Here is a 53,939-nt window from a genome sequence, read left to right as displayed (position 1 = left end):
GAGACGGGGTATCAACTAATCTGGCGTTGATTTTTGGCACGCTGTTGAGTTCTCAAGGAACGGACGCTTCCTTTGTACTCACCCTCTCGGGCTTTCCTCTGGGCGCTTCCCTTCGGTGTTTCAAACTCTATCAGTGTTTTCCGACTCCCTGACCACTCTCCTGCGGACATGCAGAAGGTGACCCCGAGATAGGATCTGACGAGTTTGGGTGCTGCTGAGCAAGGACGCTTACTAGCGCCGCTCGGCCTCAAGCAGGAGTACGACTGTACACGGGCCTCTGAAGTGCGTGCAAATCGATCGGACTGGTGGTCTAGACCACTACGCGGTATCTTCCATGCGGAACCGTCAGTTCATATGACATACGCTGCTCACAGTGCGCCGTCCAGGACAGGCAGTGACGACGCATATCGATCTCCACCCCTGGGAGGCTTCCCATGACCACCGTGACGTCCCCGTTGGCAGGACGCGCCATCGGACTGGCAGCTGTGCCCGATCCGGTCTTCTCCGGGGCCATGGTCGGCCCGGGTACGGCGATCGACCCCGTGCGCGAGGCCTCTGAGGCCGTCGCGCCCGTGGACGGAGTCATCGTCTCGCTCCACCCTCACGCCTTCGTCGTTGTCGACGATCAGGGTCACGGTGTGCTCACTCACCTGGGTATCGACACCGTCCAGCTCAACGGCGAGGGCTTCGAGCTGCTCGTGAACAAGGGCGACACCGTTACCCGCGGTCAGAGCATCGTGCGCTGGAACCCGGCCGCCGTGGAGGCTGCCGGCAAGTCCCCGGTCTGTCCGATCGTGGCGCTCGAAGCCACGGCCGAAGCACTCTCCGACCTGCGCGACGACGGCGATGTGAAGGCCGGCGACAGTCTCTTCGCCTGGAAGTGACATCAACTCCGTCCTGGGACGGCAAGTAGTGGCAACCATCGCGGCGGCGGGACCCGCCGCACTATCGGAGACGGGTGAGATGGAGACAACGCTGCGAGGCGTCGGCGTGAGCCATGGTGTGGCGATCGGCGAGGTTCGGCACATGGGGACGGCGGTTCTGGAGCCGCCTGCCAAGCAGATCCCGGCTCAGGACGCGGAGCGTGAACAGGGGAACGCCCGCAAGGCAGTGGAAGCTGTGGCGGCCGACCTGATGGCGCGCGGCAATCTGGCCGGCGGTGAGGCACAGGCGGTGCTCGAGGCGCAGGCCTTGATGGCCCAGGACCCCGAGTTGATGGCGGATGTGGATCGGCGCATCGCCGTCGGCAGCACGGCCGAGCGGGCTGTGTACGACGCGTTCGCCGCGTACCGCGAGCTACTGGCGGGTGCCGGTGAGTACCTCGCAGGACGCGTCGCGGACCTCGACGACGTGCGGAATCGTATCGTCGCCCGTCTGCTCGGGGTGCCTATGCCGGGCATTCCGGACAGCGATGAGCCATACGTCCTTGTGGCGCGTGACCTCGCACCGGCTGACACGGCTCTGCTGGACCCCACTCTCGTGCTCGGCTTTGTGACCGAGGAGGGCGGGCCGACCAGCCACAGCGCGATCCTGGCGCGAGCACTCGGTGTCCCCGCCGTGGTGGCACTGCCGGGTGCCGGTGAACTCGCCGAAGGCACCGTGATCGCGGTGGACGGCAGCACCGGCGACATTTTCGTGAATCCGAGCGAGGAGAAGAAGGCACAGCTGGAGGCTGCCGCCGCCGAGCGCAAGGCCGCGCTCGCGGCGTCGACCGGGCCGGGTGCCACGGCCGACGGCCACAAGGTGCCGCTGCTCGCGAATATCGGCGGTCCTGCGGACGTTCCGGCCGCCGTCGAGGCTGGTGCGGAGGGTGTCGGTCTCTTCCGTACCGAGTTCCTCTTTCTCGACGACAGCAAGAACGCTCCCTCCGAGGAGAAGCAGATCGAGGCCTACCGACAGGTTCTCGAGGCATTCCCCGAGGGTCGTGTCGTCGTACGTGTGCTGGACGCGGGTGCGGACAAACCGCTCGACTTCCTGACGCCGGGCGACGAACCGAACCCGGCGCTGGGTGTGCGGGGTCTGCGGGCGCTGCTAGACCATCCGGACGTGCTGCGTACGCAGCTGACGGCCCTGGCGAAGGCCGCTGAGGGGCTGCCGGTCTACCTCGAGGTCATGGCTCCGATGGTGGCGGACCGAGCGGATGCCAAGGCGTTCGCTGACGCGTGCCGTGAGGCGGGGCTGCGGGCGAAGTTCGGCGCGATGGTCGAGATTCCATCGGCCGCCCTGCGGGCGCGTTCGGTTCTGCAGGAGGTCGAGTTCCTGTCACTGGGGACGAACGACCTCGCGCAGTACACCTTCGCCGCGGACCGTCAGGTGGGTGCGGTGTCCCGACTGCAGGATCCTTGGCAGCCGGCTCTGCTCGACCTGGTCTCGCTGTCCGCCGAGGCGGCGAAGGCCGAGGGCAAGAGCTGTGGTGTCTGCGGTGAGGCCGCATCCGACCCGCTGCTGGCGTGTGTGCTGACCGGTCTGGGTGTCACTTCCCTTTCCATGGGTGCCGCGTCGATTCCTTATGTGCGGGCGACTCTGGCGAAGTACACGCTGGCGCAGTGCGAGCGGGCCGCGGCGGCCGCTCGGGCGGCGGACAGTGCCGATGAGGCGCGCAACGCCGCTCAGGCGGTGCTGTCCGGCGAGTAGTCGGCCGTACCGGTCGGCGGTGCTTCTTGAGGGGCGCTCCACCTGCGGGTGGGGCGCCCCTCCTGCGTTCAGTGGTGGTGTCCGGGCGTCGGGCCGTCCTGTCCGAGGTCGGGCGGCACGCAGTAGTCGACGCCGGATTCCGGTGAGATGAGGTCTCCGGATTCGATGTCGGTGCAGTACGCGTCGAAGACCTCGCCCGCGGTGAGGGGTTCCAGTCCTTCTCCGCGCAGCCGCCAGCCGTAGATGCGGTCGGTGGTTTTGGGAACGCTGGTTCGCATGACGAGTCCGCCGGGGGTTTGGGTCGCCAGGCCGAGAGCCAGGACCGTGGCGAATTCGAGGGCTTCGGCCTCGTCGAGCTGCGTGGTGCCGTCTGCGTCGATGTCGGCGTGGAGGACGGAGACGAGTGTTTCCGGTGTTGCCGTGACGCTGCAGACGAGGTGCCGGTTGCCTGGATGGGCCGTGTCGAGGATGCGGACGAGTAGGTCGGAGGCCCGGGCGAAGGCGGCTCGGCCGATGTCCTCACCGCAGGAGGCGCAGGCGCCGAGGCGTGCCAGGAGTGTGGAGGCGTATTCCCACGTGGCTTGCCGTACTGCTTCGTCGATGAGTTCGGGGACGAGTTCCGCCAGGGGGCGTCCGTCGTACGGGATGGTCGGGCCCGTGGTGGCGAGTTCGGCGGTGAAGCGGGTGCGACTGGAGGGAATGTCGGGTTCGAGGCCGGTGTCGGCGCAGTAGTCGGCGTACTCCTGTGGGTCGAAGAGGGCTACCGCGGTGTGGGTGCCCTGGGAGGCGCGGCTTTTGAGGAGTTCCTCCACCTGTTGGAGATAGAGGGAGTGGTCGTCGAAGGTGAAGCTGCGGTAGCTCCGCATGCTGCGGAAGTCGTGCTCGTCGGTGAGCAGGCCGATGGTGCCGGCGATCTCGCGGCGCAGAACGCGTCGCATGGTCTGGTGGTCGGTGTGCGCCATGTTTCCCCCTGTGCGCTGTCGATCAATGCTCACTCACAGTAACCGGGGGCACTGACAACGGGGCTGGGCGAGGTGTCAGGCGCGCTTGCGGGCCAGGTCCTCGTAGAAGTGGAGAAGGTCGAGGTTGTCGATGGAGCCCGGGTTGACGGCCTTGTCGAGTGGGGTGCCCTGAAGGAGGCGCTTGACGGGGACTTCGATGCGCTTGCCGGTGAGGGTGTGCGGGATACCTGGTACTTCGATGATCTCGTCGGGGATGTGCCGTGGGGAGAGCTGTTCGCGGATGGTCTGCTTGATGCGGCCGAGCAGGGTCTCGTCGAGGACGGCCCCGGGGGCCAGGTGTACGAAGAGGGGCATCCAGTAGCCGCCGTCGGGCTGTTCGATGCCGATGACGAGGGATTCCTTGATCTCGGGGAGTCGTTCGACGGCTTCGTAGATGTCGGCGGACCCCATGCGTACGCCCTGGCGGTTGAGCGTCGAGTCGGAGCGGCCGTGGATGACGACGGAGCCGCGGGAGGTGACGGTGATCCAGTCGCCGTGGCGCCATACGCCGGGATAGGTGTCGAAGTAGCTGTCGTCGTAGCGGCTGCCGTCGGGGTCGTTCCAGAAGTGGATCGGCATCGACGGCATGGGGTTGGTGACCACGAGTTCGCCGACCTCGTCGGTGAGGGGCTTGCCGCTGGGGTCCCAGGACTGCAGGTCGGTGCCGAGGCCGGGGGCCTGGAGTTCGCCGATGTGGACGGGGAGGGTGGGTACGGCGCCCGCGAAACACGAGCAGACGTCCGTGCCGCCGCTGACCGAGGCGATCCAGAGGTCGTCGCGGACCTCGTCGTGGAGCCAGCGGAAGCCGTCGGGCGGCAGCGGTGATCCGGTGGTGGCCACGCACTGCACCGAGGAGAGGTCGAAGTCGCGGCCGGGGTGCACGCCCGCCTTGCGACAGGCCATGACGTACGCGGCCGAGGTGCCGTAGAGGGTGGCCCGGGTCCGTTCGGCGATGCGCCATTGGGCGCCGGTGTCCGGGTAGCCGGGGCTGCCGTCGTAGAGAACGATCGTGGTGCCGGTGAGGAGGCCGGAGACGAGGAAGTTCCACATCATCCAGCCGGTCGACGTGTACCAGAAGAAACGGTCGTCGGGGCCGAGGTCGCAGTGCAGGCCGAGTTGTTTGAGGTGCTCGACGAGGATGCCGCCCTGCGACTGGACGATGGCCTTGGGGAGGCCGGTCGTGCCGGAGGAGTAGAGCACCCACAAGGGGTGGTCGAACGGCACCTGCTCGAAGGTGGGTTCGACGTCAGCGCTCGTGAGGGCCGACCAGTCCAGGGCGCCTTCCGGGGCGTCGGTGCCGAGGAGGGGGATGTGGACGACGGCACGCAGGGTGGGCAGTTCGCGGCGGAGTTCGACGACGGTGTCGCGACGGTCGTGCTCCTTGCCGCCGTAGCGGTAGCCGTCGACGGTGAACAGGACGACGGGCTCGACCTGTTGGAAGCGGTCGAGGACGCTGCGGGCGCCGAAGTCGGGGGCGCAGGACGTCCAGACGCCACCCACCGCGGCCGTGGCGAGGAGGGCGACGACGGCCTGCGGAATGTTGGGGAGGTAGCCGCTGACGCGGTCGCCGGGGCGTACACCGAGGGTGCGCAGCTCGGCGGCGAGGGAACCGACCTGGCGGCGCAGTTCGGACCAGGTGACGGGGCGTGGTTCGTGGGTCTCGTCGACGTGCAGGAGGGCCGGTTCGTCCGCGCGGGTGGCGGCCGCGCGCAGAGCGTGTTCGGCGTAGTTCAGGGTCGCCCCGGGGAACCACTGGGCGCCGGGCATCGAGCGGTCGCCCAGTACGCGTGCGTAGGGGGTCGAGAAGCGTACGTCGAACCATTCCGTGACGGCTTTCCAGAAGGTGTCCAGCTCGTCGACGGACCAGCGGTGCAGGGCGTGGTAGCCGCCTTCGGCCGGGGCGCCGTGGTGCTCGGCTGCCCAGGCGTGGAACCTGGTGACCTGCGCCTGGGCGATGCGTTCCGGATCTGGCTGCCAGAGCGGCTGGGGGTTCACGGTCGACATGGGGCGGCTCCCGGACTGTGCGCGTCGTGTGCGTCTCCCGCGCACGGGCTGGGGTGTGCGCGCGACGCGGATGACACGGACGATGCCATGTGATCGACTTCTACACCAGGGCGCGCCCCACATAGTCCGTGTCGTGAAGATGTGGTCCCGGCACGGGTGAACGGCAGTTGAACGACACGCGCGCGTGGGGCGGTCAGTGGCAGGGTGAGCAGCATGAACGGTCGTGACCTGGTGCGTTCGATAAAGACGGTCGGTTCGGCGGGGGCGGCCCAGGGGTTGCGTTCCGTACGGGCCTCGTGGCGTATGCGGCGAGCGGATGCCGCGGGGCTGCCGCCACGGGGGGCCGAGCGCGCTCGGGTGCCCGGGCCGGTGCGGGATGTGGAGCCGGGGCCCGGCGGCGGGGTCGTCCGGTTCAGCCGTTCCGAGCTGCGGATCACGGTCACGGTGAACGGGGCGGTCTTCTGGGGCTGGGACGGCGCGGGTCCCGAGCCGTCGTACGCGCTGGCCGGGCGCTGTCCTGAGCCGGATCCCCGGGCGGTGCTGGAGCCGGACAAGGACGGCGGCTGGCGGGTGGTGGCCGAACGGGCGACGGTCGTCGTCTCTCGGCACGGTGCGATCGAGGTGCGTACGCCCGGTGGGATGACCGTGCGCCGGGATCTGCCGCCGCGGTGGTGGGAGCCGGTGGGCGGTGGTGCCGCGCGCTGGATGCAGCGATCGGAAGTGTCTGCGGACGCGCGCTTCTTCGGGCTGGGCGGGCGGGCTTCGGGGCCGCGGCTGAGGAACGGGACGTACCGGCTGTGGAACACCGATCCCGGAGGGTCCTTCGGTCCCGCCGATGATCCGCTGTACATCACGATGCCGGTGCAGTTCGTGGTGTCCGACGCGGCCGCGCATCTGGCGTTCCACGACACCTCGTGGGACGGCACGGTGACGTTGCGGGAGGGTGAGGAGGGGGCCGGTTCCGGGCACGACCGGGCCGGTACGTGCGAGCTGCGGATGGCCGGTGGTCCGCTGCGCTGCTGGGTAATGGTGGGCACCCCCGCGCGTGTGCTGCTCGCCTGGGCCTCGCTCACCGGTGCGCCCGCGCTGCCGCCTGCGTGGGCGTTGGGGCACCATCACGCGCGGTGGGGGTTCGGGAGCGAGCAGGAGGTGCGGCGGATCGTCGGCGGCTACCAGGAGCGCGGCCTGCCGCTGGACGCCGTCCACTTGGACATCGACCACTATGACGAGCACCAGGTGTTCACTGTCGACCAGGAGCGCTTCCCCAAGCTGCCCCAGCTCGCCGAAGAGCTGAGGCGGGACGGGATCCGGCTGGTGTCGATAGTCGACCCGGCGGTCAGGGCCGAGTCGGGCAACGCCGTGTTCGACAGTGGTGTCGCCGAGGACGCGTTCGTACGGGACGCTTCCGGGCGCCTCGTGCGGGGAGTCGTCTGGCCCGGCGAGGCGGTTTTCCCGGATTTCACGCACTCGCGTGTGCGTGAGTGGTGGGGTCGCCTCTATGAGGAGCGGCTCGCTCAGGGGTTCTCGGGCTTCTGGCACGACATGAACGAGCCCACCTCGTTCGCGGCCTTCGGGGAGTCGACCCTGCCGCGTTCGGCCCGGCATCAGCTGGACGGGCAAGGCGGTGACCATCGCGAGGCGCACAACGTGTACGCGCTCTGCATGGCCCGTGCGGGGTACGAAGGCGTGCGGGAACTGGCTGCCGAGGAGCGCCCGTTCGTGTTCTCGCGCTCCGGGTGGGCCGGCATGCAGCGCTACGGGGGAACGTGGTCGGGTGACGTGGCCACGGGCTGGCCGGGGCTGCGGGCGTCGCTGTCGCTGGTGATGGGGCTCGGCCTGTGCGGGGTGCCCTATTCGGGGCCGGACGTGGGCGGCTTCGACGGGAGTCCGTCGCCCGAGCTGTATCTGCGCTGGTTCCAGCTGGGCGCGTATCTGCCGTTGTTCCGTACGCACGCGAGTCTGCGGGCGGGGCGCCGGGAGCCGTGGGAGTTCGGTACCGAGGTGCTGAAGCACGCGCGCGTGGCGCTTCTGGAACGCCGGCGGCTGCTGCCGTACTTCGTGACGCTGGCGCATCTGGCGAGGCGTACGGGAGCGCCGTATGTGCGGCCGTTGTGGTGGGGGGCGCCCGAGGACCGGGCGCTGCGTGACTGCGAGGACGCGTTCCTGCTGGGCGACAGTCTGCTGGTGGCGCCGGTGCTCGATCCGGGGGCGGACCGGCGTGCGGTGCAGCTGCCGCGGGGGCGCTGGTACGACACCGTGACGGAGCGGGCGTATCAGGGGCCGGGGCAGGTCCTCGTGGACGCTCCCTTGTCGCGGATCCCGGTGCTCGCGCGCGCGGGTGCCGTTCTTCCCGTGCGCGGGGAGGACGGCGGGCTGGAGCTGGAGGTGTGGGCGCCGGCCCGGGGACGGGCCGGCGGGGGGCTGGTCGTGCCCGACGCGGGTGACGGGTGGGACGAGCCGGAGATCGAGCGGTATGTGGCCCGTTGGCAGGGCCGGAGGGTGGTCGTCGAGCGGGAGGGTGAGGACGGCGTGAGTGCGCCGCCTCACCCTGTGCGTGTGCGGGGGATCGGGGAGCGCTAGGTCAGATGTACCGGCCCTCGAACCAGGCCCGTACCGCACGTGTGTGCAGGGGGAAGGCAAGCTCCTCGGGCCTGCGCAGGAGATGCCAGCCCTCCGTCTCGTCCGTCGCGGCGGAAGTGGGCAGGCCCTCCGCCGGGCGTTCCGGAAGGGACCCGAACAGGAGGAGGTGGCCGTCGGGCGAGCTCATGGCGTCGACGAGACGTACGTCGCGGCTCGCCGCGTCGATGCCGGTCTCCTCCTTGAGTTCACGGACGACGGCCTGGCGCCAGTCCTCCCGGTCGTCGATGTAACCGCCGGGCAGTGCGATGCCCCCGCGCGCGGGGGCGATGGTTCGGGTGACGACGACAAGGGCGGCGCCCTTGGTGTCGTACACCGGCTGGAGTGCCACCGCGACGGGCAGCGGGTTGCGGTAGGCCACGGTGGAGCAGGCGGGACAGGTGCGGGGCCAACCGGAGACGCCCTCTCCGTAGGGCGCTCCGCAGCTCGAACAGTGGGAGTCGGGCGCGGAGTTGGGGGTGGGGTGTTGGGTTTCGGACACGCGGCGGACTGTATCCGATCATAGGAAGGGCGTCTTCCGGGGGCTGCTCAGTGTTTGCTCGTGAGGGATTTCCAGGACACCGGGAAGTCGAAGAAGGTGTCCGGGTAGGGCTCCGGTTTGAACGTGTAGTGCCACCATTCCTCGGCCAGGTTCACGAAGCCGAGGTCTTCCAGGGTGGTCTTGAGCAGGAGCCGGTGGTCTCGTTGTGCGCCCTGGATGCGGGGGTCGAGGGTGTGGGAGAGGGTGTCGAAGCAGTCGAATCCGGTGCCCATGTCGACGGAGTTGTCGGGGAAGCGTTCGTCCTGGGGCGCGTAGCAGGGGACGAGGGGTTCGCCGGGTCGGTAGGGCCGCGTCGGCTTCGCGGGGAGCTTCACGATGGTGAGGTCCATGGTCGAGCCGCGGCTGTGGCCGGACTTCTCGGCGATGTAACCGTCGGTGAAGAGACGGGTCTTGTCGACGTTCGGGTAGAACTCGGCCTTCATGGCCTGGTCGTCGAGGTCCTTGGCCCAGCGGACGAAGTGATCGACCGCGCGCTGGGGTCGGTAGCAGTCGTAGACCTTGAGGGTGTAGCCCTGCCGGAGCAGCTTCGTTTGGGCTTGGTGGAGGGCCTCGGCGGCGGGTCTGGTGAGGATGCAGATCGGCTGCGCGTATCCGTCGACGCGTTCTCCCACGAAGTTGTGCGGGGTGAAGTAGCGCATCTCCTGGATGATCGTGGGGTCCACGGTTCTCAGCGCGACGAAGTCCTTCGGCGCCTTGGGTTCCGGTGTCGCCCGGGCGGTGGTGGCGGCGGTGGTCACGGTCAGCAGCGCGGCGAGCGTGGTGACCAGGCCGCGTACTGCGCTGGAGAGTCGTGTCATGCCTCTGCCTCTGCCCATCTCCGGCCTCCCGTGACACACTTCTGACGTTCCGTCAGATCCTATGCCCGGGAGGAACTGTGTCACGTGCGCGAACGCCCGTGGTGGCAGGCTGGTTCGCCGGCGAGGAGGGCGACTTCCATCTCCTCGGCACCCGCTGTTCGGCCTGCGCCTCGGTCTTCTTCCCTCGCGAGGACACCCACTGCCGCAATCCCGCGTGCCCCGGGGGCGAGCTGGAGGAGGTTCCGCTGTCGCGGCGCGGGCGGGTGTGGTCCTACACGGACAGCCGGTACCGGCCTCCGTCACCCTATGTGACCGATCCGGAACTTTCGTGGGAGCCGTACGCGTTGATCGCTGTGGAGCTGGAGGCCGAGCGGATCGTGGTGCTGGGGCAGGGTGTTCCGGGGCTCGCTGTCGCCGATCTGGCGGTGGGCATGGAGGTGGAGATCGTTCCCGGTGTGCTCCATGAGGACGCGGAGACGCTGTGGACGACGTGGCGGTGGCAGCCGACGACGGGGGTGACGGCATGACGGGAGAGGTGGCGGTGCTCGGTGCGGGCATGCACCCGTGGGGCAAGTGGGGCCGGAGCTTCGTCGCGTACGGAGTGGCGGCCGCCCGCGCGGCGCTCACCGATGCCGGGCTGGAGTGGCGGGACGTCGGTTCGATCGTCGGGGCGGACACGGTGCGTGGTGGCTATCCGGGGTATGTGGCCGGGGCGACCTTCGCGAAGGCGCTGGGCTGGCAGGGGGCACGGGTCACGAGCGTGTACGCGGCATGCGCGTCGGGGGCGCAGGCCGTCAACACCGCGCGGGCGCAGATCCTTTCGGGGCTCGCGGACGTGGTGCTCGTGGTGGGTGCCGACGCGGCGCCCAAGGGATTCTTCCGGCCGGCGGGCGGCGATCGGCCCGACGATCCGGACTGGCTCCGGTTCCGCGTCCTAGGAGCCACCAATCCGACGTACTTCGGGCTGTACGCGCGCAGACGGATGGCTGTGCACGGGGATACACCGGAGGACTTCGCGCAGGTCAAGGTGAAGAACGCCGCCATGGGAGCGCTGAATCCGAACGCGCGCTACCGCAAGCGGGTCACCGCCGAGGAGGTCGCCGCCTCCGCCGTGGTCGCCGATCCGCTCCGGCTGCTCGACATCTGCGCGACCTCGGACGGCGGGGCGGCTGTGGTGCTGTCCAGCATGGAGTTCGCGCGGCGGCACGGGACGGCGGCGCCGGTGCGGATCCGGTCGGTGTCGACGGTGACGCCGCGATACCCGAGCACGGTGCTGGATCTGCCCGACATCGCCACGGACTCCGCGGCGGCGGTGGAGCCCGGCGACGACACATTCCGCGAGTCGATCGCCCGGGCCGCCTACGAGGAGGCGGGTGTCGGGCCCGAGGACGTATCCCTCGCCGAGGTCTACGACCTCTCCACCGCCCTGGAGTTGCAGTGGTACGAGGACCTCGGGCTGTGCGGCGAGGGTGAGGGGGCGAAGTTGCTGCGGGAGGGTGCGACGGCTCTGGGCGGGCGCACACCCGTGAATGTGAGTGGCGGGCTGGCCTCCTTCGGGGAGGCGGTGCCGGCGCAGGCGATCGCCCAGGTGTGCGAGCTCACCTGGCAGTTGAGAGGTGCGGCGGGTGACCGGCAGGTGGCCGGGGCGCGGGTGGGGATCTCGGCGAACCAGGGGCTGTTCGGGCACGGTTCGGCCGTGGTCGCGGTGCGGTGAGACCCAACGGACCACCGGGCGGGGCAAGGGCTTTCTCATACGCTCCGTGATCGCCCCGGAATCCTGCGTGAACGTCTCATGAACTGCGCTCGGGCCGGCGCCCGCGGCGCCATCATGCTGCCGTGCACTCCTGGACGGACACTCTCCGCTTCGCCTTCCAGCCGGTGGTCAACCTGACGACGGGAGGGGTCGCGGCTCTGGAGATACTCGCCCGACCGGAGACCGGCGACATCCTGGCCGAGGCCCGCCGTGATCCGGAACTCGACGGCAGGCTGGCCGTGTCGGCGGTCCGGGCGGCGGCACGCAGGGAAACGCTGCTGCCGTTGCACGTCAACGTGTTCGCCGGCACCCTCGCCGACCTCGGCGGGCTCACCCCGCTGCACACCGCGGTGCGTGCGGCGGGCAGGCTCCCCTGGGAGGTGACGATCGACGTCGGGCCGCCGTACACGCATGTGCCGCAGCAGGCGCTGCTCGAGGCGGTGGGCGCGCTGCGCGGCCAGGGTTTCCGCATCGGCGCGGACGGCGTCGGGGACGGGGACGTGCCCCTGCGACTGCTCACCGACCTGGCGCCCGACCTGGTGAAGCTCGACGCCTCGCTGCTGGCCCGGCCCGCGGCGGTGCGGGCGATGCGGACGTTGTGCGACCAGTTGGGGGCGCTGCTGTCGGTCGAGGGCGTGGAGACCGAACTCCAGTGTGCGGCCGCGGTGTCGGCGGGCGCGCAGCTGGCGCAGGGCAACCTGTTCGCTCCCCCGGCCCGGTTGCCCGCCGCGGACGTGTACGTTCCGCCCCGCTCCCCCGGCGCCTCCGCACCGTCACGGTCGGGGCCGTCGGTTCGGCAGTTCGTACGGCCCGCCGCTCTGCTGGCCGCCACCGCGTCCGCGGGCCGTGTGCGGGCGCTGCTGACCGGGTCGCCGGAGGTGTCCGGGGTACTGCTCGTGGACGCGCACGGGGTTCCGGTCCGGTCGGTGCACCGCTCCCGCTTCCTGCTGTCGATGTCGGGGCGCTACGGGCACGCCCTCTACGCCGATCGCCCCGCCGCCAAGCTGGGCGATCCGCCGCGCACGGTGGGCATCGACGCCACGGCGTGGGAGGTGCTCGACGTGGTGGCGGTCGGCGAGCGGGACCGCACCTCGGACGACGTGGCCGTCGTCGACCGGTACGGCCGGTGCGTCGGCGTCGTACGTCTCGCCGACCTCGTACGGGCCTTGGCCGAGTCCCGGGTGGAGGAGGCCGCCGGTCTCAATCCGCTGACGCGGCTGCCTGGTTCGGACGCGATCACCGGTGAGGTGGACCGGCGGATCGCGGACGGACGGACGTTCGCGCTGAGTTGGCTGGACGTGGACCACTTCAAGCAGGTCAACGACGGGGCCGGGTTCGCGGCGGGCGACGAGTTGATCCGGTCGGTGGGGCGGGCGCTGCAGCATGCGGCATCGGGCAGCACTCACGTGGGTCACATCGGAGGGGACGACTTCCTCGTGCTGGCCGATCCGGACGGGCTGGATCCGGTGGCTGCCTCGGTGCTGGACGCGCCCTGGTCCGCGGGCGGGCGTGCGGTGTCGTTGTCCCTGGCCACGGTGTTGTGCACACCGGGCAGTGTCACGGACCACCGACAGGCGGCGGCCTGGCTGGCGCCGCTGAAGAAGGCCGCGAAGTCGATCGGTGGGGCGAGTTGGGTGCTGGGCCGTGCGGGCCTGCCCGGTCACGAGGTCCGGCGCGGGGCGCAGGCCTCCGCCGCGCCCGTGGGATGCGGGGTGGCGGAGCCCGGCCCGGGCTGAGCCGCTCACCACGAAGAGGGCTCGTGCCCCCAACCGTTGCCGTCCGCGTCCTTGACGCCCCCTGGACACCGGTGAACACTTCCGATGTCAGCCGACATCGTCGTACATTCTCGGCGTATCCACGCACTGCGCTGCGCGGGCCCCCCGAGTCAAGGTCCGTTCCCCCACGGGCGATTCGGCTGCAACGGCACGCTCGTCACGGACGCCGAGCGGGGCGCGGGATCTCCCTGCCTTCGGCTGAAGTCGCCATGGGAAACGCACCCTGCACGGAGGACCGGGGTCGATCACCCCGGGCCAGGGCCTAGGAGCCGCCATGAGCAACGGAGACGTATTTCTCGGTGAGATCATCGGAACCGCGATCCTGATCCTCTTCGGCGCGGGAGTGGTCGCCGCCGTCGTACTGAACTATTCGAAGGCGAAGGACGCGGGCTGGGTCGTCATCGCGTTCGGGTGGGGTTTCGGCGTGCTGGCCGGGGCCTACACCGCCGCGCCGTTGTCCGGCGGCCACCTCAATCCGGCGGTGACGCTGGGGATCGCCATCGACACGGGCGACTGGGACCAGGTCCACATCTACATCGCGGGACAGATGGTCGGCGCCGTTCTCGGTGCGGTGTTGTGCTGGCTGGTCTACTACGCGCAGTTCCAGGCCAATGCCGAGGAGGACAAGGCGCAGCCGACGCTGGGGATCTTCTCGACCGCGCCCGCGATCCGCAATCCCGTGGCGAACCTCATCACGGAGATCATCGCGACCGTCGGCCTGGTGCTGCCGATCCTCGCCTTCGGTCTGACCGAGGGTCTCGGTACGTCGGGCACCACGGTCCTGATCGTCGCGTTCCTGGTGGTCGGCATCGGTCTGTCGCTCGGCGGGCCGACGGGGTACGCCATCAATCCGGCCCGCGACCTGGGCCCGCGCATCACCCACGCCTTGCTCCCGATCCCCAACAAGGGCACCTCGGACTGGGGTTACGCGTGGATCCCGGTGGTGGGGCCGCTGATCGGCGGAGCTCTGTCCGGGGTCATCTTCAACGCAGCGTTCTGAAGCATCCGACGAAGGGGACGTCATGACGGACAAGTTCGTCGCCGCGATCGATCAGGGCACCACCTCCAGCCGTTGCATCGTCTTCAACCAGGACGGCGCCATCGTCGCCGTCGACCAGCGCGAGCACCGGCAGATCTTCCCCAAGCCCGGCTGGGTGGAGCACGACGCCACCGAGATCTGGTCCAAGGTGCAGGCGGTGGTGGCCGGGGCGATCGCCAAGGCCGGGCTGCGCGCCGACCAGCTCAGCGCGCTCGGCATCACCAACCAACGCGAGACGACGGTCCTGTGGGACCGCGCCACCGGCAAGCCCGTGCACAACGCGATCGTGTGGCAGGACACCCGCACCGCGGCGCTGACCCATCAACTCGGCGGCTCGGACGGACAGGACCGCTTCCGTGAGCAGACCGGGCTGCCGTTGGCCACCTACTTCTCCGGGCCGAAGGCGGTCTGGCTGCTCGACAACGTGCCCGGGCTCCGCGCGCGTGCCGAGAACGGCGAGATCGCCTTCGGCACCGTCGACTCCTGGCTCATCTGGAACCTCACCGGCGGCACGGACGGCGGACGGCACGTCACGGACGTCACGAACGCCGGCCGCACCATGCTGATGAACCTCGAGACCCTCCAGTGGGACCAGTCCATCCTCTCCGCGATGAACATCCCCGAGGCGGTCCTGCCCGAGATCAGGTCCTCGGCCGAGGTGTACGGCACCGCTGTCGGCCAGCTCGCCGGTGTGCCGGTCGCTTCGGCCCTCGGCGACCAGCAGGCGGCCGTCTTCGGACAGGCCTGCTACGACGTGGGCACGGCGAAGAACACCTACGGCACGGGCAGCTTCCTGCTGCTCAACACCGGCAACCGCCCGGTGCCGTCGAAGAGTGGGCTGCTGACGACGATGGGGTACAAGATCGGCAGTGAGGCGCCGGTCTACTGCCTGGAGGGCTCTATCGCCATAACGGGCGCGCTCGTCCAGTGGTTCCGGGACCAGCTCGGCATCATCCGCACCGCCGACGAGATCGAGCCGCTGGCGGCGGGTGTCGAGGACAACGGCGGGGCGTACATCGTGCCCGCGTTCTCCGGTCTGTTCGCGCCCTACTGGCGCTCCGACGCGCGCGGTGTCATCACCGGGCTCACCCGGTACGTGACGAAGGCACATCTCGCGCGCGCCGTGCTGGAGGCGACGAGCTGGCAGACGCGCGAGGTCGTGGACGCCATGTTCCAGGACTCCGGAGTGCACATCACGACCTTGAAGGTCGACGGCGGCATGACCAAGAACAACCTGCTGATGCAGCACCAGGCGGACGTACTCGACGTGCCGGTGGTCCGCCCGAAGGTCTCCGAGACGACCTGCCTGGGCGCGGCCTACGCGGCCGGGCTGGCCACGGGCGTGTGGAACGACCTGGACCAGCTCAAGTCGCACTGGCAGAAGGACGTCGAGTGGACGCCCGCCATGGAGTCCTCGGTGCGGGACCGTGAGTACCACAACTGGCGCAAGGCCGTGGAGAAGAGCTTCGGCTGGCAGGAGGACGGGGAGAACTAGCGGCACGCGTGCGTGCGCCACTACGACCGCACGCGCGCGTGGTGCTCATGAAACGCGGCCCGTACCCCGGTCGGCGGGGGTACGGGCCGTACCCATGGGTCAGGTCGTGACGGCGGTCTGGCGACGCTCCGCCGCGTAGGCCATCGCGTGCCGGACCACGCCGATGAGGACCTCCTTGACCGACGCGCGGTCGCGGGCGTCGGTCAGCAGGAGCGGTACGTCCTCGTCGAGGTCGAGGGCCTGGCGGACCTCCTCGACGGGGTAACGGGCAGAGCCCTCGAAGCAGTTGACGCCGATCACGAAGGGGATGGAGCGCCGCTCGAAGTAGTCGACGGCGGCGAAGCAGTCCTCCAGGCGGCGGGTGTCGGCGAGCACGACGGCACCGAGCGCGCCCTCGGAGAGCTCGTCCCACATGAACCAGAACCGTTCCTGCCCGGGGGTCCCGAAGAGATACAGCACCAGGTCCTCGCGGAGTGTGATGCGCCCGAAGTCCATGGCCACGGTGGTGGTGCTCTTGCTCTCGACACCGCTGATGTCGTCGACCGGGCGTCCTGCCTCGGTGAGCAGTTCCTCGGTGCGCAGCGGTCGGATCTCGCTGACCGCGCCCACGAGCGTGGTCTTGCCCACGCCGAAGCCGCCGGCCACCAGGATCTTGAACGTGACGGGCTCGACCGGGGGCTTGCCGCGCTCAGAACGCCCGAAGATCATCGGTCTCTTCTCCTGCTTGGTGGGGGTGGGGCGACGGTGGGCCGTAGCCTCCGCCGCCGGGGGTTTCGATGACGAGTACGTCGCCGGGGCCGACGTCGGCCGCGTCGCTGCCGCCGAGGTCGGTGACCGTGCCGTCCGCGCGCTCCACGCGGTTGGCGCCCAGCGCGCCGGGTGCGCCGCCGGCCATGCCGTACGGCGGCACCCGGCGGTGCTGGGAGAGAGTGGAGACGGTCATGGGCTCCAGGAACCGGATGCGGCGCACCGCACCGTCCCCGCCGCGCCACCGCCCGGCGCCTCCGCTGTCCTGCCGTACGGCGAACTCGTCGATCCGGACCGGCAGTCGCCACTCCAGGACCTCGGGGTCGGTGAGCCGTGAGTTGGTCATATGGGTCTGGACGACGGGTGCGCCGGGGAAGCCGTCGCCCGCGCCGGATCCGGAGGCGACGGTCTCGTAGTACTGGTGGTGGGCGTTGCCGAAGGTGACGTTGTTCATCGTGCCGGAGCCCTCGGCCTGGACGCCGAGCGCCGCGTAGAGGGCGCCGGTGATGGCCTGGGAGGTCTCGACGTTGCCGGCGACGACGGCGGCCGGCGGCTGCGGCGCGAGCATGGAGCCGGGCGGCACGACGATCCTCAGGGGGCGCAGACAGCCGTCGTTGAGAGGGATGTCGTCGGCGACGAGGGTCCGGAAGACGTACAGGACGGCCGCGTTGACCACCGCGAACGGGGCGTTGAAATTGCTGTCCAGCTGGCCCGAGGTGCCGGTGAAGTCGACGGTGGCGCAGCGGTTGTCGCGGTCCACGCGCACGTGTACGCGGATGACGGCGCCCGAGTCGGTCTCGTAGGCGTACTCGCCGTCGTCGAGGGCGTCGATGGCCCGGCGTACGGCTTCCTCGGCGTTGTCCTGGACGTGTCGCATGTACGCCTGGACGACGTCGAGGCCGAAGTTCTCGATCATGCGGGCGACTTCGTCGACGCCCTTCTGGTTGGCGGCGATCTGGGCGCGCAGGTCGGCGAGGTTGGTCTGCGGATTGCGGGAGGGGTGGCGCGCCTGGGTGAGGAGGCGGCGTGTCTCGTCCTCGCGGAAGCGTCCGTTCTCGGCGAGCAGCCAGTTGTCGAAGAGGATTCCCTCCTCCTCGATGGTGCGGCTGTTCGCGGGCATGGAGCCCGGGGCGATGCCGCCGATCTCGGCGTGGTGGCCTCGGGAGGCGACGTAGAAGAGGAGCTCCCGGTCACTCTCCGTGCTTTCGGTGTCGAAGACCGGGGTGATCACCGTGACGTCCGGCAGATGGGTTCCGCCGTGGTACGGGTCATTGACCGCGTAGGTGTCCCCCGGCCGCATCCCGGCGGCGCGCCGCCGGATGACCTCCTTGACGCTGGTGCCCATCGAGCCCAGATGGACGGGGATGTGTGGGGCGTTGGCCACCAGGTTTCCGTCCGGGTCGAAGAGGGCGCAGGAGAAGTCCAGGCGCTCCTTGATGTTGACGGACTGGGCCGTGGATTCGAGGCGGGCGCCCATCTGTTCGGCGATGGACATGAAGAGGTTGTTGAAGACCTCGAGACGAACCGGGTCGGCTTTCGTGTCGAGATCGGAACTCTCCGTAACCGCCGTGCGTTCCATGACCAGGTGCCCGTCGTCTCGCGAAACGGCCTGCCAGCCGTCGTCGACGACGGTCGTCGCGCCGGCCTCGGTGATGATCGCGGGGCCGGTGACCATCTCGCCGGGTGGCAGATCCTCGCGGCGATGGAGGGGTACGTCGCGCCAGGCGCCGCCCGTGTGGAGGCGGACGGTTCCGGGAGCGGCCGTGCGGCCTTGGTACGGGGTGAGGGTCGAGAGATCGGGGGGTTGTGTGATGCCGGTGGCTTCGACGGAGAGGGCTTCGACGACGATCGGGCGGTCGAGCGTGAAGGAGTACGTGGCGCGATGACGTGCTTCGAAGACCTGGCGCATCTCGCCGCGCTCGGTCAGCTCGATGGTGAGGGTGGTGTCGGTGCCGTCGTAGCGGAGTTGGGCGCGTCGGGTGATGCGGATCCGGTCGTCGGGGACGTCCTCGGCGAGGAGTTCGGCGCGGGCGGCGCTCTCCAGGTCGTCGGCGGTCTTGAGGACGCCCGGCATCGCGGCGGTCTCCAGGGGGGCCTCGACGGACCGTTCCCGCATGGCGGTGGTGTCGGCGAGGCCGATGCCGAGTGCGGACAGGACACCGGCCATGGGCGGCACGAGGACGGTGCGGATGCCCAGCGACTCGGCGACCATGCAGGCGTGCTGGCCGCCTGCACCACCGAAGGTGGTGAGGGCGTAGCGGGTGACGTCGTGGCCCTTCTGGACGGAGATCCGCTTCACGGCGTTGGCGATGTTGGCGACCGCGATCTGGAGGTAGCCCTCGGCGACCTGCTCGGGTGTGCGCTCGTCGCCGGTCCGCTCTCGGATCTCGCGCGTGAGGGCGGTGAAGCGGTCACGGACGAGTTCCGCGTCGAGGGGCTGGTCGCCGTCGGGGCCGAACACCATGGGGAAGTGGGCGGGTTGGATGCGGCCGAGCATGACGTTGGCGTCGGTGACGGCCAGCGGGCCGCCTCCGCGGTAGCAGGCGGGGCCCGGGTCCGCGCCCGCCGAGTCCGGCCCTACGCGGTAGCGGGAGCCGTCGAAGTGGAGGACCGAGCCGCCGCCCGCCGCGACGGTGTGGATGTCGAGCATGGGGGCGCGCAGCCGGACGCCGGCGATCTGTGTGGTGAAAACGCGTTCGTACTCGCCGGCGAAGTGGGAGACGTCGGTGGAGGTGCCGCCCATGTCGAAGCCGATGACACGGTCGAAGCCGGCGAGTCGCGACATCCGGGCCATGCCGACGATCCCGCCGGCGGGACCGGACAGGATGGCGTCCTTGCCGCGGAACTGACCGGCCTCGGCGAGACCGCCGTTGGACTGCATGAACATCAGCCGTACGCCGTGGAGTTCGTCGGCGACGTGCTGGACGTACCGGCGCAGCACGGGCGAGAGGTAGGCGTCGACGACAGCGGTGTCCCCGCGCGGGACCAGCTTCATGAGCGGGCTGACCTCGCTGGAGAGCGAGATCTGCGGGAAGCCGATCCGGGCGGCCAGCTGTCCCACGGCCTGTTCGTGGGCGGGGTGGAGGTGACTGTGCATGCAGACGACGGCCACCGCGCGGATCCCGTCGTCGTACGCCTCCTGGAGAGGACCGGCGAGGGCGTCCAGGTCGGGGGCGCGCAGGACGGTGCCGTCGGCGGCGATGCGCTCGTCGACCTCCACGACCCGCTCATGCAGCAGCGCGGGGAGTTCGATGCGGCGGGCGAAGATGTGGGGGCGGTTCTGGTAGGCGATGCGCAGGGCATCGCGGAAACCGCGGGTGACGATCAGAAGGGTCCGCTCGCCCTTGCGTTCCAGGAGGGCGTTGGTGGCGACGGTGGTGCCCATGCGGACGGCTTCCACGGGGTCCTGGGAGCCGTTCAGCAGTTCACGGACTCCGGTGACCGCCGCGTCGCCATAGCGGGCCGGGTTGTCGGAGAGCAGTTTGTGCGTGAGCAGTCGGCCGTCCGGGCGACGCGCGACGATGTCCGTGAAGGTGCCGCCCCGGTCGACCCAGAACTGCCAGCCTGTCGTCACGTCCGTCTCCCCGATCGCGCTGTTCGGCACCGTATCCGCAGAGTGGCGGCAGACCGTCTGCGGATGGTCGTCGACGATCAGTCAGATCATATCGGGAGCACTGTTGCGACGCCCGGTCCGCTCGGCCGGAAGGCGGGCGCGCGGCCACGTTCCCCAGGGCCGTCCGTGAGCGGCTCGCGGCGCCGGGGGAACGGCCGCCTTCGTGGGCGGGGCACCCGGTCAGAGCGCCCGGAGGCCGTTGATCACATCGCGCAGAATGCTCTCGTCCGGCAGCTCGGCGGGCGGCACAGGCCGGTTCACATGGACGAACTCCGCGTCCACGAGGTCACCCACGAGGACCCGTACCACGCCGATGGGCAGGTCGAGTTCGGAGGACAGCTCGGCGACCGACTGCGGGGCGTCCCGGCACAGGTCGACGATGTCCACGTGCTCCGGGGACAGCGTGTGGTCGCCTTCAGGGTCGTCCGCCTGAGCCTCCGCGACGACCACCGCGATGAGGTCGAGGCGGTGCTGGGCCGCACTGGTGGTGCGGCCGCGGGTCATGGCGTACGGACGGACGACCGGTCCGGCCTCGTCGTCGAACCAGTGGCTTCTTCCCTGACCGTCTGTGCTCATGTCATCTCACTACCCGCCCTGAGGCAGATCGGTGCGCGGAGTGGATGCCAGATGTACACCGACCCGCTTGACGAGGAGCGTCATCTCGTAGGCGACCAGGCCGACGTCGGAGTCCGCGTCGGAGAGGACGGCGAGGCAGCTGCCGTCGCCGGCGGCCGTCACGAACAGGAAGGCGTCGTCGAGCTCGACGACCGTCTGCCGGACGTTGCCCGCCTCGAAGTGGCGGCCCACGCCCTTGGCGAGGCTGTGGAAGCCGGAGGCGACGGCGGCCAGGTGCTCGCCGTCCTCCCGCGTCAGGTCCTTGGACACCCCCGTCGCCAGTCCGTCGCCGGAGAGCACGACGGCCTTGCGGATGCTTGCGACGCGGTCGACCAGGTCGTCCAGGAGCCAGTTCAGCTCGCCGGAGTTGGTTGTGCTGTGGCCGGTCGCCTTCGGTGCGGTCATCGACCGTCCCCCTTAGTTCCTCGTGGTGCTGTGCCGCTGTGGGTGTCATCGCCCACGGCGTCGTTCTCCGCACGGCCGCGCTGCCAGCCGCGCTGGAGCGATGCCATACGGCTGCGTACCTGGTCGGCGTCCCGCTCGTCGAACCCCGTGCTGTCGTCGGTGCGGCGCCCGGCCGGACTCTGCTTCAGCTGCGGGGCCAGGTTGGCCTGGCGTACGCGGCGGGGCAGCGGGCCGGTGCCCGGGGCGGTCTCCCCTGGCGTGGCGCCGCGTCCGATCGGCTGGGGCGTGGCCCCGGCACCGCTCTCCTGTGGCACGGGGCGCGAGCGGGTCCGCTCCGGGGCGGCGCCGGGGCCGCTCCGGTGGGGTGCGACGCCTTCTGGAGCGGCCGTGAAGGACTCGCTCGCGCCGCTCGACGCGATCTCGGCGCGCCGGGTGCGCCTGGGGAGGGCGGAAGTGCCCTGCGGCGCTCCGCCGAGTTCGCGCCCCGTGGTCGTGGGGGCTTCGGCGCGCTGCTCGTCCAGGCGGTCGGCGACACCGGTGGCGCGGCGCTGCGGCCCCGTCGTGCGCCTGCGGGCGGGCAGCGGCGGAGCATCCTGGGGGAGCGACCGGTTCGGGCCCGCGGGCGCCTCGTCGTCGCTCTGCTCCCGCTGCTCGGTCACCGGACGGCCGTGCGAGCTGACCAGCTTGGGCGTGTGGCGGCGGGGCAGCGGCACCGGGGCGTTCAGGTCGTGGTCGGGGGCGTCGTGGCGGTCCTCGCCCTGGGTGGTGTCCGTGCGGACCAGGGCGCGGCGCGGGCGGAACAGTCCGCCGCGTTCGCTGTCCTCGTCGTCGAGCGCGCCGGGGAAGTCGTCGATGGCGTCCAGGTCGACGGGCGCCTCCAGCTCGACGGGACCGTCCAGGAGCCCTCCCGTGAGGCCGGGCAGCGGCACCGCCACGTGGGCGAGGTGGGCCCGGCGGGCCTCCTCCAGCTCGGCCTCCTTGGAGGGCTGGGGGCGGTCCAGGCGGAAGCCGAGGCCATTGGTGTCCGGGATGTCGTCCGTCAGCAGGGTGTTCGGGATAAACACGACGGCCGTCGTGCCGCCGTACGGCGACGGCTGGAGCGAGACCCGGACGTTCTGCCGCTGGGCGAGCCGGCTGACCACGAACAGGCCCAGCCGGTCGGTGTCGGACAGCTCGAACTCCGGTGTCTCCGCGAGCCGGAGGTTGGCGTCCAGGAGGGCGTCGGCCGCCATGCCGAGGCCGCGGTCGTGGATCTCCAGGGTGAAGCCGTTGGCGACGCGCTCGCCCAGCACCTGGACGGCGGTGTGCGGCGGGGAGAACACCGTGGCGTTCTCCAGGAGTTCGGCGACCAGATGGGTGAGGTCCGCGACGGCCGGACCGGTGACGGCGACCCGCGGCAGCCGGCGGACCTCGATGCGCTCGTAGTCCTCGACCTCGGCGACGGCTGCGCGTACGACGTCCATGAGCTGGACGGGCTTGCGCCACTGCCGGGAGGGGGCGGCGCCGGAGAGGATCACCAGGCCCTCGGCATGGCGGCGCATACGGGTGGTCAGGTGGTCGAGGCGGAACAGGTCGGCGAGTTCGTCGGTGTCCTCGGTCCGGCGCTCCATGGTGTCGAGCAGGGTGAGCTGTTTGTGCAGGAGCACCTGGCTGCGGCGGGCGAGGTTCACGAAGACCTCGGAGACCCCGGCGCGGAGTTCGGCCTGCTTGACGGCGGCCTCGACGGCGGCTCGCTGCAGGGTGTTGAGGGCCTGACCGACCTCGCCCATCTCGTTCTTGTCGTACTCCAGACGCGGGACCTCGGTCTCCACGTCGACCTGTTCACCCGCGGACAGCCTGCGCATGACGCTCGGGAGCCGTACGCCGGACGCCTCGTGGGCCTCGAGGCGCAGCTGCCGCAGGTCGCGGATGAGACCGCGGCCGACGCGCACGGAGAGGACGACCGAGAAGAGCAGGGCGAGCAGCCCGAGGACGCCGGCGACGGCCGCCTTGACGATGACGCCCATCGCGACGGGCTGCACCCGGTCCTGATAGCGGTCGCTCGCCTGGTCGTTGAGGGTGGCGAGTGATTCGAGCACGCTGGCGGCGGTGGCGTCCCAGCTCTTGGCGGTGATGAAGCGGGGGGTGCCGGGCTCGGAGTCGACGACGATCTTCTCGGCGGAGCGCAGCGACGCGGTGGACGCGTTCTTCCAGAACCGGTCGTAGCGCTCGCGTTCCGCCGCGGGCAGCACCGGCACGCTGATGTCGTACAGCACGGTGCGCTGCGCGATCAGGTCGGAGACCTCGCGAATCTCTCCATGCGTCAGATCGCCGACCACGAGGGCGGAGCCGAGCAGGGCGTCCTCGCGGGAGAGGAGTTCGCGAGCACGGGTGATGTTGACGAGGGCGCGGGCCTGCTTGTCCATCTCCACGCTGTCCACCCCGTCGAGGGAGGCCAGCAGGGCGTAGCAGGGATCCACGAGGCGGTTGTAGCGCTCGAGGGCCTGGGCCCGGTTCACCGCGTCTTCCTCGACGCTGCGGCGCAGGGAGTCCACGCCGTCGAAGGCGTCCAGCACAGCGGTGAGACGTTCCTCGTCGTCCTCGTCCACGCCATCGCGGACGTCGGGGTCCTTCGCGCTCTGACGGACCTTGGCGATGGCGTCGTCGGTGGCCGTGCGGGTCTCGCGGAGCGCGGCGAGCGCGTCCGAGGCCCGTGGGTCGGCCAGATAGACGAGGGTCTGGCGGCGTTCCTGCTGCAGGACGCGCACGGCGTCCTCGGTGGGATAACCGAGGTCCTCGACGACCGTCGACACCTGGAACAGCTGGGCGACCGCCCGTCCCGTGAGTACCGTGGCGAAGCCCCAGATCGCTGTCAGGGACACCAGCGGCACGAGAAGCAGCGCCACGATCTTCCGGCGGATCGACTTCCCGCGAAAGCGCATGGCCTCCCCCAGATCGACCCCCGCCGGCCGGGGGTACACATGTACGTCAACAAACGGCGCGAGCCTACTACCGTCACGCAGTTAACCCGAAGACCCGTCCGGAAGGCGAACTTCCGTACCGGTGAAGCGAGATGGTGAGTTGTCCGGGCATTGCGGGAGATTGCCTCCCCGAAACACGCTTCGACGGCTCATGCGGATCCGGCCGTAACGGCTGACCAGTTGGCCAGAATTTTTCGTTTCTTGGGAATCTTCACAGCGTCTCGTTCGTCCTTCTCTTCGGGAAATGGGTGCAGAATCGGCCACACGAGCCGCATCCCGCACCCGGGCGGCGTAAAACAGCGCAAGCCGGGCAGCCACTGGGGAGACGTGTGTTCGCACACGGAGCAAGGGGTCTGCCGGCGGTGGGGAGTGACACGTTGATGGGCACGGCGGAGCGGCAAGAGGCGCTCGTGGACGGCGCTGCGGCGCGCTTGACGGAGCAGCGGAGGCCCGAGGCACTGGATCGCGGCATTCCAGCGCACGAGAGCGAGACCGGGTCCACCGAACATGCCACGTCGGAAGAGGAGTTGTACTACCGGCCGTTGTGGATCGACGAGGCCGCGCCGCGGCGTCGGATGCCCGATCCCGTGCGCAGGTCGTCGGTGCGAGCGGTCCTGATCATCGCCGTGACGCTGGTCCAGGCGATGGTGGCGTTCCTGTACACACTGGCCGGATCCTGGCTGGCGTTCCCGATGGTCCTCAGCAGCGTGGCGAGCACCGTGGTGGCGACGTGGGGCGCCCTGGACATCTGGGTGACCCGTCAGGTGTGGAACCAGCGCAACGGCGTCGTGTCGGCCCCGAGCAGCACCGCCCGGGCCCTGCGGCGCGAGCGGCGCAGGGCCCGGCGCCAGGCGCGGTCCGCGGAGCGGGCACAGGCCCGGATACAGCGGCGGGGCGGCGCGGGGCAGTTGTCACACTCCTGACAGGCGCCACCGCCCCACGCACCGGCCCTGCCCTCAGGACGTCGTCGGCGTCGGCCGCTTGAACATCCGTGTCGCCGTGATCTCGCTGTGGCCCGCTTCCTCCGAACGGGGCTGCTGCGGCAGTCCCGGGCGGAGGTGCTCCTCCACGCTGATGTACTTCAGGCCCGCCCGGAGGTCGGCGTCATTGCGCAACCTGATGACCAGCGGGAACTCGGCGAGTGCGGTGGTGTCGAACAGGCCCGTGGTGTACAGGAGTTGGACGCCCAGGGCATCCGAGACGGCCCGCTGGAGCTCCAGCAGATAGGTCGCGTTGGCACGACCGATCGGGTTGTCCAGGAAGAGCGTGCCCGCGTGCCGGTGCTTGTCGCGGCCCCGGTCGTTCGACCGCAGCGCGGCCATGGTGCAGTACAGCGCGATGGCCGCCGTGAGCAGCTGGCCACCGGAGAACACGTCGCCCATCTGCCCGACCGGCACGCGCTCGGCCCTCAGCACGGCATCCGGCTTGAGGATCTCCACGGCGATCCCCTTGGGTTGCAGCGCGGCCCCGACTCCCCGCAGCAGCAGGGACATTCCGTCGCGCCGCAGATCGGAGTTCCTCTTCACCGCCGCGCGCGTGGCCTCGTCGATGACCTCGCCCAGGCGCTCGGTCAGCGTCGCCTGGTCGGGCTCCTCGAAGCGGATCCGCAGGAACTCCTGCCCGGACCACTCGCCGAGCCCCTCGGGCAGCCGGGACAGCCGCTGGGCGGATCGCAGGGTGGCGAGCGCCGACTCGACGAGCCCGCGCAACCGGTCGACGATCGAGTCCCGGTTCCGCTCCAGCTGCGCCAACTCGTCCGTGAGGACCCGCAGTCGGGGCGCGAAGGCGTCCGCCCACTTCTGGGCGTGCTCCGGCAGCGCGGACGCGGGCAGTTCGCGGATCTGCTGGCGCGCCGGCGTGCGGACCTGCTCGTAGCGCGTGGAGTTGGCATGCCGGACGAGGATGTCGCTCGCCTCGCGTACGGCGGCCTCGGCGGCGGACAGGTCGGCGGCGCAGCCGCGCAGCGACCGGCGAGCCTCGGCGGCGGACTGCCGGGCCTCCTCCGGGCTGCCCGGGTACGGCTCCGGCTCCTCCTGGTCCTCGTCGGGGGTGTGCTCGCGCAGCAGGTCGCGCAGCATCGCGGCGATCTCGTCGAAGCCGCCGGCCGCGTCCTCGGCGGCACGGTGGGCGTCCAGGAGCTCGGCGTGCGCCTCCCTGGCCTGCGTCAACGCCTCGGTGCGGGAGGCGAGTCCGGCGGTCGCCGTGCGCAGCAGCACCTGTGCGTGCTCGGCGTCACGGGGCTCCAGCTCCTCGGACAGCTCGGTGTGCGCCGCACCGTCCTCGGGCGCGTGCCGCTCGGCCTCACCGCGCAGCCGTCCGAGCTGCTCGCTCGCGGTGGACATCCGCGTCTCCAGAAGCTGCACCAACTCCTCCGCGCGGGCGGCGGCGGCCTGCCGGGACGGCCCGTCGGAACCGTCGGGAGACTGCAGGAGCTGCTCCGCGCGGGTGCGGACCTTGTTGCTCAGCCGGTCCAGGTCGGCCAGAGCCGCGCTGGACTCGCTCTCCGCGCGGGCCTGCTCGGCCCGCAGGTCGGCGCCGACGCCGACCTTCTCGTACAGCTGTGAGGCGGCCCGATAGGCCTCCCTCAGGGCGGGCAGCGAGGCCTTCGGATCGTCGGCGTCGCTCTCCGGCACGTCGTCGGGGGCGCCGGCGATCTCCGAGCGCTCGGCGCGCAGCGCACGCGCGGTGCGCCGGGCGTCGTCGGCGGCCCGCTGAGCGGCACGCCGGTCCTCGTCGGCGGCCCTGGCGCGCTCCAGACAGATCTGGGCACGGGCCTCCGACTCGGTGGCCTCGTCGGCGAGTTCGCGCAGCTTGACCTGCCAGCCGGCCCGCTCACGCAGCCGGAAGGCAAGTCCTGCGAGGGCGTCGGCGGCACGCCGGGCCTTCTGGGCGGCCTCCTGGCGCTCGTCGCGCACCTGCACGGCCTCGGCCGCGGTCTCGTCGGCCTCGGCCCGCACGGTCCGCGCCTCGGCCAGCTCGGCCTCCGACTCCTCGGCGAACGCGCGCGCGTCGTGCGCGGTCTGCGCCAGCTCGACCAGCCGCCCGGCCGGACAGCCGGTACGCCAGGAGGCCAGCCGCGCGGCCAGTTCCCGGTCCTTGGCGAGCCGGGTCGCGAGCGAGCGGATCTCCTCGTCGCGCTCGGTGGCCCGGGCCCGCAGTGTCTGTCGCTCCTCGTCGGCGGCGTGCTCGTCGTGCATGGCCGGGTTCGGCGGTACGAGGAAGACGGCCTCGCTCCCGGGGCCGGGCGCCGGAGTCGGGGCGAGCAGGGCGGCGGCCGTACCGACGGCGACGGCGGACCGCGGGAGCAGAGCCGCCTCGCTGAGCGTCTCGCGGGCCCGTGCGTGTGTGTCGGGGTCGGTGATGATCACGCCGTCGACCAGCTCAGGCCGGGCGGCCAGCACGCGCGCGTGGTCGACGGGGTCGACGGCCTGGGCGAGATAGCGCCAGCCGGGCAGCGCCGGGATGCCGTGCTCCCCGAGGAACTCCACGGTGGCCAGCACGTCCGGGCCCGGCGGCAGCAGTCCGCCGTCACCGAGGGCGCCGAGGATCCGGGAGTCGTCTGCGGCGGCGGTGCGCAGCTCGAAAAGGTGGCGCTCGGCGGCGGAGACGGCGTCGTCGAGCAGCTCGCGCAACTCGTCGGCGAACCGGTCGAGTTCCTCGGGAGTGAGGGTGTCCTCGGCCCCGTCGCGCCCGGCCGGACCGTCCTTCTTCGCGCCGTCGGCGCCCGCCCGGGGAGCCGGCACTCCCCCGTGCCCGGCCTCGGCGGCCCCGGTCAGGCTGAGCAGCTCCGCGAGTCGCGGCTCCGCCGCCAGCGCCTCGGCGAGCCGATTCTCGGCCTCGTAGGACCGCTCGGCGGCCGTGGCCGCGTCCGCGGCACGTGCTGCCGTCAGCTCGGCGCGGGACTCCGAGGAGCCCGCTTCGCGCGCGTGCTCGCCGGCACGGTGCGAGGCCTCGCGCGCGGCGTCCCAGGCGGCGACGGCGGTCTTCTCGGCGTCGCTGGCCGCGAGGGCCGCGCGCGCCGGGTCGGCGTCGGGCGCGCTGTCGTCGAGCCAGCCGGCCCGCACGGCCTCGGTGGTCTCCTGCTCGACCTCGGTCAGCCGCTGCCGCAGGTGCCCGACCTCGCTGCGGGCGCGCTGCGCCTCGGTGGCGGCCACGGTGGCGTCCCGGTGCGCGGCCTCGCCGACCTCTTGAAGAGCGGCGGACCGCTCCTCTCCCTCGTTGGCGAGGGTCTCGGCGCTCTCCGCGGCCGCGTGCAGGGCTCGTACGAGATCGACGGCGGCCCTGGCCCGGGCGGCCAGCGCGGGGGCCGCGTCCCGCTCGGCCTCCTGGATCGCGGCGGACACGCGGGCGACGCGGTCGGCGGCGGCACGATGCCGCAGCACCGCCTCTGCGGCCTGCCAGGCCGAGTGCAGGGTGCGCGCGTCGGCGAGCTCGCGCTTCTGCGCGGCGGCGGACTTCTCGGCGGCGGCCAGGGCCAACGAGGCATGCCGGAAGGCGAGTTCGGCCGCGATCAGCGCACTGCGCTCCCGCGAGCCCTCGGCATGCGTGACCGCGTACGCCGCGGCCGTGACCCGCTGCGCGAGGTCCGCGGAGCGCACCCGCTCCCGGGCGCCGCGCGCGGAGAGTCTGCGGGCCAGCGTCCGCGTACGGCGTTCGGCAGCGGTGTGGATGTCACGCGCGCGTGAGCGTGCCTCGGCGGCCTCGACGATCCGCCCGAGGAGGTCCACCGACCCGGCGGTGAAGTCCCGTTCGGCGATCAACTCGGCCCGGCGGCCCAGCTTGTTGCCGAAGCCGCTGACGAGGTCGGCGAGCCCGTCGGTGTCCCGGGTGTCGGTCACGGCTCGCAGCAGCAGGTCGGTGAAGTCGGAGTCCTTCTTGACCGCGAAGAGGCCGGCGGCCTCACCCTCGTCGGCGTTCATCTCCCGCTGGTAGCGGAAGAGTTCGGGGTCGAGGCCGAGGTCGCCGAGGTGCTCGATCCAGCGGTCGTGGATCTCCTCCCAGTGCACCTCCAGGTGCGGATACGCCTTGCCCGCCTCGGTGAGGGCGTCCCGGAAGCCCTTCATGGTGCGGCGTCGGCCCAGTGCTCCGGAGGCGCCCTCGACGGCCGGCCGTACGGCGGTGGACTCGGCGACGGGCAGGTTGTCCAGGGACAGTCCGGGCCCGGGTCGGAAGGAGTACCAGGCCTCGGCGAACTTCCGCGGGTCGTTGGAGACCTGCCGCCCCCGCCACTCGCTCACCTTGCCGACGACGACGCACTCGCCGGTCAGCGTGTGCTGCCACTCCAACGCGACGTGCCCGCAGTCGTCGGCGAGCAGGAACTTGCGCAGCACGCCGGAGCTGGCGCCGCCGAGGGTGTTGCGGTGGCCCGGCAGCATGACGGAGAAGATCAGCTTGAGCAGTACGGACTTGCCGCCGCCGTTCTCCAGGAAGAGCACGCCGGCGGGCGCGGGGCGGCGCGGCGGGCCGACAGGCTCGTCTTCGAAGAACTCCGCCTGGGTGGGGGCGGGGTCGGGCACTTCCGCGCCGACGCCGCGCAGGTCAAGCACGGTGTCGGCATAGCGCGCACCGGCGGGGCCGATGGAGTAGAGGCGGACCCGGGACAGCTCGTACATGGCGGACTCTCGTAAGTCTTCGGCAGGTGGGGGGAGTTCAGGAGTGGAACGGCAGTCCGGCGTCGGCCACCAGCTCGTCGGCGGTGTCCTCGGCGGGCAGCAGTGTCGGCGTGCCGTCGGTGACCGGGACGACGCCCAGTTCCAGCAGCTCGGCCATGGCGGCGCTGCCGGCCATGTCCCGCACCTGGAGCTGGTAACGGGCCGTCGTGCGGTACGTGCCGCCGTTGTCGTCCCCGGTGCGCTGGAGGAACCCGGAGTCGGTGAGGAATGCGACGGCCTTGCCGACGATGCCGGTCGTGGAACCCGCGAGTCTGCGCGCGTCCTTGGTCGCACCGGTCGCGCTGCGTCTCACCCAGATCCGCCAGGCGGCCTCGAGCCCGGGCGCGTCGGTGGCGGGGTCGGTGTTCTCGCCCAGCTCGTCGGCCCGCTCCTCCAGCCGCCGGCAGGCCTGGCGGACGAACGCGTCGACGCCGTTGACGCTCACCCGCCCGATGTACCCGTCGTCGGCGAGGTCCTCGGGCCGCGGGAACGCCATGGCGGCGACGGCGAGATGGGCCAGCCCGTGCAGGAACCGGTCCGAGCCGTCGGCGGACGTGCGTCGCGCGTAGTCACCCATCCGCACGGCGAACACGGAGTCCTCGGCGGCGGTCACAGCCATCCCCGCGCGCGGGGAGACCTCCAGCACGACCAGCCCGAGCCCGGCGGCCACCGCGTCGGCGAGCCGGGCGAACGCCGGGTCCTCGCGGTAGCGCCGCAGCAGCTCGGTGTACTCCTGGTCCCGCGCGGGCTGCAGCTTGGGCTGCAGCCCGAAGGCGACCAGCCGAGCGGCGTCGGCGGCGTCGGCGGGCGTGACGGCGGCGGTGACCGGCGCTGGTCCGGCTTCCGGCTCACTCCACTCGACGTGCTCGGTCACGGTCGGTCTCCTTGCTGCGCTGTCACTCGGCTCATGCTGCTTCTGTCCTGTCCGCGGCCATCCCCGCCGCGTCCAGCAGGGCCGTCCCCACGATCAGGTCGGCCCCGCCGAACTCGGGATCGTCCAGCTCGGCCCCGTCGTCCACGGCGAACAACAACTTCTCCTCGCCCTGCCGATACGCGGTCCCCACCGCCGGACTGGCCGCGTGAACCGCCAACAGGGCCACCAGATACGGCAGTTCGGGATCCTGTCGCCGAGCCTGCGCGAGCAGCCCCGACAACCGCCGCGGCGCATCGGCGGGCAGATCCAGCAGCTCCATCGCCGAGGCCAGCTGCTCCTCGCTGAACCGGCTGTCGTCCGGCGTGGCGATGAGGTCCGGCTCGGGCATCTCCGCGCCGAGGTGCTCGCGCTCCACCGGCGGCGTCAGCAGTATGTCGACGAGGTCACCGACCCGCACCGACACCGGCGTACGCAGCCCGGTCCCGCGTGCGAAGAACGCGTCGGTGACCCGGACCGCCCGCTCCAGGGGCAGCGGGAGCACTGGCGCGACCAGATGCCCGTAGAGGTCTATCCCCGACGTCGTCATGGGTGTGGCGAAGGCCTGCCGGTCCTGCTCGGCGCGGAACAGCGGTCCCGCCTCCAGCAGCCGGGACTGCAGCTGCGTGTGGCGGCGGATGCAGTCCTTGACGATGTCGACCAGCTCGGCGGCCCGCCGCTTCTGCTCCGAGTCCTCGGACTCGTCCCGGGCCTTGCGGATGTTGGTGAGGATCGCGTTCTCGTGGCGGTAGCGGTCGGCGACGTGGTCGAGCGCCTCGGTGATCATGTCGGGCACGGCGTTGAGCCAGTCCACCGCCCGGACGTTGCGCCGGGTGGCGTCCAGGGCTCGGCGCAGGGTCTCGGAGTACTGCACGGTCCGGTACCGGGCCTGCTCGGCGGCGAGTTGGGCGTCGGCCAGGCGGCCGCGGCTGATCAGCACCTCCAGTTTGACCTCGGCGGCGATCTGGGCGCTGGTGACGTCGGTGTCGAGGGCGCCGACCAGGACGTTGACGGCCTCGTCCGTCGTACGGAGATACACCGAGCCGCCGGGGCCGGGCACCTCCTCGATCAGCTTGAAGTCGTAGTCACGCCGGACATAGGTGCCATCTGTGGCGAAAGTGCCGTATACCGCCCGGAATCCGCGGTCCACGCTGCCGACGTTGATCAGGTTCTCCAGGACCCAGCGGGCCACCCGCTCATGCTCGACGACGGGCCGCTGCGGGGCCTGGGCGGCGATGCGCGGAATGAGGCGGGCGACTATCTGGTCGTGGTCGGCGCCGGTGTCGAAGTCCATGTTCAGGGTGACCAGGTCGATGGCCGAGAGGGCCACCTCCGCCATGCCGTACACCGAGTACTCGCCCGCCAGGTTGGCCTTGCGTGCGTCGAGGTCGTGCAGCGGCGCGGTGCAGGCGAGCGCGCGCAGCCGCCGCGCCAGCCCCTCGTCGGCGGCCGGGCCCGGTGCCGGGCGCGGCCCCGCGCTGAGCTGGGGCGGAACGCTGTCCGTCGTTGCAGGCGAAGTCACGGTGCACAGACTAGGCCCTCGGTCTGACAACGGCCCAAACGTCACAGAAGCGACCCCGCGTCACAGCGACCGGGACGCTAGCCGTCCTCGCCGACCCGTCGCCGGTACACCTCGACCACCCGCTCCAGCGAGTCGTCCAGGTACACGGCGAGCAGCTTCTCGGCCTCCCGGCGGTCCCCGGCCTGCAGGGCCCCGAGGATCTGGCGGTTGCGGGCCAGATACGGCTCGTGGAGCGCCTTCGGGTCGTCCACCACGTGGAAGGCGAGCCGCAGTTCGGCGAAGACGCTGCGCATCAGCTCGTCGGTGCGCTCACTGCCCGCGAGCGCGACCAGTTCCCGGTGGAAGTGGATGTTGGCGGTGCCCAGCGCTTTCCAGTCACCTTCACGGACCGCCCGCCGCCCGGCGGCGACGGCTTCGGCGAGCCCTTCCTCGGCGTACGGCGGCTCACCCAGGCCGCGCACGACGGCGCACTCGACGAGGCGGCGGGTGCGGTAGATGTCCTCGACGTCCTCCACCGTCAGGACCCGGACGAAGACGCCCCGGTTCAGCTCGTGGACGAGCAGACGTTCATGGGTGAGCAGGCGGAACGCCTCCCGCAGGGTGTTGCGGGACACGCCGAGCGCGCCTCCGATGCTGTCCTCCGACAGCCGGGTGCCGGGCGGGAAGTAGCCCTCGGCGATACGGCTTCTGAGGATGTCCGAGACCCGCTCCGCCGTGCTGGTGCGGCCCAGGAGGACACGGTCGTCGGCCAGTCCGGTCAGCTGCTCTGCCATGCCCGGAATTCAACCGCAGACACGAGAACGAAACAACACGGGTATTGAAGGATCGTTGAACAATCCTCTACCTTGCTGCTCACCGCACGGCTCAATTCCGCACCCTCCGTCCTCCCACTGCGAGGTGCACATGAGCACGACTCCCCCGCCACAGGCCACGACCGCCCCGCCCACGACGACCGAACGCCCCGCCGACGACGGGGCGTTGGGCTGGTTCCGCGCCCTCGGTCCGCGCGGCCGCCGCGCCTTCGCCGGCGCGTTCGGCGGCTACGCCCTCGACTCCTACGACTACTTCACGCTCCCGCTGAGCATGGTCGCGCTGGCCGCGTACTTCGGCCTGGACAGCGGCCAGACCGGCCTCTTCACCACCGTCACGCTGCTGGCCTCCGGGCTCGGTGGCGCCCTTGCGGGCGTGCTGGCCGACCGCGTGGGCCGGGTCCGGGCCCTGATGATCACGGTGATCACCTACGCGGTCTTCACCGTGGCCTGCGGCTTCGCGCCGAACTTCGAATCGCTGCTGGTCTTCCGCGCCCTGCAGGGGATCGGCTTCGGCGGCGAGTGGGCGGTCGGCGCGATCCTGGTCGCCGAGTACGCGAGCGCGAAACACCGGGGCCGCACGCTCGGCGCGGTCCAGAGCTCGTGGGCCGTCGGCTGGGGCCTGGCCGTGGTCGTGTACACGCTGGTCTTCTCGGTCTTCGACGACGACGTGGCCTGGCGCGTGATGTTCTGGACGGGCGCGCTGCCCGCGCTGCTCGTCGTCTGGATGCGACGCCGGGTGCAGGACGCGCCCGAGGCCATCGCGGTCCGCGAGAAAAGCGCCGGGCAGACCTCCTTCACGGCGATCTTCAAGCCCGGCCTGCTGCGTACGACGATCTTCGCGGGCCTGCTCTCCACCGGCGTCCAGGGCGGCTACTACACCCTCGCCACCTGGGTTCCGACGTATCTCAAGAGCGATCGAGGCCTGTCGGTCGTCGGCACCGGCGGCTATCTCACGTTCCTGATCTCCGGCGCCTTCCTCGGCTATCTCACCGGCGGCTACCTCACCGACCGTCTCGGCCGCCGCCGCAACATCTGGCTCTTCGCGCTCCTGTCGGCCGTCTGCATCCTGGCGTACGGCAACATCCCGGAGGGCTCCAACACCCTGCTCCTCGTGCTCGGCTTCCCGCTCGGGTTCTGCATGTCGGCGATCTTCAGCGGCTTCGGGTCGTTCCTGGCCGAGCTGTACCCGACTGCGGTGCGCGGCACGGGACAGGGCTTCACGTACAACGCCGGGCGCGCGGTGGGCGCCGTCTTCCCGACCACGGTCGGCTTCCTGGCCGACAGCTGGGGTGTGGGCGGGGCGCTGGTCTTCGGCGCGATCGGCTACGGCATCGCCGCGCTGGCGCTCTTCGGCCTGCCGGAGACCCGCGGGAAGGAGCTGGAGTGAACCGCACGGAGGACCGCCCCCTGACCCTCGTCGACGAGCACGCGCACGCGTGGAGCCCGCGCAACGCCCGGATGCGCTTCCGCGCGGGCCTGACCGGCCCCACCTCCGGGGTCGCGGCGGGCCACACCCAGGTCAACCTGATCTCGGTGCCCGCGGACTGGGCGTACGACATGCTGCTGTTCTGCCAGCGCAATCCGAAGCCGTGCCCGGTGCTCGACGTCACGGACGCCGGTTCCCCCACGACGGTCCTGGCCGACGGCGCCGACCTGCGCACTGATCTGCCGCGCTACCGGGTGTGGCAGGACGGTCGTCTGGTGGACGAGCCGACCGACGTGCGCGCGCACTGGCGCGACGACCTGGTGTCGTTCCTGATCGGCTGCAGCTTCACCTTCGAGTGGGCCTTGACCGAGGCCGGAGTCCCGATCCGTCATCTGGAGCAGGGCCGCAACGTCCCGATGTACGAGACCAGCTGGCAGTGCCGGCCGGCGGGACGACTGCACGGCCCGATGGTGGTGTCGATGCGTCCCGTGCCGCCGGAGCACCTGTCGGCCGCGATCCGGGAGAGCAGTCTGCTCCCGGCGGTGCACGGCGGCCCCGTACACTGCGGCGACCCGTCGACCCTCGGCATCGACAATCTCGATCGCCCCGACTTCGGGGACCCGGTGGACGCCGAGCCGGACGACATCCCGGTGTTCTGGGCCTGTGGAGTGACCCCGCAGGCCGCGGTGATGGCCTCGCGCCCGCCGTTCGCCATCACCCACGCGCCCGGCCAGATGTTCCTCACGGACGCCCGCGACCAGCAGTACCGAGTGGCCTGAGAAGTGGCCTCGGAAGGAGACTCGGAAATTCCATGACCTCGATCGATCTGAACGCCGACCTCGGTGAGGGCTTCGGCCGCTGGCAGCTCACCGATGACGAACAGCTGCTGTCCGTCGTCACGAGCGCCAACGTGGCCTGCGGGTTCCACGCCGGGGACGCGGCGACCATGCGGCGGGTGTGCGAGCAGGCGGCCGAGCGCGGCGTACGGATCGGCGCCCAGGTCTCCTACCGGGACCTGGCCGGGTTCGGGCGGCGCGCGATGGACGTGCCGCCCGCCGAACTGGCGGCCGAGGTGGCGTACCAGATCGGTGCCCTGGAGGTCTTCGCGCGCGCGGCGGGCACGCGCGTGTCGTACGTCAAGCCGCACGGGGCGCTCTACAACCGCGTCGTGCACGACGACGAGCAGGCCGGCGCGGTCGTCGACGGTGTGCTCCTCGCGGACGCGACCCTGCCCGTCCTCGGCCTGCCGGGCTCGCGTCTGCTGGAACTGGCCGCGAAGGCTCGCCTGCCGGCAGTCACGGAGGCATTCGCGGACCGCGCGTACACCGACGTCGGCACGCTCGTGCCGCGTGGCGAGGAGGGCGCGGTCGTCACCGATCCGGACACCGTCGTGGAGCGGTCGGTGGGACTGGCCCGGGACGGCGCGGTCACCGCGCACTCCGGCACGCGAATCGAGGTGCGGGCACGCTCGCTGTGCCTGCACGGGGACACCCCGGGCGCCGTGGAACTGGCCCGCCGGGTCCGGGAGCGGCTGACGGCGTCGGGCGTCCTCGTGGCGGCCTTCGCATGAGGGCGCTGCCCGTCGGCGACAGCGCGCTGCTCGTCGAGGTCTCCTCGGGCGAGGAGGCGCAGTCGCTGCACGCGGAGCTGCTGCGCCGCCGCGCGGAGGGCTCCCTGACCGTGGCCGAGATCGTCCCCGCGGCCCGCACGGTCCTCCTGGACGGCCTGGCCGACCCGGCCCGGCTGGCCTCCGAGCTGACCGCCTCCGCCGTACCACCGTCTCCCCCACGCGCGTGTGACGTCGTCGAACTCCCCGTGCGCTACGACGGCCCTGACCTGCCCGACGTGGCCGCGCACTGGGGCGTCGCACCGCACGAGGTGGCCCGCATCCACGCGGCCACCGAGTTCACCGTCGCGTTCTGCGGGTTCGCCCCCGGCTTCGGCTACCTCACCGGCCTTCCGCAGGAGTACGACGTTCCGCGCAGAGCGACTCCGCGCACGGCCGTCCCGCCCGGTTCGGTGGCGCTCGCAGGCCCATACACGGGCGTGTACCCGCGCTCGTCGCCGGGTGGCTGGCAGCTGATCGGCACGACGGACACGGTTCTGTGGGACCACGCGCGCGTGCCGGCGGCACTGCTGTCGCCGGGCACGCGCGTGCGGTTCGTAGCGGTGGGTGCGGCATGACGGACCGCGCACTGGCCGTCGTGCGGTCCGGGGCGCTGACCACCATTCAGGACCTGGGCCGTCCGGGCCACGCCCACCTGGGCGTGCCCCGCTCGGGGGCGCTGGACGGCCCCGCCGCGGCCCTCGTCAACCGCCTGGTCGGCAACGCCCGGGACGCGGCCGTCCTGGAGACCACGCTCAACGGCTGTGCCGTACGATCCCGTTCGGCGGTCCTCGTGGCCGTCGGCGGCGCCCCCTGCCCGGTGACGGTGGACGGCCGCCCGGTCGCCTGGGGCGCCCCGGTACCGGTCCCCGCGGGCGCCCTCCTGAACGTCGGCACAGCCGTCGCCGGTCTGCGCACCTACGTGGCCGTCTCCGGCGGCATCACCGTCGACCCGGTCCTCGGCAGCCGCTCCACGGACCTCCTGTCGGGCCTCGGCCCACCCCCGCTCACGGACGGCGCGGTCCTCCCCCTGGGCATCCCGACACACCTCCACGCACGCGTGGACGCCGCCCCGCAGTCGGCGCCTCCGGCGGAACTGGTCCTGCACGTGACGCGAGGTCCCCGCGACGACTGGTTCACACCGGAGGCGCTGCGCACCTTCACGTCCCGCAGCTACCGGGTGTCCTCCGCGAGCAACCGCATCGGCCTGCGCACGGAGGGCCCGGCACTGGAGCGTGCCGTGCCGGGTGAACTCCCCAGTGAGGGCATGGTGTTGGGCGCGGTCCAGGTCCCACCGGACGGCCGCCCGGTGGTGTTCCTGGCGGACCACCCGACGACGGGGGGCTATCCGGTGATCGCGGTAGTCCGCACGGCAGACCTCCCGGCGGCTGCTCAAGCGGTACCGGGCACCCCGGTGCGCTTCTTGGAAGTACGCCGCCGCTGACCCCTTCAGGGGCGCGGGGCTGTGCCAATGTGCGGCTACCGCCGCGTGGGCGCGATCAACCCCCTCCGGCCCGCAGTGCCCCACCGACCCCAGCGCGGCACTCACGCCGCTTCCGGCCCCCGTTCCGGCAGGGACACAGCCACCGCGGCCAAAGCCGCCGAAACCGCAGCCGACGCCCGCAGATCCAGCCGAGCGCTGGTCCCCCGGGCCCGATGCCCGACCTCATCCGCCGCAAGCCTCAACAACTGCGGCAACAGATCGGTGCACCGCCGAGCCACCCACCCCGTACCCGCCGTGGCCAGCCACCACAGACTCGCCGACGTGGTGGTCACCGGAAACTCGGGCTCGGGCGAGGGCTCACGCCCCGTTGCCGTCCCCGCCTGCGCCAGCAAGGCATGAAACCGCACGGCCAGTTGCCGATGCCCCCGCTCCCCCGGGTGCAGCCGATCCGCGCTCCACATCGCCCGATCCATGAGCCACGCCCCCTCGGCAGCGTGCAGGTGCACCGCCCCGTACCGCTCGGACAGCGCGTGCACCACCGTGTTGACCGCCCGCTGCCGTCGGGCCAGCGGACGCGCCAACGCCCCCGGCAGTCCCAACATCGCGCCGGGGTCGGGCAGACACGCCGTGAGCACCACCGCACCCTGTGAGGCGAAGGAGGCGTACACGGCGTCGAGCCGCGAGGCCACGGCATGGATGTCGAAGGTGCAGCGAAGGGTGTCGTTGACGCCGACGACGACGGACACGACGTCGGGACGCAGCGCGAGCCCGGCGGGCAGCTGCCGTTCCAGCACGTCCCGCGTCTGCGACCCGCTGACCGCGAGGTTGGTGAACTCCACGGACTCGCCGAGCCCGTCGGCGAGCAGCGCGGCCCAGCCGCGCCACCCCTCGCCGACGGGATCGCCGACGCCCTCGGTCAACGAGTCACCGAGCGCGACGAACCGGACCGGTCTCATCGGACGCCCCCGGGCACCGTGACCGGCGCGTCGTGCGCGGCGAGGAACGCCGCCACCGCCGTACGCCACCCGAAGCACTCCGCACGCGTGCGTGCGGCTTCCCGGCGCGCGGCCGAGGGCCGCTCCAGGAGCATCTCCACGGCGTCCGCGAAGGCACCCCCGTGGTCCGCCGCGACGGCCCCCGAGGAACCGATCACCTCGGGCAGCGCCGATGACGCGCTCGCCACGACCGGTGTCCCGCACGCCATCGCCTCCAGCGCGGCGAGCCCGAAGGTCTCGGCCGGTCCGGGCGCCAGGCACACGTCGGCGGAGGCCTGGAGCGCCCCGAGCAGCCCGCGGTCGGAGACATGCCCGAGGAAGACGACCGGCAGCCCGCGCGCCCGCTGTTCCAGCCGCGCCCGCAGCGGACCGTCCCCGGCCACCACCAGCACCGCCCGCCGCCCACGCCGTACGAGCGCCTCCAGGGCGTCCAGCGCCGTGCCGGGCCGCTTCTCCACGGAGAGCCGGGTGCACGTCACGAGCAGCGTCTCGTCCACGCGCGCGTACCGGGAACGCACCCCCGGGTCGCGCAGCGCGGGGTGCCGCTCCACCAGATCGACGCCCAGTGGCGCCCGTACGACATTGCGCGCCCCGATGCGCACGAACTCCCGCTCGGCGAACTCGGTGGTGCACACCACGCGCGCGTACGAGTGTGCCGTGCGGACGTTCAGGGCGTCCGCTGCTCGCCTGGCCGCGCCCTCCGGGACACCCCAGGTGCGCAGGACACCGTCGGCCGTCTCGTGGGAGACCATCACGGCGGGTATCCGGGCCCGCCGCGCCCACCTGCCGGTCCACCTGAGCGTCGTACGGTCGGAGACCTCCAGTCGGTCGGGGGCCAGTTCCTCCAGCAGCCGGGCCACCCGCCGCTTGTCGGCGAGCACGCGGTAGCCGCCGGTGCCGGGCAGCAGCGGGCCGGGCAGGGTGATCACGCGTCCCTGTTCCGTCTCGACGTCACTGACCCGCTCTCCCGGCACGACGAGCACGGACTCGTGTCCGGCCGCCCGGTATCCCTTGCCCAGCTCGCGCAGCGCGGTGCGCAGGCCTCCCGAGGCGGGCGCGACGAAGTTGGCGAGGCGGACGATCCGCAACGCGGCAACACCGGCGCCGCTGTCGATACGCGACACACTCATGCCGCCACCGCCGTCCGCCGGGTGGCGAGCACGCTCGTGTAGTGGCCGATCAGCTGATCGCCGACGGCCGCCCAGGTGCGTCCCTCGACCATGGCGCGCGCGGCAGTGCCGTACGCGGACCGCAGCCCGGGGTCGGCGGCCAGGGCCCACACCGCGTCTCGTACGGCGGCCGCGTCGCGCGGCGGGACCAGCAGGCCGGTGCGCCCGTGGGCGACCAGGTCCAGCGGACCGCCGGCGGCGGGCGCGACCACGGGTACCCCGCTGGCCATGGCCTCCTGCACGGTCTGGCAGAAGGTCTCGAAGGGACCGGTGTGCGCGAAGACGTCGAACGAGGCGAAGATCCGGGCGAGTTCGTCGCCGGTCCGACGGCCGAGGAAGACCGCGCCCGGGAGCGCCTGCGCCAACCCGGGCCGACTCGGCCCGTCGCCCACGACCACGACCCGCACGCCCTCCAGGCCACACACGCCGGCAAGCAGTTCGACCTGCTTCTCGGGGGCGAGCCGCCCGACGTAGCCGACGATCAGCTCACCGTTCGGGGCGAGTTCGCGGCGCAGCGCCTCGTCCCGGTGCTCGGGGCGGAAACGGACGGTGTCCACGCCGCGCGGCCACAGCCTCACCCGGGGGACGCCGTGGGTCTCCAGGTCATGCAGGGCTGCGCTGGACGGGGCGAGGGTGAGGTTCGCGGCGGCATGGACGGAGCGGATGCGGCGCCAGGCGGCCGCCTCGCCCGCGTGCACATAGGTACGGGCGTATCCGGCGAGGTCGGTCTGGTAGACGGCCACGGCGGGGATGCCGAGCCGGGCGGCGGCTGCCATGCCGCGGACGCCGAGGACGAAGGGACTGGCCAGGTGGACGATGTCGGCGCGGTGCTCGGCGAGGGCCGCGGCGACGCGTCGGCTGGGGAGGGCGACGCGTACCTGGGGGTAGCCGGGGAGGGGGAGGGAGGGGACACGGACGACGGGGCAGGGCGCGAGGGTGTCCACGCCGGGCCCGCTACCGGCCGCGGTGGCCGGTGCGACGACGAGCGGAGAGTGACCGCGATCTACGAGGTGCCGGGCGGTCTGGAGCGCGCAGTGGGCCACGCCGTTCACATCGGGGGGAAAGGATTCGGTCACGATGACGACACGCATAAGGGTGTTGTCGCCGTGCTGGACGTGCTCGCGTCAACGTCGATCTTTCCGGACGAGGAACGTCCCATGAGCGTTCCCTCGCACCCCCGTGCAGGTCAGGCCGTGTCCATGCGCGCCTGACCCGCGGGCCACCCCGAGTTCACCCTGAGGGCAGACCTTCACATCATGGTGGCGTCCGGTCCGATCCGGCTGCGTACGGCTGTCTGGACCTCTGCTTCCTCGGCCGGATCGGCGGCGAGGCGGCGGAGCTGTTCGACGACCCGGGCGTCACCGGTCTCGGCGTGCCGGGCGGCGATCTCGCGGGTGGTCTCCTCACAGTCCCAGAGGCACTCGACGGCGAAGCCGGTGGGGTAGGAGGGGTCGGTGGCGGCGAGGGCCCGGGCGGCCCGGCCGCGCAGATGGGAGGAGGCCGTCTCCCGGTAGATGTGGCGGAGCACGGGTGCGGCGCAGGCGATGCCGAGCCGTCCGGTGCCGTCGACGAGGGTCCACAGGGTCGGTGCGTCCGGCCCTTCGCCTCGTACGGCCTCACGCAGGGCCGCGAGAACCAGGTCCGTGTCCTGCATGCCGCCGCGGCAGGCGAGCATGCGTCCGGCGGCGGCGCCCAGCGGATCGGGCCGGTGGACCCAGCCGCGGGCCCGGTCGACGGCGGCGACACTGCACATACGTTCGAAGGCGTCGACGGCGGCCTCCACGATCGGCGCCGGGCCGGTGACCACGGCCGCCTCGATCAGATCGAGGGCGTCCGGATCATTGCCGTCGGCCAGGTAGCGCAGCGCGGTGCAGCGGGCCCCCTCGGTGCCGTCCTTGGCGGCGGCGACGATCTCGGCCCGGCCCTCGGGCCCGGCGACGGCCATGAGGCAGCGGGCTGCGGGCACATGGCGCGCGACGCCGCGTTCGAGGCCCTGCTCGGCCCATTCGAAGACCGCCTGCACGCTCCACCCCGGACGGGGCCCGGTAGGTCGCATCTGGCGTTGCCAGCGGTCGAAACAGCCGGCCTCCTGCGCGGCACGCACGCGTGTGGCGATGGATTCGCGCGGATCCTCGGCCCACAGCCGCCACGGCCGTGGTTCGAAGGCATCGCGCACGGTGGCGGCCAGCTCGGCCTCACCCTCGGCGTCGGTGCCGAAGCGGGCCAGCACGGGGGCGGCCAGGGCGCGCAGTCCGGCGTCGTCGTCCCTGAGGGCGAGCTCGTCCAGGGCCCAGGCCCAGTTGGAGCCCGAGGCGGCGTACCCGCGCAGCAGTTCGAGCGCGTCCCGCCTGCCGTAGGAGGCGAGGTGCCCGAGGACCGCCAGGGCGAGCCCCGTACGGCACTCGTCGTCGTCGAAGTGGTCCTCGACGTCGAAGAGATGGGCCTCGATCTCGTCCAGTTCGCCGCTCAGATCGAGGTAGAGGCGTGCGTAGTAAAGGGAGCGGTTCTCCACCTGCCAGTCGTGGCGGGGGTCCCGCAGCACGCAGTGGTTCAGAGCCGCCAGCGCCTCGGCGCGCGGTGCGGTGAGCGCGTGCAGTGTGCCGTCGCCGCGGCCCCTCTGGAGGAGGCCGAGCAGCGTACCGCTGGGCGCTATGACCGGTTCGAACATGGGAAACAGCCTCACATCAAGCGTCGACGCAACCGGGATCTTGCTTTACCTGGCCGCGTGACAACACGTCGGGGCGCCCGCCGTTTCCTGCTTGCTGTAGACCATTTTCCTCTGCCTCTCGTCGGTGGCCCATGCGGACCGCGTCACGGCCCGCGCGGTGCGGCATCACCTGCCCAGCCATCGCGTCCGTGAATCACGACGTCATGATGACTCGGCACTTACATCTGCCGCGACCGAAATTTCGGCGGCCCTGTACCGCCTCCCCCGTTTTCCGTGTTTTTACTGGTCAGAACATCCGGATCAGTGAGCGCCGAACAAGTCGAGCAGTTCCGTCTTGGCGAACATCCGAGCGGTGTCGAGCGCCGACGGGGTCCCCGCGGCCGGATCGGCACCGCTCTCCAGAAGAGCCTTGATGACGTCCGTCTCACCCTTGAAGACGGCCCCGGCGAGCGGGGTCTGGCCTCGGTCGTTGATCCGGTCGGCCTCGGCGCCCCGGGCGAGCAGCGCGCGGACCGCGTCGGCGTGGCCGTGATAGGCGGCGAGCATCACGAGGGAGTCGCCACGGTCGTTGGTGAGGTTGGCCGGAACACCCGCGTCGACATACGCCACGAGCGCCTCGGTCTGACCCCGGCGGGCCAGATCGAAGATCTTGGTCGCCAGCTCCACGACCTCGGGGTCGGGGGCTTCAGTCATCGGCCGGACCGCCTCTCATACAACCGTTCAGGTGAATCGCCAGGGTACTGGCTCGCGCCGTACATGACCCGATGTGCCGGAGGTAAAGATCACCACTGACCCGGTCGGACGCAAGTCCCCTGCCCATCCGGCCGAAGCCGACCCCGCCGCCCGAGTGAAATCAATAGAAATTCACCCAGTTGCACCTTTTATCGTATGGATACATCCTGTGATCCTGGAAGTACTCATGGTGACTGTCCCCACCTGAACCAGGAGCACTCACATGATCTTCTCCATCTCGGGCGTCGTGCTGCTCGGCATCGTCGTCTTCATCTTCTTCCGCAAGGACGGCCTCAAGGCGTCGCACGCCCTGGTCGCCGCCCTGTTCGGCTTCTACCTGGCAAGCACGGCCATCGCCCCCAGCATCAAGGCGGGCGGCGAGAGCCTCGCGAGCCTCCTCGGCGGCATCAAGTTCTGACGCCGTTCCTCCCGTCCGTACGCACCACCAGGAGACAGCAGTGGCCCGGCGCCCCCTCCCCCGCATCCTGAGCACAGGCAGCGCGCAGATCGCCCGGAGCCGGGAGCTGGCCCGGACGGCGGCCGACAGCGCCACCGACGTCCTCCACCCGCTGATCACGATCACTCGCGGTCTGCGCCGGCTGGCTTCGGCCGGGCGGCGCAGGTGGGCCGACACCCCCAAGGACAAGCGCGGGCCGCTGCTTTTCCTGGTGGCGTCGGTGGTCCTGGTCGTGGCGCTCGTGCCGTACGGTCCGCTGCTCGCCGTCATCACCCTGATGGCGGCGGCAGCCTGGCAGGGCCGGGACCGCACCCCAGCGGCCCCGGAGGGCCCCGACGAGTCGCAGACACAGCGCCTGCGGTCTCTGTACGAGGCCCTGGTGCCGTACTTCTCGACCGCCGAGGACCCGGAGCCCCTCTTCACCCACGGTGGCGAGTGGGACAAGGCGTTCCCGGTGTACGAGTTCGACGAGACGGGGCGGATCACTCAGCTCGTGATCCGCTACCCCGCGTACTTCACGGACGGCGAGCCCGACTCCCGCGCGCGGATCGAGCAGTTGCTGCACGCCAAGTCGGGCCGCGGCCGTGAGTACCGCTTCGCATGGGACGAGGAGGGCAACCAGCTCTCCGTCACTGTCCTGCCGCCGCTGCCGACCGACATCGCCGCCCAGCGTTTCGTCACGTCCCCCGGCGAGACGGTCCTCGGCTTCACCGACCCCACCGAGGTCCAGCGCACGCTTCCGCTCACCTACGGCGAGGAGCAGCGCGACGTACCCCCGGTCGTCTGGCGCACCGGCGTCCGTTCCACCGAGCCGCACCTGCTGGTGATGGGCCAGCCGGGCAGCGGCACCTCGACCCTGCTGCGCTCCATCGCGCTCCAGGCGCTCCTCCACGGCGACGTGGTGATCGTCGAGGGCGGCGGCACCGGTGAGTACGCCTGTCTCACCGGCCGGGACGGCGTCCTGGCGGTCGAGTGCGGGCTGACCGGGGCGCTGGCGAGCCTGGAGTGGGCCGCCACCGAGACGGAGCGGCGCCTGATCGCCGTGAACCGGGCGCGCCAGGCGGGCCACCAGCCACCGGACGACACGAAGCGTCCGCTGTGGATCCTCCTGGACCGCCCGAGCGCGTTCACGCACCTGGCCGCCGCCGACGGCCATCGCGACCCGCAGTCCCTCCTCCAGGTGCCCCTGCGGCACGGCCGGGCGGCGGGTGTCACCGTGGTCGTGGCCGACCAGTTCGACAGCGCGGACGCGCTGAGCGACGCGGTACGCCAGCACACACGCGCGCGTGTCGTCCTTGGCCCGGCGACGCCGGAGCAGCTGGCCGCGGTCCTGGGCGCTCCCCCGCGCACGACTCCGGCCGCCGACGTCCCGCCCGGCCGTGGTTACGCCCGGCTGGGCACGGGGCACGTCCATCGCCTTCAGGTGCCGGCGACACCCGACCCGCACGACGAGGCGACGAGCGACACGGCCCGGCAGGCGGTGCTGGCGTTGCTGCCGCCGCGGACGACGCCGGCCGATGCGGTGCCCGTGGAAGCGGTGGTCGCCGACGCGCCGTAGGGGTTGCCGTAGTCGTGCGGCTGCGGGTGCGTGGGGGCTGGTCGCGCCCGCGCGGCGGTAGCCGCACATCGATACAGCCCCGCGCCCCTGGGTGAGAGCAGCAGCCGTCATGCCACGAAAGTGCGCGGCGCCTCCCCGCCGCCCGACGCTCCGCTCTCCACCAGCTTCGCCGCCATCGCCAACCGCGCCGCAGCCTCCTCCGCCACCGCTCCCCCCACGGTGAACGGCAGCCGCACATACCCCTCGAAGGCGCCGTCCACCCCGAACCGGGGCCCGGACGGCACCCGGACTCCCACCCGCTCGCCGACCTCGGCAATCCGAGACCCCGACAAGCCCCCGGCGCGCACCCACAACGTCAGGCCACCCCTGGGCACCTCGAACTCCCACGTCGGCAGTTCCCGGCGCACCGCCGCGACCAGGGCGTCCCGGTTCTCCCGTGCCTGTCCACGCCGTACGTCCACGGCCTGCGCCCAACCCCCCGTGCTGAACAGCCAGTTCACGGCCAGCTGCTCGACCACGGGCGTCCCCAGATCGGCGTACGCGCGTGCCGCGACCAGGCTGCGGATGATGTCAGGGGCCGCGCGCACCCATCCGATGCGCATGCCCGCCCAGAAGGCCTTGCTGGCCGAGCCGACCGTGATCACCGTGGACCCGGCGGGATCGAACCCGCATACGGGCCGCGGCATCTCGACCCCCTCGTCCAGCCACAGTTCACTCATCGTCTCGTCGGCGACCAGCACCGTCCCCGCCGACCGGGCCGCGTCCACCAGTTGGCGCCGCTGGTCGTCGTCGGCGAGGGCGCCGGTCGGGTTGTGGAAGTCGGCGACGACGTACGCGATCCGGGGCGCCGCGTCCCGCAGCACCTGCCGCCAGCGGTCCATGTCCCAGCCGGCCAGCCCCTCGGCCATCGCGACGGGCACGAGACGCGCGCCGGCCTCACGCATCAGCTGGAGGATGTTGGCGTACGACGGCGACTCGACGGCGATGCGCTCGCCGCGGCCCCCGAAAAGATGGCAGATCGCGTCGATGGCGCCCATCGCCCCGGTCGTCACCATGATCTGCTCAGGCATCGTCGGAATCCCGCGCGCGGTGTACCGGTCGGCGATCATCGAGCGCAGCGCGGGCAGCCCCGCCGGGTAGTCGCCATGGGTGTGGGCGTACGGCGGCAACTCCTCCAGGGCGCCCTGGACGGCACGGGTCAGCCACGGCTCGGGTGCGGGAAGCGCCGCACAGCCCAGGTCGATCATCGAGCCGAGCGCCTCGGGCGGCAGCGGCTCCAGGCCACGCGCCGGCAGCGGGTTGCCGGCCGGAACGGCGGTCCAGCTGCCGGCCCCGCGCCGCGACTCCAGGAACCCCTCGGCGCGCAACGCCTCGTACGCCGCCGCCACCGTCGTACGACTGACGGACAGGGACAGGGCCAGCTCGCGTTCGGCGGGGAGCCGGGCGGCCACCGGGACACGGCCCTCGAGCACCAGCAGCCGGATCCCGTCGGCGAGCGCCCGGTAGGCGGGCGGGCGTCGCGTGCCGGGGCCCGCGGGACGGTCCTGCTGGGAGTTGAGCAGCCGGGCGAGCTGCGCCGCTCCCACCGCCGAGGTCCACTGCGCCATGAAAATCAGTCCACCTTCCCCGAATTGGCCATGGATGATGCTTCCACCCAAGCCACAGGGTGTCATGCACCAGGCCACCACGACCACAGGGGGCACCACTTGTCCGCACAGAGCCGGCTCGGGCGCCGGCTGATCCAGCTGTATGCCGGTCTCGCCCTCTACGGAGCGAGTTCCGCACTGCTCGTCGAGGCGGGCCTGGGGCTGGAGCCCTGGAACGTGCTGCACCAGGGCCTCGCCGAGCTGACGGGCCGCACGATCGGCGTCGTGTCGATCTTCGTGGGCGCGGCGGTGCTCCTGTTGTGGATCCCGTTGCGCCAGCGCCCGGGCCTCGGCACGGTCTCCAACGTCTTCGTGGTCGGCATCGCCATGGACGGAACGCTCGCCGCGCTGCCCGAGGTCCGCACTCTGGCCGTACGGATCCCCCTTCTCCTGGCGGGCATCCTGCTCAACGGCGTGGCCACCGGTCTCTACATCGCCGCCCGTTTCGGGCCGGGACCCCGGGACGGTCTGATGACCGGCCTGCACCAGCGCACCGGCCGCTCGATCCGACTGATGCGCACGGCCGTCGAGATGGCGGTCGTCGCGACCGGCTTCGCCCTCGGCGGCACCATCGGCATCGGCACGGTGCTCTACGCGGTGTCCATCGGCCCGCTCGCACAGCTCTTCCTCCGGCTGTTCGACGTTCCTTCGGCATCGGACAGCAGCACGGTCGTTGCCACCGGGCAACCCCGGCGCGCGATACTGCGTCGGTGAGCACCCGGATACGCCACCCCTACCTCGACCACCCAGGCCCGATCCCCTTCGCCCACCGGGGCGGGGCGGCGGACGGCTTGGAGAACACCCTGCTGCAGTTCCGGCGGGCGATCGAGACCGGCTACCGGTATCTGGAGACCGACGTCCACGCCACGGCGGACGGGAGGCTCGTCGCCTTCCACGACAGCACCCTGGACCGGATGACCGACGGAGCGGGCCGGATCACGGACCTGCCGTGGGCGGACATACAGCACGCGCGCGTGGCGGGCAAGGAGCCGGTGCCGCTCTTCGAGGAGCTCCTGGAGGCGTTCCCCGAGGCCCGCTGGAACGTCGACATCAAGGACGAACCGGCGCTCCATCCGCTCCTGGAGCTGATCGAGCGCACCGGCACCTGGGACCGGATCTGCGTCGGCTCCTTCTCCGAGGCCCGGGTCGTACGCGCCCAGCGCCTGGCCGGCCCGCGGCTGGCGACCTCGTACGGCACCCGGGGCGTCCTCAATCTGCGGCTGCGCTCCTGGGGTGTGCCGGCCGCGCTGCGCGGCTCCGCGGTCGCCGCCCAGGTGCCCGAGGCCCAGAACGGCATCCAGGTCGTCGACCACCGCTTCGTGCGGACCGCCCACGCGCGCGGGCTGCAGGTGCACGTGTGGACCATCAATGATCCCGATGCCATGCACCGGCTCCTGGACCTGGGAGTGGATGGCATCATGACCGATCACATCGACACGTTGCGCAAGGTCATGGAGGACCGGGGCGTCTGGGTCTGACGGCCCTCGCTCCCCTGGAACCGCGGACTGGGCGCGGGACCAGCAAGGGGGCCGGGTTGGGCACCGACGCCATACGGACAACGGGCGCCGACGAGGCCGCCGAGCGACGGCGCGAACAGCGCGGCTGGTACTTCTACGACTGGGCGTGCTCCGTCTACTCGACGAGCGTGCTCACCGTGTTCCTCGGCCCGTATCTGACCTCGGTGGCCGAGAAGGCCGCCGACGCGGACGGATACGTCCACCCTCTGGGCATTCCGGTGCGGGCCGGTGCCTTCTTCGCGTACTCGGTGTCCCTGTCCGTGATCGTGGCGGTGATGGTGATGCCCCTGGTCGGTGTGGCGGCCGACCGCACGGGCCGCAAGAAGCCGCTGTTGGCGGCCGCCGCCTACACCGGGGCCTCGGCGACGGCGGCCATGTTCTTCCTCGGTAGCGACCGCTATCTGCTGGGCGGCGTCCTGCTCATCGTGGCGAACGCCGCGTCGGCCGTCGGGGCGATGCTCTACAACTCCTACCTCCCGCAGATCGCCCCGCCCGAGGAACGCGACGCGGTCTCCTCCCGGGGCTGGGCCTTCGGCTACGCGGCGGGCTCGCTGGTGCTGGTGGTGAACCTGGTCCTCTACACCGGCCATGACTCCTTCGGCCTCTCGGAGGGCATGGCGGTGCGGATCTGTCTGGCGTCGGCGGGGCTGTGGTGGGGTGCGTTCACCCTCATCCCGCTCCGAAGGCTGCACGACCGCCGGATGCCGCAGAAGGAGGCGACCGCGCCCGGCTTCCGCCAACTGGCGGCCACCGTCCGCGACATGCGCCGCCATCCGCTGACGCTCTCCTTCCTCCTGGCGTACCTCGTCTACAACGACGGCATCCAGACCGTGATCTCCCAGGCGTCCGTCTACGGCTCCGAGGAGCTCGGCCTCGGCCAGTCGACGCTCATCGGTGCCGTCCTGCTCGTCCAGGTGCTGGCGGTGGCGGGCGCGCTGGGCATGGGCCGGCTGGCCCGCGTGTACGGCGCGAAACGCACGATCCTCGGTTCGCTGGTGGCCTGGACGCTGACCCTGGCGGCTGGCTATTTCCTGCCCGCCGGGGCGCCGGTGTGGTTCTTCGTACTGGCCGCCGGCATCGGCCTGGTCCTCGGCGGCAGCCAGGCCCTGTCCCGCTCCCTGTTCTCCCATCTCGTCCCGCCGGGCAAGGAGGCCGAGTACTTCTCGGCGTACGAGATGAGCGACCGCGGCATGAGCTGGCTGGGCCCGCTTCTGTTCGGCATCACCTACCAGCTGACCGGAAGTTATCGGGACGCGATCATCTCGCTGGTGATCTTCTTCATCCTGGGGTTCTGCCTGCTCGCACGGGTTCCGGTACGCCAGGCGATCAGCGACGCGGGCAATCCCGTTCCGGAGAAGATTTAGCATTCAGCGCGAAAGGGCGGTAGTGTACGCGTTTGGCCTGCCAGGCGTACCGTTACTGCGCGTCAAAGATGCCGAAACGCTGGGTGACATCTGCTAGCAGATGTGACAAACCGGGCGCAGGTGGGTACAACAAGGGGCGGCTACGACGGCGACGCATGGCCCGGAACGGGAATCTTTACCGCCGACCGGACGTTGACCGGATGACGACGACAGCGACACCTGTCCTGTGGGCGACAAGCCCGGGAGGCACGATTCATGAGTGAGCGAGCTCTTCGCGGCACGCGCCTCGTGGTGACCAGCTACGAGACGGACCGCGGCATCGACCTGGCCCCGCGCCAGGCCGTGGAGTACGCATGCGAGAAGGGACATCGCTTTGAGATGCCCTTCTCGGTCGAGGCGGAGATTCCGCCGGAGTGGGAGTGCAAGGTCTGCGGGGCCCAAGCACTCCTCGTAGACGGCGACGGCCCTGAAGAAAAGAAGGCCAAGCCCGCGCGTACGCATTGGGACATGCTGATGGAGCGGCGCACCCGCGAGGAACTCGAAGAGGTCCTCGAGGAGCGCCTGGCCGTTCTGCGCTCAGGGGCGATGAACATCGCGATTCACCCCAGGGACAGCCGCAAGTCCGCGTAGTCCCGCCGCGGTTTGGGCGGAACACAACGCAATATCGAGACCGCGGGCGCCGTACTTCCTGTACGGCGCCCGCGGTCTCGTGCGTTCGGCGCGAGCCGAGCGGGGCTCAGCCCATCAGAGGAGGACGCGGCCCCTGAGGCGCGTCCCCGGGCTCGTCCCGGATGACCTCGCCCTGGACGACCTTGCCGTCGGGGCGTTGCCTACGGGCCTGCTGGAAGGCGTCGCCCAGGGTGCCCGGGCCGGCCTCGCGGAGCTTGCGCTCGAAGGTGCGCTCCGCACGGCGGGCGATGACCTTCTGGACCGGCGGGATCAGCAGGACCAGGCCCACCGCGTCCGAGATCAGACCGGGGAGCATGAGAAGCAGCCCGCCGAGCATCAGCAGACCGTTGCCACCGCCGCCGGAGGGGGCCGTGCCACGCTGCAGGGCCTCGTTGAGGTTCCGGAAGGCCCGTCGGCCGGCCCGCTTGATGACCACCGCGCCGAGCACGAGGCCGGCGAGCAGCAGCAGGAACACCAGGAACCCACTCGTGGCGCCCGCCACCACGGTCAGCAGCCAGATCTCCAGCACCAGCCACGCGGCGATCCCCAGCGGCAGGAAGGTGCGCAGCCGGGAGCGCGGGGGCCGGGCGGGGTACGTCGGGGTCGGAGCGCCAGTCGTCATGTGTCCAGTGTGCCTGGGCACGGCTCAGCGCGGGATAAGGGGACGATCAGCGGGGCCTGTGCGGCCGTACGGCTGCCGTCAGGCCTTCTTGTCGCGGCCCAGCACCTTGCCGACCCGCTCCCCCACGCCCCACGTGGTGACCCGCCACAGGGCCTCCACGAGGATGTCGCGGCTCATCTTGGAGTCGCCGTGCTCGCGCTCGACGAAGGTGATGGGGACCTCGACGACGTGGTAGCCGGCCTTGATCGCGCGGCGTGCCAGGTCGACCTGGAAGCAGTAGCCCTGCGAGGCGACCTCACCGAGGCCGAGGCCTTCGAGGGTCTCGCGGCGGAAGGCGCGGTAGCCGCCGGTGACGTCCCGGATCGGAACGTCGAGCAGGACGCGCGAGTAGAGGCTGCCGCCGCGGGAGATGAACTCGCGCGACTTGGGCCAGTTCACGACCCGGCCACCGGGCACCCAGCGCGAGCCGAGGACCAGGTCGGCGCCCTTGAGGGCGGTCAGCAGGCGGGGCAGTTCCTCGGGCTGGTGGGAGCCGTCGGCGTCCATCTCGACCAGGACGCCGTAACCGTGCTCCAGGCCCCAGGCGAAGCCCGCGAGGTAGGCGGCGCCGAGGCCCTCCTTGCCCTTGCGGTGCAGGATCTGGACATGGTCGTCGGTGGCTGCCAGCTCGTCGGCGAGCTTGCCGGTGCCGTCGGGGCTGTTGTCGTCGGCGACGAGGACGTGCGCCTCGGGGACGGCCTTGCGCACCCGGTCGACGATCGACTTGATGTTCTCCGCCTCGTTGTAGGTCGGAATGATCACCAAGGCGGTGCCGAGCGGGCCGAACTGCCTCCCGTGGCCCTGTGCCGCGAGGGTCCCGTCGCCGTCGTTCACTGCTGCCCCTTCAGGTTCGTACGCAGGCGTCCACCATAGTGGTCGCCGCCTGGGCCGACGTGACAGGACGTTCGTATGGTGGTGTCGTTTTAACAAAAGCGGGGTAAGGGCGCACTTCTCGGCAGCTGTGCGTACTGCGGATGGGGGCCCGGCGCCCTTCGGGCCGACCTGGGACCCGCTGGCTGCGGATCGACCGAAAGCCGTTGTCTACTGAGCGCCCGGGCCCCACCCGGGTCACACCTCCCCGACCGGCCGGAACGTTCCCTCGCGGCGGCGCGGGCGCTGAGCCTGGCTGCCAGTGGCGGTGCCCGGTGCGGCACACCGTCCCTGACCCAGCGGCGCGGCGACGAGTTGACGGACGTTCCCCGGTCGGGCGTCCGGTGGTGGACTGGGCCGAACCTACCGGCCCCCTGCCGTCGGCTGTCAACAGCTGTTTGACCTGCGCATCTTCACTCAAAGCCCTGGTCAGCGCGGAGGATACGCAGGTCGCGAGACGGGGCGGCGGCGCCCGATCGGAGCCGCGCCACCCCGGGAGATCACTCGCCCGGCCCTACGAACACGGTCCGGCCGCCCACCACGGTGCGCAGGCAGACCGGGAGGTCGGCGCCCGGCGACAGGTCGGGCAGGCCGGGGGTGCCGGAGCGGGGGTCGGTCGACCAGCGGGCGACCCGGTCGTCGGGAGCCTGGACAACGAGTTCGTCCGTGCGCCACACCGCGTAGTCGGCGGGCGCACCCGGCACCAGAACACCCGCGTCGTCCCGGCCGACCGCCCGCCAGCCGCCCCGCGTGTGGGCCGTGAACGCGGCGCGCACGGAGACGCGGTGCTCGGGCGTGCGGTGGAAGGCGGCGGCGCGGACCGTGCCCCACGGGTCGAGCGGGGTGACGGGGCTGTCGGAGCCGAAGGCGAGCGGCACGCCGGCCTTCAGGAGGGCCGCGAAGGGGTTCAGGGCGCGTGCCCGCTCCACGCCCAGGCGCTGGGCGTACATGCCGTCCTCGCCGCCCCACAGCGCGTCGAAGGCGGGCTGCACGGAGGCGGTCAGGCCCAGATCGGCGAAGGCGGCGATGGTCTCGGGGGTGAGCATCTCGGCGTGCTCGACGCGGTGCCGGGCGGCGCGGACACGGGCCAGGCCGATTTTCTCGGCGGCGGCACGCATGCCCTCGACCACGGCGGTCACGGCGGCGTCGCCGATCGCATGGAAGCCCGCCTGGAGGCCCGCCTCGGTGCAGGCGACGACGTGTGCGGCCACGGCGGCCGCGTCCAGATAGGCCGTGCCGGTGTGACCGGCGTCGGTGTACGGCTGGTGCAGACAGGCGGTGTGGGAGCCGAGGGCGCCGTCGACGAAGAGGTCACCGGCCGCGCCCAGAGCGCCCAGCTCCCGCGCCTTGTCGACATCCTGCTCCGCCCAGTAGCCCACGACCCGCGGTCCGGCCTCCTCGGCGGCGAGCCGCAGCAGGCCGGTGAAGTCGTCCTCGGAGGAGATCTCGGGGCCGGCACACTCGTGGACCGAGCCGATGCCGAGGGAGGCGGCCCGGGCGAGCGCGGTGCGCTGCGCCTCGACGCGCTGGACCGGGGTGATCGCGGCCAGGGCGGTGGCGCGTACGGCGTGGTGGGCGTCGGCGGTGAGCGGGCCTTCGGGGCGCCCCAGGGACGTCATGTCGAGCAGGGCCGTGGTCACGACCGCCGAGTGGACGTCGATCCGGGACAGATAGAGCGGTCGGCCTGCGGTGGCCTCGTCCAGCTCCGCGCGCGTGGGCGGCCGTCCGCCGGGCCAGCGGGCCGCGTCCCAGCCGTGTCCCAGCAGGACGCGGTCGTCCGGGCGGGAGCCTGCGAAGTCCCGCACGAGCGCGAGAGCCGCCTCCAGAGAGGGCGCGTCGGACAGGTCCAGGCCGGTCAGGGCGAGCCCGGTGGAGGTGGTGTGCACATGCGCGTCGGTGAACGCGGGCGTGACCAGAGCGCCATCCAGATCGACGACCTCGTCGACCCCGTCCGTGAAGGCGTCGGCAGCACCTTCCGAACCGACCCACGCGACCTGACCCCGCTCCACGACCATCGCGGTGGCGAAGGGATCGGCGGGGCTGTGGACCTCTCCTCGACGGAGCAGGACGGTCTTGGGCGCGGCGCTGGACTCACTCATGGGGAACAGTCTCGCGTGTCATCCGGGCCGTCCCGGACAGGGGGCGCCGTTACTGACCTTGCTGGCGTGATGTCGCGGGGGCTGACAAGTTGTGGTTGTGGCAGTAGGCCGGTCACATGAGGTATCCGCAAGGGGGCGGGTTGACCG

43 protein-coding genes are annotated in these 53,939 nt (G+C 71.5%); 21 read left to right on the top strand and 22 right to left on the bottom strand.

Going from position 1 to position 53,939, the window contains the following annotated elements; translation table 11 throughout:
* The first annotated feature begins 434 nt into the window (after window positions 1-434).
* Window positions 435-884, top strand: coding sequence for a PTS sugar transporter subunit IIA (locus TN53_RS31270; protein WP_046262104.1), 450 nt, complete (start codon window positions 435-437; stop codon window positions 882-884).
* A 79-nt stretch (window positions 885-963) separates the two neighbouring features.
* Entirely contained in the window at window positions 964-2,634 is a 1,671-nt protein-coding gene (gene ptsP / locus TN53_RS31265; RefSeq protein WP_046262103.1) for a phosphoenolpyruvate--protein phosphotransferase, read from the top strand.
* A 68-nt stretch (window positions 2,635-2,702) separates the two neighbouring features.
* On the opposite strand, the gene TN53_RS31260 is transcribed toward ptsP, so the two are convergent.
* Complete coding sequence (locus tag TN53_RS31260) at window positions 2,703-3,596, bottom strand: hypothetical protein (protein ID WP_046262102.1); 894 nt, start codon at window positions 3,594-3,596, stop codon at window positions 2,703-2,705.
* Between the two features lie 75 nt (window positions 3,597-3,671).
* Window positions 3,672-5,639, bottom strand: coding sequence for an acetoacetate--CoA ligase (locus TN53_RS31255; protein ID WP_046262101.1), 1,968 nt, complete (start codon window positions 5,637-5,639; stop codon window positions 3,672-3,674).
* A gap of 213 nt (window positions 5,640-5,852) precedes the next feature.
* On the opposite strand from TN53_RS31255, the gene TN53_RS31250 reads away from it, so the two are divergent.
* A complete protein-coding gene (locus tag TN53_RS31250; RefSeq protein ID WP_046262100.1) occupies window positions 5,853-8,219 on the top strand; it encodes a glycoside hydrolase family 31 protein in 2,367 nt (788 codons plus the stop codon).
* Window position 8,220: 1 nt separating this feature from the next.
* On the opposite strand, the gene TN53_RS31245 is transcribed toward TN53_RS31250, so the two are convergent.
* Both TN53_RS31245 and TN53_RS31240 read right to left on the bottom strand, forming a co-directional pair.
* The gene (locus TN53_RS31245; protein ID WP_046262099.1) at window positions 8,221-8,757 is read right to left on the bottom strand and encodes an NUDIX domain-containing protein; all 537 of its coding nucleotides are present in this window, start codon (window positions 8,755-8,757) and stop codon (window positions 8,221-8,223) included.
* Between the two features lie 47 nt (window positions 8,758-8,804).
* Window positions 8,805-9,614 (bottom strand): M15 family metallopeptidase, encoded by an 810-nt coding sequence (locus TN53_RS31240; RefSeq protein ID WP_046262098.1) that lies wholly within the window; start codon window positions 9,612-9,614, stop codon window positions 8,805-8,807.
* A 98-nt stretch (window positions 9,615-9,712) separates the two neighbouring features.
* On the opposite strand from TN53_RS31240, the gene TN53_RS31235 reads away from it, so the two are divergent.
* From TN53_RS31235 to glpK, 5 genes are all read left to right on the top strand, one after another.
* Entirely contained in the window at window positions 9,713-10,141 is a 429-nt protein-coding gene (locus TN53_RS31235; RefSeq protein ID WP_046262097.1) for a Zn-ribbon domain-containing OB-fold protein, read from the top strand.
* Window positions 10,138-11,328 (top strand): lipid-transfer protein, encoded by a 1,191-nt coding sequence (locus TN53_RS31230; protein ID WP_046262108.1) that lies wholly within the window; start codon window positions 10,138-10,140, stop codon window positions 11,326-11,328. Before TN53_RS31235 ends, TN53_RS31230 begins: the two co-directional genes overlap by 4 nt.
* A 122-nt stretch (window positions 11,329-11,450) precedes the next feature.
* Entirely contained in the window at window positions 11,451-13,103 is a 1,653-nt protein-coding gene (locus TN53_RS31225; protein WP_046262096.1) for a GGDEF domain-containing protein, read from the top strand.
* A 313-nt stretch (window positions 13,104-13,416) separates the two neighbouring features.
* Window positions 13,417-14,142: an MIP/aquaporin family protein gene (locus TN53_RS31220; protein WP_046262095.1), complete on the top strand. Its 726-nt coding sequence runs from the start codon at window positions 13,417-13,419 to the stop codon at window positions 14,140-14,142.
* Between the two features lie 22 nt (window positions 14,143-14,164).
* A complete protein-coding gene (gene glpK / locus TN53_RS31215; protein WP_046262094.1) occupies window positions 14,165-15,676 on the top strand; it encodes a glycerol kinase GlpK in 1,512 nt (503 codons plus the stop codon).
* Between the two features lie 99 nt (window positions 15,677-15,775).
* On the opposite strand, the gene TN53_RS31210 is transcribed toward glpK, so the two are convergent.
* From TN53_RS31210 to TN53_RS31190, 5 genes are all read right to left on the bottom strand, one after another.
* Window positions 15,776-16,384, bottom strand: coding sequence for a GTP-binding protein (locus TN53_RS31210; protein ID WP_046262093.1), 609 nt, complete (start codon window positions 16,382-16,384; stop codon window positions 15,776-15,778).
* Window positions 16,365-19,997: a hydantoinase B/oxoprolinase family protein gene (locus TN53_RS31205; protein WP_046262107.1), complete on the bottom strand. Its 3,633-nt coding sequence runs from the start codon at window positions 19,995-19,997 to the stop codon at window positions 16,365-16,367. Before TN53_RS31205 ends, TN53_RS31210 begins: the two co-directional genes overlap by 20 nt.
* Window positions 19,998-20,216: 219 nt before the next feature.
* The gene (locus tag TN53_RS31200; protein ID WP_046262092.1) at window positions 20,217-20,612 is read right to left on the bottom strand and encodes a DUF742 domain-containing protein; all 396 of its coding nucleotides are present in this window, start codon (window positions 20,610-20,612) and stop codon (window positions 20,217-20,219) included.
* A 9-nt stretch (window positions 20,613-20,621) separates the two neighbouring features.
* Window positions 20,622-21,056, bottom strand: coding sequence for a roadblock/LC7 domain-containing protein (locus TN53_RS31195; protein ID WP_046262091.1), 435 nt, complete (start codon window positions 21,054-21,056; stop codon window positions 20,622-20,624).
* On the bottom strand, window positions 21,053-23,977 hold the full coding sequence (locus TN53_RS31190; RefSeq protein WP_046262106.1) for a nitrate- and nitrite sensing domain-containing protein: 2,925 nt from the start codon (window positions 23,975-23,977) through the stop codon (window positions 21,053-21,055). The genes TN53_RS31195 and TN53_RS31190 overlap by 4 nt, the downstream gene beginning before the upstream one ends.
* A 419-nt stretch (window positions 23,978-24,396) precedes the next feature.
* On the opposite strand from TN53_RS31190, the gene TN53_RS31185 reads away from it, so the two are divergent.
* Window positions 24,397-24,939, top strand: coding sequence for a hypothetical protein (locus tag TN53_RS31185; RefSeq protein WP_046262105.1), 543 nt, complete (start codon window positions 24,397-24,399; stop codon window positions 24,937-24,939).
* Window positions 24,940-24,972: 33 nt separating this feature from the next.
* Here TN53_RS31185 and TN53_RS31180 read toward each other — a convergent pair whose 3' ends face one another.
* The 4 genes from TN53_RS31180 to TN53_RS31165 form a co-directional block, all read right to left on the bottom strand.
* Window positions 24,973-29,628, bottom strand: coding sequence for a hypothetical protein (locus TN53_RS31180; RefSeq protein WP_046262090.1), 4,656 nt, complete (start codon window positions 29,626-29,628; stop codon window positions 24,973-24,975).
* Between the two features lie 37 nt (window positions 29,629-29,665).
* Entirely contained in the window at window positions 29,666-30,541 is an 876-nt protein-coding gene (locus tag TN53_RS31175) for a hypothetical protein (RefSeq protein WP_046262089.1), read from the bottom strand.
* Window positions 30,542-30,572: 31 nt separating this feature from the next.
* Window positions 30,573-32,099, bottom strand: a complete 1,527-nt coding sequence (locus tag TN53_RS31170; protein ID WP_046262088.1) for a hypothetical protein — start codon at window positions 32,097-32,099, stop codon at window positions 30,573-30,575.
* Between the two features lie 77 nt (window positions 32,100-32,176).
* Window positions 32,177-32,872 carry a GntR family transcriptional regulator gene (locus TN53_RS31165; protein ID WP_046262087.1) on the bottom strand — a complete coding sequence of 232 codons (696 nt, stop codon included), beginning with the start codon at window positions 32,870-32,872 and terminating at the stop codon, window positions 32,177-32,179.
* A 130-nt stretch (window positions 32,873-33,002) separates the two neighbouring features.
* On the opposite strand from TN53_RS31165, the gene TN53_RS31160 reads away from it, so the two are divergent.
* Genes TN53_RS31160 through TN53_RS31140 form a run of 5 tightly spaced genes read left to right on the top strand, consistent with a single transcriptional unit; the run spans window position 33,003 to window position 37,387 of the window.
* Entirely contained in the window at window positions 33,003-34,298 is a 1,296-nt protein-coding gene (locus tag TN53_RS31160; protein ID WP_046262086.1) for an MFS transporter, read from the top strand.
* On the top strand, window positions 34,295-35,116 hold the full coding sequence (locus TN53_RS31155; protein WP_046262085.1) for a putative hydro-lyase: 822 nt from the start codon (window positions 34,295-34,297) through the stop codon (window positions 35,114-35,116). Before TN53_RS31160 ends, TN53_RS31155 begins: the two co-directional genes overlap by 4 nt.
* Before the next feature lie 32 nt (window positions 35,117-35,148).
* On the top strand, window positions 35,149-35,907 hold the full coding sequence (locus tag TN53_RS31150) for a LamB/YcsF family protein (RefSeq protein WP_046262084.1): 759 nt from the start codon (window positions 35,149-35,151) through the stop codon (window positions 35,905-35,907).
* A complete protein-coding gene (locus TN53_RS31145; RefSeq protein ID WP_046262083.1) occupies window positions 35,904-36,521 on the top strand; it encodes a 5-oxoprolinase subunit B family protein in 618 nt (205 codons plus the stop codon). The genes TN53_RS31150 and TN53_RS31145 overlap by 4 nt, the downstream gene beginning before the upstream one ends.
* Window positions 36,518-37,387: a biotin-dependent carboxyltransferase family protein gene (locus tag TN53_RS31140; RefSeq protein ID WP_046262082.1), complete on the top strand. Its 870-nt coding sequence runs from the start codon at window positions 36,518-36,520 to the stop codon at window positions 37,385-37,387. Before TN53_RS31145 ends, TN53_RS31140 begins: the two co-directional genes overlap by 4 nt.
* Before the next feature lie 101 nt (window positions 37,388-37,488).
* Here TN53_RS31140 and TN53_RS31135 read toward each other — a convergent pair whose 3' ends face one another.
* The 3 genes from TN53_RS31135 to TN53_RS31125 are packed head-to-tail and all read right to left on the bottom strand — an operon-like array spanning window position 37,489 to window position 40,642.
* The gene (locus tag TN53_RS31135; protein WP_046262081.1) at window positions 37,489-38,343 is read right to left on the bottom strand and encodes an SGNH/GDSL hydrolase family protein; all 855 of its coding nucleotides are present in this window, start codon (window positions 38,341-38,343) and stop codon (window positions 37,489-37,491) included.
* Window positions 38,340-39,512 carry a glycosyltransferase gene (locus tag TN53_RS31130; RefSeq protein WP_046262080.1) on the bottom strand — a complete coding sequence of 391 codons (1,173 nt, stop codon included), beginning with the start codon at window positions 39,510-39,512 and terminating at the stop codon, window positions 38,340-38,342. The genes TN53_RS31135 and TN53_RS31130 overlap by 4 nt, the downstream gene beginning before the upstream one ends.
* A complete protein-coding gene (locus TN53_RS31125) occupies window positions 39,509-40,642 on the bottom strand; it encodes a glycosyltransferase family 4 protein (protein ID WP_046262079.1) in 1,134 nt (377 codons plus the stop codon). The genes TN53_RS31130 and TN53_RS31125 overlap by 4 nt, the downstream gene beginning before the upstream one ends.
* Between TN53_RS31125 and TN53_RS47960 the strand changes: the two genes are divergently transcribed.
* Window positions 40,544-40,762, top strand: coding sequence for a hypothetical protein (locus tag TN53_RS47960; RefSeq protein WP_171144203.1), 219 nt, complete (start codon window positions 40,544-40,546; stop codon window positions 40,760-40,762). The genes TN53_RS31125 and TN53_RS47960 overlap by 99 nt on opposite strands.
* Before the next feature lie 38 nt (window positions 40,763-40,800).
* Here TN53_RS47960 and TN53_RS31120 read toward each other — a convergent pair whose 3' ends face one another.
* Together TN53_RS31120 and TN53_RS31115 are read right to left on the bottom strand one after the other, a co-directional pair.
* Window positions 40,801-42,219: a hypothetical protein gene (locus TN53_RS31120; protein ID WP_046262078.1), complete on the bottom strand. Its 1,419-nt coding sequence runs from the start codon at window positions 42,217-42,219 to the stop codon at window positions 40,801-40,803.
* Window positions 42,220-42,519: 300 nt separating this feature from the next.
* Window positions 42,520-42,912 (bottom strand): ankyrin repeat domain-containing protein, encoded by a 393-nt coding sequence (locus TN53_RS31115; RefSeq protein ID WP_046262077.1) that lies wholly within the window; start codon window positions 42,910-42,912, stop codon window positions 42,520-42,522.
* A 262-nt stretch (window positions 42,913-43,174) separates the two neighbouring features.
* On the opposite strand from TN53_RS31115, the gene TN53_RS31110 reads away from it, so the two are divergent.
* Both TN53_RS31110 and TN53_RS31105 read left to right on the top strand, forming a co-directional pair.
* Window positions 43,175-43,369: a hypothetical protein gene (locus TN53_RS31110; RefSeq protein ID WP_046262076.1), complete on the top strand. Its 195-nt coding sequence runs from the start codon at window positions 43,175-43,177 to the stop codon at window positions 43,367-43,369.
* Window positions 43,370-43,409: 40 nt separating this feature from the next.
* On the top strand, window positions 43,410-44,966 hold the full coding sequence (locus TN53_RS31105; RefSeq protein WP_046262075.1) for an ABC transporter ATP-binding protein: 1,557 nt from the start codon (window positions 43,410-43,412) through the stop codon (window positions 44,964-44,966).
* 107 nt (window positions 44,967-45,073) lie between these two features.
* Here TN53_RS31105 and TN53_RS31100 read toward each other — a convergent pair whose 3' ends face one another.
* Window positions 45,074-46,573, bottom strand: coding sequence for a PLP-dependent aminotransferase family protein (locus TN53_RS31100; RefSeq protein WP_046262074.1), 1,500 nt, complete (start codon window positions 46,571-46,573; stop codon window positions 45,074-45,076).
* Between the two features lie 99 nt (window positions 46,574-46,672).
* Here TN53_RS31100 and TN53_RS31095 point away from each other — a divergent pair, with 99 nt between their 5' ends.
* The 4 genes from TN53_RS31095 to TN53_RS31080 all read left to right on the top strand — a co-directional run bounded on the left by TN53_RS31095 (window position 46,673) and on the right by TN53_RS31080 (window position 50,123).
* A complete protein-coding gene (locus tag TN53_RS31095) occupies window positions 46,673-47,326 on the top strand; it encodes a YczE/YyaS/YitT family protein (protein ID WP_046262073.1) in 654 nt (217 codons plus the stop codon).
* Window positions 47,323-48,090 (top strand): glycerophosphodiester phosphodiesterase, encoded by a 768-nt coding sequence (locus TN53_RS31090; RefSeq protein WP_046262072.1) that lies wholly within the window; start codon window positions 47,323-47,325, stop codon window positions 48,088-48,090. Before TN53_RS31095 ends, TN53_RS31090 begins: the two co-directional genes overlap by 4 nt.
* A 56-nt stretch (window positions 48,091-48,146) precedes the next feature.
* Window positions 48,147-49,493 (top strand): MFS transporter, encoded by a 1,347-nt coding sequence (locus TN53_RS31085; protein ID WP_046262071.1) that lies wholly within the window; start codon window positions 48,147-48,149, stop codon window positions 49,491-49,493.
* A 255-nt stretch (window positions 49,494-49,748) separates the two neighbouring features.
* Complete coding sequence (locus TN53_RS31080) at window positions 49,749-50,123, top strand: RNA polymerase-binding protein RbpA (RefSeq protein ID WP_010046329.1); 375 nt, start codon at window positions 49,749-49,751, stop codon at window positions 50,121-50,123.
* Between the two features lie 106 nt (window positions 50,124-50,229).
* Here the strand turns inward: TN53_RS31080 and fxsA are convergent, their stop codons facing one another.
* From fxsA to TN53_RS31065, 3 genes are all read right to left on the bottom strand, one after another.
* A complete protein-coding gene (gene fxsA, locus TN53_RS31075; RefSeq protein ID WP_046262070.1) occupies window positions 50,230-50,784 on the bottom strand; it encodes an FxsA family membrane protein in 555 nt (184 codons plus the stop codon).
* 78 nt (window positions 50,785-50,862) lie between these two features.
* On the bottom strand, window positions 50,863-51,657 hold the full coding sequence (locus TN53_RS31070) for a polyprenol monophosphomannose synthase (protein WP_046262069.1): 795 nt from the start codon (window positions 51,655-51,657) through the stop codon (window positions 50,863-50,865).
* 536 nt (window positions 51,658-52,193) lie between these two features.
* On the bottom strand, window positions 52,194-53,792 hold the full coding sequence (locus TN53_RS31065) for an amidohydrolase (protein ID WP_046262068.1): 1,599 nt from the start codon (window positions 53,790-53,792) through the stop codon (window positions 52,194-52,196).
* Window positions 53,793-53,939 lie beyond the last annotated feature (147 nt).

Source organism: Streptomyces sp. WM6386, from assembly GCF_000972385.1.
Lineage (GTDB): Bacteria > Actinomycetota > Actinomycetes > Streptomycetales > Streptomycetaceae > Streptomyces.
This window is presented reverse-complemented; position numbering and strand designations above follow the sequence as displayed.

What these genes read in the sequence shown, in the direction of transcription:
- TN53_RS31270 (WP_046262104.1), top strand. Translation starts at nt 435, where the DNA reads ATGACCACCGTGACGTCCCCGTTGGCAGGACGCGCCATCGGACTGGCA.
- ptsP (WP_046262103.1), top strand. Translation starts at nt 964, where the DNA reads ATGGAGACAACGCTGCGAGGCGTCGGCGTGAGCCATGGTGTGGCGATC.
- TN53_RS31260 (WP_046262102.1), bottom strand. Translation starts at nt 3,596, where the DNA reads ATGGCGCACACCGACCACCAGACCATGCGACGCGTTCTGCGCCGCGAG.
- TN53_RS31255 (WP_046262101.1), bottom strand. Translation starts at nt 5,639, where the DNA reads ATGTCGACCGTGAACCCCCAGCCGCTCTGGCAGCCAGATCCGGAACGC.
- TN53_RS31250 (WP_046262100.1), top strand. Translation starts at nt 5,853, where the DNA reads ATGAACGGTCGTGACCTGGTGCGTTCGATAAAGACGGTCGGTTCGGCG.
- TN53_RS31240 (WP_046262098.1), bottom strand. Translation starts at nt 9,614, where the DNA reads ATGACACGACTCTCCAGCGCAGTACGCGGCCTGGTCACCACGCTCGCC.
- TN53_RS31230 (WP_046262108.1), top strand. Translation starts at nt 10,138, where the DNA reads ATGACGGGAGAGGTGGCGGTGCTCGGTGCGGGCATGCACCCGTGGGGC.
- TN53_RS31220 (WP_046262095.1), top strand. Translation starts at nt 13,417, where the DNA reads ATGAGCAACGGAGACGTATTTCTCGGTGAGATCATCGGAACCGCGATC.
- glpK (WP_046262094.1), top strand. Translation starts at nt 14,165, where the DNA reads ATGACGGACAAGTTCGTCGCCGCGATCGATCAGGGCACCACCTCCAGC.
- TN53_RS31210 (WP_046262093.1), bottom strand. Translation starts at nt 16,384, where the DNA reads ATGATCTTCGGGCGTTCTGAGCGCGGCAAGCCCCCGGTCGAGCCCGTC.
- TN53_RS31200 (WP_046262092.1), bottom strand. Translation starts at nt 20,612, where the DNA reads ATGAGCACAGACGGTCAGGGAAGAAGCCACTGGTTCGACGACGAGGCC.
- TN53_RS31195 (WP_046262091.1), bottom strand. Translation starts at nt 21,056, where the DNA reads ATGACCGCACCGAAGGCGACCGGCCACAGCACAACCAACTCCGGCGAG.
- TN53_RS31190 (WP_046262106.1), bottom strand. Translation starts at nt 23,977, where the DNA reads ATGCGCTTTCGCGGGAAGTCGATCCGCCGGAAGATCGTGGCGCTGCTT.
- TN53_RS31185 (WP_046262105.1), top strand. Translation starts at nt 24,397, where the DNA reads ATGGGCACGGCGGAGCGGCAAGAGGCGCTCGTGGACGGCGCTGCGGCG.
- TN53_RS31180 (WP_046262090.1), bottom strand. Translation starts at nt 29,628, where the DNA reads ATGTACGAGCTGTCCCGGGTCCGCCTCTACTCCATCGGCCCCGCCGGT.
- TN53_RS31165 (WP_046262087.1), bottom strand. Translation starts at nt 32,872, where the DNA reads ATGGCAGAGCAGCTGACCGGACTGGCCGACGACCGTGTCCTCCTGGGC.
- TN53_RS31160 (WP_046262086.1), top strand. Translation starts at nt 33,003, where the DNA reads ATGAGCACGACTCCCCCGCCACAGGCCACGACCGCCCCGCCCACGACG.
- TN53_RS31150 (WP_046262084.1), top strand. Translation starts at nt 35,149, where the DNA reads ATGACCTCGATCGATCTGAACGCCGACCTCGGTGAGGGCTTCGGCCGC.
- TN53_RS31145 (WP_046262083.1), top strand. Translation starts at nt 35,904, where the DNA reads ATGAGGGCGCTGCCCGTCGGCGACAGCGCGCTGCTCGTCGAGGTCTCC.
- TN53_RS31140 (WP_046262082.1), top strand. Translation starts at nt 36,518, where the DNA reads ATGACGGACCGCGCACTGGCCGTCGTGCGGTCCGGGGCGCTGACCACC.
- TN53_RS31135 (WP_046262081.1), bottom strand. Translation starts at nt 38,343, where the DNA reads ATGAGACCGGTCCGGTTCGTCGCGCTCGGTGACTCGTTGACCGAGGGC.
- TN53_RS31130 (WP_046262080.1), bottom strand. Translation starts at nt 39,512, where the DNA reads ATGAGTGTGTCGCGTATCGACAGCGGCGCCGGTGTTGCCGCGTTGCGG.
- TN53_RS31125 (WP_046262079.1), bottom strand. Translation starts at nt 40,642, where the DNA reads ATGCGTGTCGTCATCGTGACCGAATCCTTTCCCCCCGATGTGAACGGC.
- TN53_RS31120 (WP_046262078.1), bottom strand. Translation starts at nt 42,219, where the DNA reads ATGTTCGAACCGGTCATAGCGCCCAGCGGTACGCTGCTCGGCCTCCTC.
- TN53_RS31115 (WP_046262077.1), bottom strand. Translation starts at nt 42,912, where the DNA reads ATGACTGAAGCCCCCGACCCCGAGGTCGTGGAGCTGGCGACCAAGATC.
- TN53_RS31110 (WP_046262076.1), top strand. Translation starts at nt 43,175, where the DNA reads ATGATCTTCTCCATCTCGGGCGTCGTGCTGCTCGGCATCGTCGTCTTC.
- TN53_RS31100 (WP_046262074.1), bottom strand. Translation starts at nt 46,573, where the DNA reads ATGGCGCAGTGGACCTCGGCGGTGGGAGCGGCGCAGCTCGCCCGGCTG.
- TN53_RS31080 (WP_010046329.1), top strand. Translation starts at nt 49,749, where the DNA reads ATGAGTGAGCGAGCTCTTCGCGGCACGCGCCTCGTGGTGACCAGCTAC.
- fxsA (WP_046262070.1), bottom strand. Translation starts at nt 50,784, where the DNA reads ATGACGACTGGCGCTCCGACCCCGACGTACCCCGCCCGGCCCCCGCGC.
- TN53_RS31065 (WP_046262068.1), bottom strand. Translation starts at nt 53,792, where the DNA reads ATGAGTGAGTCCAGCGCCGCGCCCAAGACCGTCCTGCTCCGTCGAGGA.